Raw genomic sequence first — 57,671 nt, 5'->3', positions numbered from 1 at the left:
GTGCAAAGCGGGTACCGTTACCATTACGACCGAAATATTCCCAGTTGTCCGGGTTTTCTGCATTCGGTTTAGCCAGTGCAGGGTCTTGTACGATATCAACAGGATTAAGGATTTTGTCATGTGGGAAGAACGCAGCAATCAGAGCTGCTACACAGGCAAAGAAACCGGCAAAGCCAACAAGATTGGCAGCTTTGATTTTTGCAGCATCGAGTGCTGGCAGGTTTTTGCTTGCCCACATGCTGAGGACAAACAGAATAGTTGGAACCACCAAACGTGGAATATATTGCCAGAAGCTCAAACCTTGAACTTCAGCAATCGCCCAGATGATGGTTGCAATAAAAGTAACAATAGAAAGCCAGAAACCAAGGGCTTTTTTCATCGCATAGAAAATGGCGATTGCAACATAGGCAATCCCTGCGATGAGATAATAACTTGTACCACCGAGGCTGAGTGAGTAATTTAGCGCCTTGAATGATCAAGTACAGCGCAACGAGTAAAGTTAATATCACTACAAAATAGCGATAGACTTTAGACCCTGTACGCTCGATAGAGGAGGGTTGTTCAGTGCTCATACCTTGCCTATAGAAAACGGCTTGGTTGCATAAACGGTGAAACAGGAGAATGGGATCTAAATAGATCGAATTAAAAGTTTACAGAGTTTATGTAACTAAGTCTTTAGCGAAGATAAATCCTCATGAGAAATCAATTATAGTTACATATTCTAACATTTAAGAATGAATTTTTGACTAAAAAATATAATGTGAGTATTGATATTTATCATTTATTTTACTTTTTTAAGTAATTACATTTTTATAAATATGCTAATTATAAGAAATTTTAAGTATAGAGTAGGTTGAGTTAATTCTTTCAGATTAAGACTTACTGGATATAAAAAACGCATGCTTAAAGCATGCGTTTTAGGTTGCAAAAGGTTTTTTTTGCAGATTATTTTTCTACGAATGCACGTTCAATTACGTAGTCACCCAAAACACCCATACGTGGAGATTCTTTCAGACCGTGTTGATCTAGCAGTGCAGCAACATCGTCCAGGAATGCAGGAGAACCACAGAGCATTGCACGGTCAGTTTCAGGGTTGAAACGTGGTAGTCCGATTTTCTCGAATAATTGACCAGATTCAATCGCAGTGGTTACACGACCTTGGGTATGGAACTCTTCACGAGTAACAGTTGGGTAATACACTAATTTTTCTTTAGCACCCAATTCTGAGAAGAACTCATGATTTGGAATTTCGTTCAGAATCAAATCTTGGTAAGCCAGTTCTGAGATGAAACGTGTACCGTGAACAACGATGATTTTTTCAAAACGATCATAGGTTTCAGGGTCACGAATGACAGAAAGGAAAGGTGCAAGGCCGGTACCTGAAGAAAGCAGGTACAGGTTTTTACCTGGGTTTAAGTCATCAAGAACCAGCGTACCGGTAGGTTTTTTAGAAACCAGGATTTCGTCGCCAACTTTAACTTTTTGTAGAATAGAGGTAAGAGGACCATCTGGAACTTTGATTGAGAAGAATTCCAGCTCTTCTTCATAGTTTGCACTTGCAATTGAATATGCACGCATTAAAGGCTTGCCATTGACTTCAAGACCGATCATCACAAACTGACCGTTTTTAAAACGTAATGCAGTGTCACGAGTCGTTTTAAAAGAGAATAAAGTATCATTCCAATGGTGGACGTGAGTAATCTTTTCGACGTTAAAAGCAGCCATTAAAGGTCTCAATAAGTTATCAAATTAGAACAGGTTGCTATTCTAATCTAAATTCATTCTCTATAAACTGAATATATTTAATTGAGCTTATCAAAAAAAGTGATTATGACCGAACTCACTCTGCCGATTATTGGCTATATGCATTCTCCCTATAAAGAAAAGTTTGGCATCCCGCGTCAGCCTAATTTGGTACAGGTTGAAAGCTATATTGAAATGACCGGTCCATATAATGATTTACTCGCATTTGAGGGCATCGAAGAGTTTAGTCATCTCTGGTTAGTCTGGCAGTTTCATGACAATAAAAATCAGCAGAGCCAGCAGTTTCGTCCGCAGGTTCGACCACCACGTTTAGGCGGTAACAAGAAAATAGGTGTATTTGCTACGCGTAGTATGTACCGTCCTGCCCCCATTGGTTTATCAGTCGTGAAATTAAATCGTGTCGAAAAAGTCGGTAAAAATGTCCGGGTTTATGTCGCAGGAAGCGACCTGTTAGATGGAACGCCGATTATAGACATTAAACCTTATATTCAATATTCGGATTCAGTGATTGATGCGCAAAGCGGTTATGCACAGGATGAACCATCACGTAAAACCGTCATTTGGAGCGATGAAGCGGAGCAGCAAAAGCAACAATTACTATTGGATGGAAAAATTTCTATGCAGACTATTCAGGAACTGGAAGCGGTTTTATCTTTAGATCCAAGACCAGCATATCAGGAAGATGAAGAGCGGATTTATGGGATGAAGTTTGCTGATTTAGATGTGAAGTTTAAAATAGGTGACAACAAGGTGAAAATACAGGAACTTTAAGTTCCTGTATTTCTTAAATGATTTAGCTACTAACCAAGACAAATGATAAAAATTACTTACTGGTCACGTTATTCATTTGTTTTCTAATTTCATTTGAAGCGACATCATTAAATGCATTGCATGCATTTTGAGTTAAGTTATAAAGTTCTTGGCGAACTTGCTTCTCTTTATTATCTTTTGCAGAAGTTATCAAACTTTGAAGTTCTGATAGCAAGTTTTTGAAATCGTATTCTTTTCCTGCTGGATGATAATCTACTTCATAATATTTACTTTTATATTCTGCGAGACCCCATTGCTGATCTTCTCGGAGATCTAAATAAGCAATTGCATCTTTAAAGGTTTTTTTAGAATAGTTTTTACTATCGGTGGATACACTGGCCCATTCTGTTTTCAAGTAATCTTCTTCTTCAAGTGAATATTTATATAGCTCAATATATTCTTTTGAATTTGAAATATCTTGAAATTGAATACATTTTGAGTTTGCTGGGAATTTTGCATCACTTGTTAAAGTATAGAATTTTTCACCTAATTCCCCCATTGTATAGGTATCAAGTAAATTATATTTAAGTGTTAAATAATTAATAGGACTAAGTAGTGGAGCAATATTTTTACCACTAATATCAATTTCTTTAAATTTAATGGTCGTTTGAAGATCTTTTGAATTAATAGAGGAGTATGGTGCTAGTTGCCATGTAGTAGCATTTGTTCTGATTGCTCCATTTAACTGTCCATATTTAGTATGGATATTGCCTGTATCATATAATCCATTCTCGGTTAAAGAGAATGTATCGCTTTCATCCCAACCTGTGGTTTCTTCAACTTTAAAGTATAAATTTCCTTGATCAAAAGTACTTTGCTCAATTTCATAATCTAAAGTTGAATCAGAATATTCATCAATGAAAAATGTAGTCCATTGTTGAAATGAGGGCGTGCTAAGTTCAAGACTGCCTGTGCCTGTGCCTGTGCCTGTGCCTGTGCCTGTGCCTGTGCCTGTGCCTGTGCCTTCATTTGATGATTCAGAAGATGAACCTCCACCACAAGCACTTAACATGAATGCACTAAAAATTGCGAATGATAAAGTCTTAAATTTCATAAATACCCTATAAAAATTATATTAATTCAATTGTTTTTTTAAAGTAAAGCCAGCCGATTATAGCTATAAAATCATTGAAATAAAACCGAGTAAAAATATAAAAATTAATTAGTTAGAAATTTTTAATAATTAAAAGACCATCCACCAAACAATCGCAATTAACACCGCCATATGCAAAATCTGCACAGGCGCAAAATAAAGGACAAACTTCCAGCCACCGGTCAAAGCGGCATTGGCTGACTTGGCCAAGGCATGAGCACCCAGACCTAAAAGCAGGGCATAAATCAAACGCATATTGGAGGGATCGCCTTGAACGACAACACTGGCCATCGCGGCATGAATCTCGAATAGAGAGGCAAGTAAGGTCCCGGCCAGTAAGCCGGCATCCCCGAGCCAGACCTCCAGCCCGTAAACTCCAGCCTGAATCAGGGTTAATGCGGCAGCGATAATCACAGCTTCCTTGAGACTAAACATTTTACTGTCAGAAGATTCCGGAGACTCCTGATTTTTAGCAGGTTCAGCTTTATGTAATAATATAAATGCACATGCAGCCAGAATAAGCATAGCAACCAACGACGGTAAGAGCAGAATTTTTAGCCAGTCCCAGGAAACTCCTCCGACTACAATGAATAATAGAACTAGTGTCGAAATACAGGACATCAGGGCAGCACCGGCATTGGATTTTGTATCTATTTCACCTTTACGGACCTGTATGCCTAATTGAGCAATAGTGGCTGTACTGGAAACAAAACCTGAGGCAATTGAAGACAATATCAGGGCATTTTTAGTCGAAAAGAAACGTTTAGCGATATGTGCCAAAGCTTGAACTACCAGTATGAGAGTTACTAATTTTAAAATCAGATAAGGGTTCAGCACTTCACCCCATAAAGGCCGGTCAGGGGTTAGTGGTAAACCAATCAGAATTAAGGCTAATAATAGTAATCCATCCCTAAATTCAGCCTCAGTAATCCACTGTCCGGCAATATTATGCATAGAGTGTTTGGCCATTAAAATTATCGTGATCAGAACTGCTAGTCCTGCAGCCAGAGGAATATTCCACAGACAAATCGCCCCAATAAAATAGGTCATGATAAAGGCCAATTCAGTGGTAATTCCCGGATCTTCTATCTGGTTCCGGATAGAAAAAATGACAATGCCGCCAATAATGAGTGCACCAGCTAGGCCCATTGTCATTCCGAATAGAAAGCACAATGCACCTAATAAAGCACAGATCGCAAAAGAGCGTAGCCCGGCAAAACTGGCCTGTTCTTCACGCTGTTTGTGCCGTTCACGTTCCAGTCCGATTAGCAAACCACATCCTAAGGCAGCAGTCAGGATAGTAAGCAACTCATGAAAGGAACTACTTTCATTTAAGGGAACCACGCTTAAATCCATACCTGGCCTCAGCGATTGAATAAAATATCCTGATTGAAATATAGGCGAAAAATTGACACATCGACAAGCAGAAAAAAGATTATGAACTCAAACCAATATGATGTGCTTAATATTCATGAAAGATAAATCCGCTTTCTAGTTTTGAAGTCGCTATGGAATGCGAAAAACACGAAAAACTTGTTATAGTGGAGGCAGTTTTGGGGATCATCAATCATGAAATTTGATTTTGAAATTGATACAGGCTGGTGTTTGGATCAGCTTTTAAAAGACGGAAAAATAACTGAACGTGACCGGATGCGAGTTCAGACCACACATCGTCAACGTGAACAAATAAAATGGCATCCTTTACAATGGATCGCGAACTTTAGTCTGGTTGATCAGTCCCATCCTCAAAGTACTTTGACACTCAACCGTTTATGTCAGTGGCTGGCAGAAAAAACCGGTTTAATGTTCTATATCATTGACCCACTCAAAGCTGATGTGCAGGCCTTGACCAATGTCATGTCACAGGAATATGCATTGCGTAACCGTATTCTGGCAGTAGAAATTCAACCAGATAAAGTGCTGATTGCCACAGATCAGCCTTATAAAACTGAATGGGTATCTAATCTCGAACAGAATATTGCACCGAAAAAAATTGAACGGGTATTGCTCAATCCGGAACAGCTCCAGCGTTATATTGTTGAGTATTATCAGGTCAGTCGTGCAGTCAGTGGCTCGCAAAAATCATCTGCTTATGAGCGGGAAAATAAAGGTGTAGAAGCCTTGCTGCAACTGGGTGATTCCCAGAATCCGGATGCCAATGACCAGCATATCGTGAAACTGGTAGACTGGGTGCTGCAGTTTGCCTTTGAGCAGGGTGCCAGTGATATCCATATGGAACCGCGCAAAGACACCGGCAAAATCCGTTTCCGGATTGATGGGGTATTGCATACCATCTATAACATGCCAGCCAATACCTTGACTGCGGTCATTTCCCGAATCAAAATCTTGGGCCGGATGAATGTGGCAGAAAAACGTAAACCACAGGATGGTCGTTTAAAAACCCGGACTCCGAAAGGGCAGGAAACTGAACTGCGTTTATCGACCTTACCTACCGCATTGGGTGAAAAGCTAGTAATGCGTATTTTTGACCCAGAAGTTCTAGTCAGAAGTTTTCAGCAGCTCGGTTTCGAAGGACATTTACTCAATGACTGGAATAATCTGACCAGTCACAGTCACGGTATTATTCTGGTCACAGGCCCGACCGGTTCAGGTAAAACTACGACCTTGTATTCGACACTGAAACAGCTGGCGACCGAAGAAGTCAATGTCTGTACCATTGAAGACCCGATTGAAATGCTCGAGCCGAGCTTTAACCAGATGCAGGTCAATAACGGAATTGAACTAGGATTTGCCGATGGTGTGCGTGCGCTGATGCGTCAGGACCCAGACATAATCATGGTCGGTGAGATTCGTGACCAAGATACGGCCAATATGGCGATTCAGGCAGCATTAACCGGTCACCTAGTACTTTCTACCTTACATACCAATGATGCGCCGTCGAGTCTGACCCGTTTGCATGATCTGGGCGTACAACCATTTTTAACAGCAGCCACCATCTTGGGCGTTTTGGCTCAACGTCTGGTACGTAAGCTATGTCCGCACTGCAAGCAGGAGAGTTTCCTGGATGAGCAGGAATGGCAACATCTGGCAGTGGACTATCCTTTACCACGTCCGGAATTTGTTTTTAAAGCAGTCGGTTGTGAAGAGTGTCGCCATACCGGTTATAAAGGCCGAATCGGAATTTATGAGTTTATGCCGCTTAGCCTGACTACCAAGCAGTTGATCGGAGTGGATGCTAACCTGAATCAATTACGTCAGCAGGCAAAAAAAGAAGGGGTAGAACCTTTACGGATTGCCGGTGCTCGCAAGATTCTGGAAGGGGTCACCACGCTTGAAGAAGTTTTGAGAGTTGTGCCATTAAATTAATTCTGAAGATGAAGCGATCTTAAGATTCAATTCATCTTCGGCTGTTTTAATAGCATTATCGAAACAGGGCAAGACTTTAAAAAGAGGTAACTGCAATGAAAATGATGATGAATACTGTTTTAGCAGCTACATTAATGGGTTCAATTGGGACTGCCGCAGTTGCGAGTAGTGAAACTGCGGTGAATCAGGCTGCATTTGCTAAAACGACTACAGTTAAGCAAGCGTTGACCATGAAAGATGACAGCAAGGTTCAGCTGAAAGGTTATGTGGTGAAAGCTGTCGGTGATGAAAAATACCAGTTCCGTGACAATACCGGCACCATTACTGTCGAAATTGATGATGAACTTTGGCAGGGTAAACCAGTATCAGCTAAAACACCTATGGTAATCATTGGTGAAGTGGACATTGACTATAAACCTGCGAAACGTGTTGAAATTGATGTCGACCAAGTTCAGTTTTAATTTCAGCATGATTTCCTGAACTGAATCTGAAGACAGCAACAAAAAACCACATGCAAGTTACCAAAAAGCATGTGGTTTTTTTGAGTCTGGAACTTTTTCAAGGCAAGATAGAAAGATAAAACAAGCGGAGCATAACATGCGTATTCTTTTGGCAGAGGATGATGAATCTCAGGCGGAAAGTATTCAAACCTGGCTGGAAATGGACGGTTATGTGATTGATCGGGTTGATCGTGGGGATCATGCGATTCTGGCGATTGAACAGCATCAGTATGACTGTATTTTGCTGGACCGTGGCCTGCCGAATGCAACCGGAGACGACATTCTTAAAAGCTTGCGTAATAAACAGAAAGATACGCCCGTTATATTTATTACCGCCAAGGACAGTATTCATGACCGGGTTGCAGGACTCGATCTAGGGGCCAATGATTATCTGGTAAAACCCTTTAGTCTGGAAGAACTTTCCGCTCGCGTGCGTGCCCAGCTCAGACAAAAACAGCAAATGCCACATCATATCCTGCAATGGCAGGATCTTAGTCTGGACACTCAAGCCAAGACTGTAATGAAGGCGGGGCAGAGCATTAATCTGACTGCAAAAGAATTCCAGATTTTATATAAGCTGATGCAAAAACCAGAACATATCATTACCCGAGAACAGTTGGAAGAATCACTCTATGCCTGGGGAGATGAAATCGAAAGCAATGCGATTGAAGTCTTTATTTATCAGCTACGTAAAAAAATCGGCAGTCAGATGATTAAAACCATTCGTGGCTTGGGCTACCGGATGCATAAACCCGAGGCCTCCATATGAAGGCACCTATTTCCCTGCAAAGTCGGCTGATTCAACATGCCATGTTCAGTTCCATACTGGCAGGATTTCTGGCGTGGCTGCTGTTGTTGGGAATTTCCAGTTATCAGGCGATTGATCTGCATGATGACCTAATGGAAGAAATTTCAGAGTTACTTCTGGGAGATGTGAACCAGGCCAAAAATACGCAGGTCGATGAAATCAGTGAGCAGTTTGATATTCAATATGCCTTACTACTGAATCAGCAGGTACTGACCACTTCAATTGATGATGAACTGATTAATGAGATACCAGTTGCACAGAAAAACGGGTTTCACTTTGATTATGAAAATGGCCATTTTATTCGCATCCTGATTGCTGAAGATCAAGACTTGAAAGTGAAAGTGGTACAACCGCTTTCAGTACGCTTTGATGAGCTTTGGCAAACGACTTTAGGTTTCGCCGGGATTTTATTTATCCTATGGATATTACAGTGGCTGATTTTACGTTTTGCCATTAAGCGGCAATTAAGACCTTTAAATAAAATTTCCCGAGAAATCGGTTCTAAATCTGCACAGGATCTCACTCCGGTTCAAAGTCCTGATCCTGAGATTAATGAATTGCAACCGATTGTCCGTCAGCTGAATGCCATGTTGAGCCGTTTAGAAAAATCATTGGCTGCCGAGCAACGTTTTACTGCCGACGCTTCACATGAGTTGCGTTCCCCATTGTCTGCCATTCAGATGCGTTTACAGGTGCTGAAACGTAAATATCAGGAAGATGCCCAACTTGGGCAAGCGTTACAGATGATTCAGAATGACGTCAACCGCGGAACGCAGATTCTGGAAAACTTATTGCTATTGGCTCGGCTTGATCCAGAACATGCAGAGCAGCTGCCCAAACAACAGGTTAATCTTAAAGTATTGGTTCATGAGGTCTTACAAGCTTTACAACCTTTTGCTCAGGAAAAAGAGATTCACTGGAACTTAAAACTTGAAGATGCAGTGATTGAAGCAAATGCAGAGCTGATTTTTAGCTGTATCCGCAATCTGGTTGATAATGCCATTCGTTATACGCCTGTGCAGGGACAGGTCGAAATCAGGACGATAGTTGAAAGTCAGAATCCACAACTCATGATTGAAAACTCTGGAGAGGGGATTCAGGCCGACGTATTGCAACGTTTAGGTGAGCGTTTTTACCGAGCCTTGGGTACGCGAACACAAGGTTCAGGTTTGGGACTGTCCATTTGTCAAAAGATTATGCAGTTACATACGGCCAAGATTGATTATGCGCCGTCAGTTTTGGGTGGACTTAAAGTTTCATTAATTTTTCAATCTAAATAATATAGTTATTGGATCTAGCAATTAAAAAAGCAGTATGCGCTGATTCATACTGCCTGTTCCCACGTTTATTATTTTTGGAGTATTTAAATTACTTAGTCAGGATGAGACGATTGTTACGAGTCAAACGTAGACGGTATTCTTCACCCGCATGCATGATCCGGATTTCTCGTCCTAGCGCAAATAAATTGTTCGAATGCAACATCGGTAGCGCATGCTGAGTATCATTATTACGGGTAAATAGGCTAAATGGTGCGTTCATTCCGTCGACTCCGTGGTGTGTTTTGGATTGATTTAAATGATAATCATTATCGAATAGATCTGTCAACGAATAATTGCTTCATTTATAAAAAACTCTAATTTGCTTACAATCTGTAAAACTTCAATGGTTCAGAACATTATGTCCAAAGCCACAATTCATGTCGCAATCGCTATTTTATTTCATCAAAATCAGGTTCTGGTCGGTTGGCGTGAAGCCAAACAGCATCAGGGCAATAAATATGAGTTTCCAGGCGGAAAAGTAGAACAGGGCGAATTGCCTGTAGAGGCATGTCGACGTGAAGTGATTGAAGAAGTCGGAATTGATATTGAGCAATGGCATACCTTTGATTTTATTTCGCATGAATATGAAGATGTCATCGTCAATCTGCATATTTTCCATGCTTCGGTTCAGCCAGAACAATTAGCTGAGATCAAGCAGCCTTGGCGCTGCTATAGCCGGGATGAACTCAGTGAGCTGAACTTTCCTAAAGCCAATCAGGCCATGATTCAAAAGCTACAATGGCCGCGGAAGATCAAAATTTCTGACGACTTAAGTCACCTGAATAATCTGGAAAAAGACCAGATGCTATATTGGCGAGTAATGGCCAGCCCTGAATACATCAGCCAGTTACAGCAGATTCCAGTCGATCAGTTATCCAGATTGATCATCAATCAGAGACTTTGGTCACAACTGAATGAATTGCAGCAGCAAACCATTCGTACCATTCACCTGAAACAGTCTCAATTGATGCAACTACAAAAAGGGGAGTTAGCTGGTGGCTATCGTTATCTTGCAGCCTGTCATGATCTGAAAGCATTAAAACATGCAGAAAATATAGGCTGTGAAGCAGCTTTACTCAGCCCGGTACTGGCAACAGAAACACATCCTGATACCGCAGCTTTAGGTTGGGAAAAATTTAAACAGATGGCTAAACAGGTACAGATTCCTGTATTTGCCTTAGGTGGTATGAAGGCTGAAGATCTAGACTATGCTCAAAACCAGCATGCTTATGGGATTGCAGGGATCCGTTATGTTTAAGTCAAAAACTTATTATAAATAACTGGGCTCACGCCAGGGCCTTAAAATTTCTTTAAGGCCTGCTGAGCTTGCTGAATGGCTTTGGTGTTTTTTTGCAGTTGAGCTGCTTTCAGGCGTACCTGCCAGAGCTGCTTTTTCATTGCATTAGTCTGCGCATAGCTCAAACCACGTAGGGCAAAAGCATCTGCACGGGCCGGCTGGTTTTTACGGTTTGCGATCAAGCCAAGATACAGATAAGTTTCTGAAGCTTGAGGCGCCAAACGCTGAGCCTGTACGGCAGAAGTTTCAGCTTGATTATATTGCTGCTTGCTATAAGCCTGCTGAGTTTGCTGCATCAATTTTTTAAATGCAGGTAAGTTACGTCCGTCATCAAATTTTTGTGACTGGGGCTTTTGCTCAGGGATCACAATTTTTTGACGTTTAATCTCTGGTCGATCATAGGGTGTAATCACTACACCATCAGGTGTAGAGGACTTCGGTTTTTGCTGAACCGGAGGTTTGGACGGAGCCGCAGGCTGTTCTGGTTCCGACATGCTTTGGCAGCCCACCAGACCGAGGATGAGCAGACCAGGAATCAATTTTCTTAACATAAACATAGGCTCAATTATTGGCTATAACTTCCACTCGCGATAATACGGGTTTGTTTAGCAACTTCGCGTTCTATTTCTGTTTCACTTTCTTGTATATAACGACTGAGATCATCTTCTTCCTCATCTTCTGGTGAAGGTTCTGAATCAATCGTATAAGGCTCGGTGGCGTAATGTGAGATGCCACAAGCAGTCGCCTGATTTGGTAGAGCATGGCGTGAAATCGGAATATACATGGCACCATCACAGCCTTGGGCAGTCAGTTTACCTGTATAACGGTCCAGCCAGTGCCATTCAATTTCATTAGGCTGAGCCAGATTCACCGGCTTCTGACGTAGCTGTTTCATGACATTGGTCCAGACCGGAAGGGCACCTGAAGAACCGGTTAATCCAGTGACTTTGTTGTCATCCAGACCTAACCAGACCACTGTCATATAGTTGCCAGAATAACCTGCAAACCATGAATCACGGGTATCGTTTGTCGTACCCGATTTACCCGCCAGATTCAGGTTACGTGGCAAACTGTTATAAGCAGAACGACCAGTACCACTCGACATGACCTGTTGTAAACCATAATTCAGAGCATAGGCTGATGCTGGATCAATCGTCGGCTGAACACTTAAGCTGTAACGTTCAAGCGAGTGGCCATTCGCATCGACTACAGAACGAATCGATTTCACCGGATATTTAAAGCCACCTGTTGCGAAGTTGCCGTAAATATTCATCACTTCCATCGGTGACATATCTACCGCACCTAAATAAATAGATGGATAATTTGGTATGTCAGAAGTCACACCAAATTTTTTCAAATGGTTAATAAAGGTCGACAGGCCAAATTCCTGTGCCAAACGCACCGCAGACAGGTTATAGGATTGTGATAGGGCAAGAGACATCGGTACTACACCATGTACACTACCGCTATAGTTTTTCGGAGTCCATGGTTTGCCATCACTTTGAATGGTGATCTGACTGTCTTCAATTGGACTGGCCCAGTGGTAACGATTTGATTCTAGCGCTGTCAGATAAATCACCGGTTTGAGTAAAGATCCAACCTGACGTTTGGCATCTAAAGCACGGTTAAAACCGGTAAAGTCCTGAGTAGAGCCTACTGCTGCAACCAGTTCGCCATTCTCAGGGTGTGCGACCAGAACAGCGCCTTGCAAATCTTTTAGACGGCCTGGATTGGCTTTGCTTAAACGGGCTACACTTTTCTTAAAGCTGTCTTGAATTCGGGTTTGTGCCAATGGATCTAAGGTGGTGAAAATACGCAGACCCTGGTTGGTTAAATCAGTTTCCTGATATTCGGTACGCAATTGACGGCGAACAATGTCCAGAAAATCCGGGAAGCGGGCAGGGCCCAAAGTTGGCTTGGAAATGACGTTCAGCGGACGGGCAGTTTCTGTTTCATACTGATCTTGGGTCAGATTACCCATTACCAGCATATTATTCAGAACCACATCACGACGTTTTTTCGCAAGTTCGGGATTACGCCATGGGTTATACAGGCTTGGACCTTGAACCAGACCGACTAAAAAGGCCTGTTGAGAAATATTCAGTTCACGTAACGGGAGGCCAAAATAAAATTGTGAAGCCAGACCATAACCATTTACAGAATAGTTGCCGTTCTGGCCCAGATTCACTTCATTTAAATAGGCTTCCAGAATCTCATCTTTGCCATAATGCAATTCAATCAGCATCGCCATAAAGGCTTCATTTACCTTACGCTTTAAGGTACGTTCTGGTGTTAAGTAGAAATTCTTGACCAGCTGCTGGGTGAGGGTTGAACCACCTTGACGCTTACCACCAGTAATATTGCTCACCACTGCACGTGCAATCCCGCGTGGAGATACGCCATGGTGATTGTAGAAATTGCGGTCTTCAGTAGCAATTAAAGCATCAATTAACGGTTTAGGCACTTTATTGAGCTTAATTAGCACACGGTCTTCATTATGCTGTGGATAAATACCGCCAATCAATAAAGGTTCCAGACGGGCAATCCCGCTAGAAGAGGGCTTGGTCGCACTTACTTCAGCAATCTGATCGCCATTAAAGCTGACTTTCAATACCTGTTCAGGTTCAACGCGATCGCCAAAATCAAAGCCACGGGTATGCACATACATGGTATTGCCAGTGCTGACAAAGCTGCCCGATTTGGTATAGCTGTCTGAACCTTTATAACCCAGTAATTTTAATTCTTGTTGGAAATCCTGCTGGCTGACAGGGGCATTTACATACACTTCCATCGGGCGTGCGAAAACCTTGGCCGGAATATCCCAGCGTTGGCCTTCAAATTTTTCACGTACAATATTATCTAATTTAATCAAATAGATACTAAATGCTACAAATGCAGAAATGACTAGAATGGAGAAGATTAAGGCAATGAACCCCATACCTCGTTCAGATTTCATAAATGACGATAAGACCCTGTGAAATTGTGCTAATCATGCGAAGCTTTTCATTATTTTGCAATATTTAATCAATTATTGAGATTAAAATTAAAATTAAACTTCACATTTTCTCCTTAATTTCAATCTATTTCAATTCAATCCTGCACAGCTTTGTCATGTTATAAATTGTCATCCTATTTAAGCTTAATGTTATGATAAGCAAGATTCGAAGCGGAGCGACGACACTGGTGCAAATTTCCCACAAGACATTTCGAAATATCGGGTTGATTGGACGCCCGGATAAATCTTCAGTGGTTGAAACCTTATGCCTGATCCACGATCATCTGCTCAATTTAGGTCTACATCCTGTTTTTGATGCAGATACAGCTGAACTGGTTCCTTATCAGAATACCCAAACAGTTAGCCGCGCCTTGTTGGGCGAAGTGGTTGATCTGGTGATTGTGGTAGGTGGGGATGGTTCACTGTTACATGCAGCGCGGGCATTGGTAAAATACAATACGCCAGTGATCGGGGTGAACCGTGGTCGTTTGGGCTTCCTGACCGATATCAAGCCAACCGAAGTCATCTTCAAACTGGATCAGGTATTAAAAGGTGATTTTCAGGCAGAACGCCGTTTCTTATTGGAAATGGAAGTTCGCTCTAAAGGTGAAATCATCTATGACGCGATTGCTTTGAATGATGTGGTCTTGCACTCAGGTAAATCGGTACACATGATTGATTTCGAGCTGAATATTGATGGACAATATGTCTATCGCCAGCATAGTGATGGCCTGATTGTATCTACACCGACCGGTTCAACAGCCTATGCACTGTCCGGTGGTGGACCGATTGTGCATCCAAGTATGGATGCAATTGTGCTGGTGCCGATGCATCCGCATACCTTGTCTTCACGTCCGATTGTGGTCGGAGGGCATAGTGAAATTAAACTAATGATTCGTGAAAATCGCGTACTGCCGATGGTGAGTGCGGATGGACAACACAGTGTGTCTTTGAATGTTGGCGATAGCGTCCATATTCGTAAGCATCCCTTTAAACTGAATCTTCTGCATCCGCCAGGTTATGACTTCTATAATGCATGTCGAACCAAACTGGGCTGGAATCAGGACTTCGACTATCTTAAGCAGGATTAAATATGAATATTGAACAAATGCTTGCCGTACTCAATCCTGAGATTGTAGAACGCTTAAGAACAGCCATTGAAATTGGCAAGTGGCCGAATGGTGTGGCACTGACCCAGGAGCAGCGTCAGACCTGTATGCAGGCTGTCTATGCCTGGGAAATGAAAAACCTGCCAGAAACCGAACGTAGTGGTTATATCGATCGTGGCACTAAAGAAGAAGGTGAACAGTGTGATGATGATCATCACAAAAATGAGCCGGAATTCAAGCCAATCCGTTTCGTTTAATCGAAACCGAAAAAAAGACCACAAATGTGGTCTTTTTTAATGTCTGTTTTTTTGGCTTGATCAAACTGAAAGGCGGCTATTCCAGAGCCCTCTGGCTTTTTGCATCGCTACTTCATAGCTGTCACATTTGCCCATGGTATACAGTGCAATGCCCATAGTTTCGACAACTGCGATCTCACCATATTCATGTGAGCGTTGACCTTCCCATACTTGTTTAAATACAGCCAGATCCAGCTCTTCTTCAATCGGACTACGGTTGTCGGTCAGTTTTGGTAATTCGTGCTCATAAAGTTCGCCATTCTTAATCCCGCAGATTAAAGTTTTGGCATCCGGGTTACGTTCAAATTCGCCACCTTCACCTTTAATGACTGCACTATTTTGATAACCTAACTTATAAGCGGACTGCTGATGTGAACTACGATAAGCAGGGTGGAAAATAGCCTGTAAAGTCGCTTTGGCATTAAATGGATTAATCAGACGTGCCAGCGTATGAATCGGGGAGCGTAGACCCATAACATTACGTAGCCCGATCAGCTCAGCCAGAATTGGAGAGATCACCTCCAGAGGCAGGTAAGCAAAATGTTTGTCTTTAAGCTGCTGTTCCACGTCAGCATCATTCTGGCAGATTGGATAGCCTAAGTAGTTAAGTACCTGTTCGGTATAGACCCGATTCAAGGTATGACCTGAAGCACCATGCATCACGATATTATAGCCATGCTTGGCAAGGGTAAGCGCAGCCAGAATGAACCAAGGATAATGTTTGCGTTTGCCTGCATAAGAGGACCAGTCCAGATCAACATCCAGTGCCTTAAAATTCAGCTGGTCCCGGGTCGCCTGCACAAAGCCTGCGAGTTCATCAACAGATTCTTCCTTGACACGTAATAGCATCAGAAAAGCGCCCAGTTGTACGTTCAGCACCTCATTTTTCAGGATCATGCTAAAAGCCTGATAGGCTTCTTCATAGCTTAAAGAACGTGCACCATTTTTTCCCTTGCCAATAATACGAATAAACTGGGCAAAAGGATGTTCGGCATCTTTATAAATATTTCGCTTTGTGGTCATGGGCATAGATCAATCATGTTCATCAAGTATTGGCATATTTTACGCTGATATTGGTATTTCACCTTCTTATTTTGCAGAATTATTATAGTTTTATAAGACTATAGTCTAAGAGGTATTGTTTAGTATTTAGGCAAATTTAACATTTCGGGTTAAACAAAAGTCTAAAAAACGGTTAAAATTTCACGCAATTCTTGTGTTTGCTTTATCTCCTGATCAATGCACTGATTTTTCTTAAGGATCAGTGTTCCTGTGATTGTTAAATGTACATACACATTCTAATTTCAGTATCAGATTAATTTTTTGATACATAGGCACTTTTTTGTTTCAGACAATGAAGTATTGGACGCTTGTTTTTTAAAAATAAGTGAAAACTGAATATTGCTTCTGGTTAGAAGTATATCGTGAAGTAAGGTTATGGCTAAAAAACCAATTTATAAGTCGCTTTATTTTCAAGTGATTGTAGCCATTATTGCGGGTATCCTCGTCGGACATTTCTCGCCAAGTGGTACACAAATCATTAATGGTGCAGAACAATATGTTCCAGGTTTGGGCGAACAACTGAAGCCGCTGGGTGATGCATTTATCCGTTTAATTAAAATGATCATCGCACCTGTGATTTTCTGTACCGTGGTTAGTGGGATCGCAGGCATGGAGAGTATGAAATCAGTTGGTAAAACTGGTGGTGTCGCTCTACTTTACTTCGAAATCGTGTCAACGATAGCGCTGATCATTGGTCTTCTGGTAATTAATATTGCCAAGCCAGGCGTTGGGATGAATGTTGATCCGGCATCGCTGGACACGGCCGGGATTTCTAAATATGTAGAGTCGGGTGCTTCTCAGTCTACCGTTGATTTCTTTATGAATATCATTCCAAATACGGTGGTTGGAGCATTTGCTGAAGGCGAAATCCTGCAAGTCCTTTTATTTGCGATCCTGTTCGGTTTTGCATTACACAAACTGGGTGCACAAGGTAAGCCAGTCCTCAAACTGGTAGATCAGATTTCACATGTGTTCTTTAACATCGTGAACATGATCATGAAACTTGCGCCTATTGGTGCATTTGGTGCGATGGCTTTCACGATCGGTAAATATGGGATCGGTTCTCTGGCGCAATTGGCCCAGTTGATCATCTGCTTCTATATCACCTGTTTGCTGTTCATCTTTATTGTGCTGGGTTCAATTGCTCGTTTTACCGGCTTTAGCATTGTCAAGATGATTCGCCTGATTCGTGAAGAGCTGTTGATTGTACTGGGTACTTCATCGTCTGAATCTGTATTGCCACGTATGCTGAAAAAACTTGAGCTTGCAGGTGCTGAAAAGTCAGTGGTAGGTTTGGTCATTCCAACAGGTTATTCATTCAACCTGGATGGTACTTCGATTTACCTGACAATGGCGGCAATCTTCATTGCACAGGCGACCAATACGCAACTTGATTTGTCTCACCAGATTACCTTGCTTCTCGTATTGCTCATTTCTTCTAAAGGTGCAGCGGGTGTAACTGGTTCAGGCTTTATCGTGATGGCAGCAACCTTAGCGGCTGTAGGTAATATTCCGGTTGCAGGTCTGGCCTTGATTCTCGGTATTGACCGCTTCATGTCTGAAGCTCGTGCCTTGACCAATCTAGTCGGTAACTCTTTGGCAACTCTGGTTGTAGCAAAATGGGTCGGTCAGTTAGACATGGACAAGCTGAACTATGCATTAGCAAATCCGGCTGAAATTGATGAAAAAATGGCGCAGGAAGGCAACAACGCTCATTAAATTCGAGTTCGTCTTGTAGGTCATAAAAAGGAAGCTTCGGCTTCCTTTTTATTTTTATCTGACTGTGAAGTTAGCGAAAAAATAAGTCAGGCACATGACAGCCTTTCTAAAAATAGTTAGCCTGTGCACAGGAAATAAAACGATAAACACGATAAGGATAAAAGAATGCTGGCTTACGATGCTGACCTGGAACTTTTCCGCGACAATTTCAAACGCTTTATGAATGAACACGTAGCGCCTTACTATGAAGAGTGGGAGCGTGAAGGCATGATGCCGCGTTCAGTCTGGAATGCGATGGGTGAAAATGGCTTCTTATGTGTCGATGTTCCGGAAGAATATGGTGGCTACGGTGTTCCGACCCACTATTCCCTGATGTTAATCGAAGAGTCGGCAAGAGCAGGCTATAGCGCAATTTCAACTGGTCTGTCTTGCCATTCGGATATCGCAGCGCCGTATATCCTGCATATTGGTACTGAAGAACAGAAAAAATACTGGTTACCGAAAATGGTGTCTGGTGAAGTGGTCGGTGCGATTGGCATGACTGAGCCGGGTGCTGGTTCTGATCTGCAAGCCATGCGAACCAATGCCATCTTGCAGGATGACCATTATTTATTGAATGGTTCTAAAACTTTTATCTCCAATGGTCAGCATGCTGACTTAGTCGTATTAGCCGTGAAAACCGATCCGCAAGCACGCGCCAAAGGTGTGTCTTTGATGCTGGTGGATACGCATCTGGAAGGCTTTAAAAAAGGTAAGAATCTGGACAAGATTGGTCTGCATTCACAGGATACTTCAGAGCTGTTCTTCGATAATGTCAAAGTACCGAAAGATCAGTTGCTGGGTCAGCTAGGTCAGGGCTTTGTATATCTAATGCAGGAACTCCCACGTGAACGTACCGCTATTGCTGCTACTGCACTGGGCGCCATTCGTGGCTCGATTGATCTAACGACTCAATATGTCAAAGAGCGTCAGGCCTTTGGTCAGGCGATTGGTCAGTTCCAGAATACCCGTTTTGTACTGGCACAGGCCAAGATTGACGAGCTGGCAACAGCAGCTTTCTATAACCAGAATGTTGAGTTGTATATGCAAGGCAAGCTGGATGTTGAAACTGCAGCAGCGCTAAAGAGCTTCTCGACAGATATGCAGATGAAAGTTGCTGACAATCTGCTTCAGCTCTTTGGTGGTTATGGCTATATGACTGAATACCCGATTTCGCGTTTCTTTGTTGATGCCCGCATTCAACGGATCTATGGCGGTACCAATGAAATCATGAAAGAAATTGTCGCTCGCGGTCTGCTTGGACGTTAAAACTTAACAGATAAAAAAAAGAGTCCGAAATGGACTCTTTTTTTATGGAAAGAATATTCTTGAAATCTAGATATTTTATTATTTTAAGATTTTAATACATCCAGACATTCATGAATAAAAATTGGCAAATCATTGGGTACTCGAGATGAAATCAGCTGATTATTGTCATTGACTAGTTCGACATCATAATACGTCGCACCTGCATGTTGTACTCGAGGTGCATGCGCACGGATACTGGTAATGATGCGGTTCTTTAAAACATCAGCTTCACTGAGTAATAAAGATGCGTCGCAAAGACTGAAGATGGTCTTTTTGGTCTCATTAAAAGCCTGAATGAAATGTAAGACTCGCGTATCGTTGGCGAGGGATACAGGCGATTCACCGCCCGGAATGAGTAGGCCATCAAAATCATCAATACTGATATGATCAATTCCCCAATCAATCGTTACACTCGACTGACCATGTAATCCATGTACGACTTTTCCGGCATGTAGTTCAATATTACAGACACTATGCTCTGCAGCGAGTAAGGCCGCAACAGGCTCAGTATATTCAAGATCTTCAAAATTATTCGTTACAAGTACCGCTATTCTTTTTGGCATTATAGGCACCCCCAATATAGTTTTAAATTAGACTAGCGATTTAAGGTTTAAAAAACGTCTCTGCTTTGTAACCAAATAGTGATTTAGTGTAAAAAATCAAATTAAATCAAAGGAAAATGATTAAAAAAACAGTTTTCTATGTGCATTTTATTGTGAACTGTCACTCAGATTTTAAGTAGTCAAACTAGAAGTATCGAGATGGCTTTATTTTTATTTTCTTATGCTTAAAATCGTTATGTAGATTAAGAAATAGTGATATTTCATCTTGATAGAAATCAGTTAAGATGAGCGGGCAAAGTTTACAATTTGATAATGTAAAACATGCGAAAATGCTGAAAGAAATGTTACCAGATGTGACTAAAGCGATGAACGGTTAAAATCAACTCCCTGTTTTTAAGAATTAATCTACTAAAGTTATATTGTGTAACATTTGCAGCGCACTAATTGTTATACTGCACAGATAAGGTTTATGAAGGGCGACATCACGATGATCAACGACGATCAAAACACAACGGCTTCTTTAGACTTGGCTAAAATTCGTGAAGATATCGATTCAGTTGATCAACAAATCCAGCAATTGATTAACCGTCGTGCACGTTTGGCTGAGGCTGTAGCAAAAGCAAAATTCGCATCTGAAGAAAATCCGCTGTTTTACCGTCCGGAACGTGAAGCACAGGTTTTGCGCAATGTTATGGAGCGCAATGAAGGACCATTGTCAGATACGACGATGGCACGTCTGTTCCGCGAGATCATGTCGGCTTGTTTGGCGCTTGAAGCACCGCAAAGTATTGCATTCTTGGGACCTGCTGGTACCTACACACACTCAGCAGTATTGAAACATTTTGGTCATGATGCTGTAGTTCGTCCATTACCCACCATTGATGAAGTGTTCCGTGAAGTAGAAGCGGGCAGTGCACATTATGGTCTGGTACCGGTTGAAAACTCCTCTGAAGGGGTAGTGAACCACACTTTAGACTGTTTCAAGACTTCGCATCTGAATGTGATTGGCGAAGTAGAATTACCCATTCATCATCAGTTCCTGATCTCTGAAAATACCCGTAAAGACAGTATTAAACAGATCTATGCACATCAGCAAACTCTGGCTCAGTGCCGTAAATGGCTGGATGCTCATTATCCAGGTGTAGAACGTGTGGCACTCAGTTCAAATGCTGAAGCTGCGCGCCGTATTCAGAATGAATGGCATTCTGCTGCGATTGCTTCTGAAATTGCTGCGAATATTTATAATCTTGAGATTATGCACAGCAATATTGAGGACAATCCAGAAAACACTACACGCTTCCTGGTAATTGGCCGTGAAAAAGTGCCACAAAGTGGTAATGATAAAACTTCATTACTGGTTTCTGCACATGACCGTGCCGGTGCATTGCTAGAGATTCTGGCTCCATTTGCCAAACACAACATTAGTCTAACCAGTATTGAAACTCGACCTGCACTTCCTGAAAAATGGGCTTATGTATTCTTTATCGATCTTGAAGGTCATATTGAGCAGGAAAATGTTAAAGCTGCGATCGAAGAAATTCGTCCGCTTGTGAAAGAAGTCCGCGTGCTTGGTTCATATCCTGCAGCTGTTTTATAAAAGCAGCCTTTCGTGGTTAGTGCGAGGGTGCTAACCACTGGTTCATCTGTAAATCGGAAGTATAAAATGTCGTTTGTCCCAGCCAATGAAGGCATCTCTAAATTAAAGCCATATCAACCAGGTAAACCGATCAATGAGCTTGAGCGTGAGTTGGGCATCACTGATATCGTAAAACTGGCTTCAAATGAAAACCCGCTGGGCTGTTCAGATAAAGTCAAAGAAGCAGTCGCTGCAGAACTGGCAGAAATTGGTCGTTATCCAGATGGTGGTGGTTTTATCCTGAAAGACCAGATCAAAGCACAATTTGGTTTTAATCATGACCAGATTACTTTGGGCAACGGTTCAAACGACTTACTGGAAATGTTTGCCCGCGCATTCGTTTCTTCAAGCGATTCTGTGATTTACAGCCAGCATGCATTTGCAGTATATGCTCTGGTAACTCAAGCGATCCATGCTGAAGCGATTGAAGTACCAGCAAAAGGCTTCTCGCATGATCTTGAGGCGATGGCGGCTGCAATTAAAGACAACACCAAGCTGATCTTTATTGCGAACCCAAACAACCCGACAGGCACCTGGTTTGAAGAAGCTGAATTTGAAGCATTCATGCAGAAAGTGCCAGCGAATGTCATCGTGGTACTGGACGAAGCTTATGTGGAATATTTCCCGGAAAACTTCAACAGCCTGAAATTCCTGAAGCAGTATCCTAATCTGATTGTCAGCCGTACTTTGTCTAAGTGTTATGGTCTGGCTGCACTGCGTGTTGGTTTTGCATTGGCATCGGTTGAAGTAACTGACTATTTAAATCGTATCCGTCAGCCATTCAACGTGAACCATTTAGCCATGGTTGCTGCAGTTGCTGCACTGAAAGATGAAGCCTTCATCGAGAAATCTCGTGAAGTGAATAAAGCAGGTATGGCACAGCTTGAAGCTGGCTTCAAAGCTTTGGGCCTGAACTATGTACCTTCACGCGCGAATTTCATCTTGGTCGATGTACAGGCTGATCCAGCAGAAACATTTAACAAGTTGTTGAAAGAAGGTGTGATCGTGCGTCCAGTGGGTATTCCAAACCACTTGCGCGTATCGATTGGTACTGAAGCTGAAAATGCCAAATTCCTTGCTGCATTAGGCAAAGTGCTTGGCTTAGAGGCGAAAGCTTAAGTTATGTCGCAGCCACTGTTTGAAAAAGTTGCCTTTATCGGACTTGGATTGATTGGTTCAAGTCTGGCGCGTGTCATTCAGGCCGAGCATTTAGCCAATGACATCGTGGCATCGACCCGCTCACAAAAAACCTTGGAAGATGCCAAGGCACTTGGTCTGATTTCCAACGGATATGCAGATCCTGTAGAAGCCGTCAAAGGGGCAGATCTGGTGGTACTGGCATTACCTGTTCGTGCTACCCAGAAAGTGCTAGAAACGATCAAACCTTATTTGTTGGAAAATGCCATTCTGACCGATGTTGGCAGTACCAAAGGCAATGTGGTAGAAGCAGCCAAAGCTGTGTTTGGTGAAAATCTGCCAGCCGGTTTTGTGCCGGGGCATCCAATTGCGGGTGCTGAACATACCGGCGTGCATGCAGGTAAGGTCGATCTATTTGCCAATCACAAGGTGATTTTGACGCCGTTACCAAGCAGCGGACAATGGGCGGTCGATAAACTGATTCAACTGTGGCAGGTGGCCAAAGCGGAAGTGATTTGTATGGATGTGGAAAAGCACGATGAAGTGCTGGCCCATACCAGTCATCTTCCGCATCTGATGGCCTTCAACCTGGTCGAACAACTGGCCAAGCGCGAAGACAATCTGGATATTTTTCGTTATGCTGCCGGTGGCTTCCGCGACTTCTCGCGTATTGCCGCCAGTGATCCACAAATGTGGCATGACATCTTTTTTGCCAATAAAAAGGCGATTCTCAATGCCGTGGACGGCTTTGAAGCTCAACTCGCGATTATCCGCAAGCTGATTGAAGATGAAGATTCACAAGCTTTAATGGGCTTATTGGGGCATGCGCAAGCCGCGCGTCAGCACTTCAATCATATGCTCGCCAAGAAACCTCTCATGGAGAAAAATAAAGTGACACAACAATTTACCATTCAACCAGGTGCCAAGACGTTCCAAGGTAAATTTACCGTGCCAGGTGACAAATCTGTGTCACACCGTTCCATCATGTTTGGTGCCATCGCTGAAGGCACAACGCATGTGACGGGTTTCCTTGAGGGTGAAGATGCACTTGCAACTTTACAGGCATTCCGTGATATGGGCGTAAGCATTGAAGGCCCTAAAAATGGTGAAGTGACCATTCATGGCGTGGGTATGCAAGGTCTGAAAGCACCGAAGTCTGCGCTTTACATGGGCAACTCGGGTACTTCGATGCGCCTGCTGGCTGGCATGCTGTCAGCTCAGAAATTTGATTCGGTGATGACGGGTGATGCATCCCTGTCTAAACGTCCAATGGAGCGTATTGCAAAACCATTACGTTTGATGGGCGCGCAGATTCAAACTACGGGTGAACGTGGTACACCACCAGTATCGATTACGGGTAATCAAAACCTGAAAGGTATTCAATACGACTTGCCAATGGCATCTGCTCAGGTGAAATCAGGTATTCTGCTGGCAGGTCTTTGGGCGGAAGGTGAAACTTCAGTGACTGAACCTGAACCAACCCGTGACCATACTGAACGTATGTTGCGTGCTTTTGGTTATGAAGTAAAAACTGAAGGCAACCGTATTTCCCTGCAAGGTGGCGGCAAGCTGGTGGGTACTAACATTCAGGTGCCTTCTGATATTTCATCTGCAGCTTTCTTTATGGTCGGTGCAGCGATTACTGAAAATTCAGACGTGACTTTGGAAGCGGTAGGCATTAACCCGACCCGTACTGGTGTGATTGAAATCTTGAAACAGATGGGTGCGGACATCACTGTTGAAAATGAACGTATTGCAGGCGGTGAACCGATTGCAGACATTCGTATTCGCGGTACACGTACGTTAAAAGGCATTCATATGCCGGAAGACCAAGTGCCACTAGCAATTGATGAATTCCCGGCATTATTCATTGCTGCTGCATGTGCAGAAGGCCAAACGATTCTAACTGGTGCTGCTGAGCTGCGTGTCAAAGAATCTGATCGTATTCAAGTGATGGCAGATGGTTTGAAAACCATGGGCATTGACTGTACACCAACTGATGATGGCATCATTATCGAAGGTAAAGGTAAGACAGGCGACTGGTCACCAATCTTTACTGGCGGTGAAATTGAATCGCATCATGATCATCGTATTGCCATGAGCTTCTCTATTGCAGGTCTGCGTAACTCAGGTGAAATCAAGATTGTTGGGACTGAAACCGTCGCAACCAGTTTCCCAACCTTCACTGAACTGACTTCTCAAGCTGGTCTGGCGATTGAAGTGACAGAATAATTCTAAAATTTACATGAAACAGCCAAGCTTTTGCTTGGCTGTTTTGTTTATATTGGCTTATGCTAAAACCATACAACAAAAAAGCCATTTGGATGTAGCAATGCGAAAATTAAAATTTATGGCCAATCCTCAGAGCCAGGAACAATTACAGGGCAGTCAGCAGGCTCAGGAATATGTGGCACATCTGCTGACGGAAGAGCTCGGTAAATATGGCTTTAAAACCTTGGCGCAAAGTGGCGCACAAGTGGCCGTAAGTGTCGATGAACACGAGTTGCCATTATCAGTGAGCTGTGAGACACGAGACCAGGAAGGGCACCTGATTTGTGAAATCGCCTCTTACCCGGATGAAGAACAGGACTGGCTGGACCGGATTACAGAACAAAGTTTATTAAATCAGTTGGCACAAGCTGTTGAAGCATCGTTGAAAGAACAAGAAAGTTTTAGTGAGTTTGAGTGGAAGAACTAGTTCAACAAATGCAAAGTCTTTCGCCTATATTGCAAAGTAAACGTCTTGTTTTAGATTATTTTAAGTCATCCGATGCTGCGGAAGCCTATGCCTCGATTACCCCGAGTTTGACCCGTTTTATGGCATGGGATGCACCGGAATCTGAACAGGTATTTGCAACAGTCTGGCAAAACTGGCTAAACAATATGGCTGATCATAAAGAATATATTTTTGTGATTCGCCATATTGAAAGACATGAATTTATCGGATTATGTGGTTTGCATCGACTGCATGATGAAATACCTGAAGTGGGTATCTGGATTCGTGAAACGGCGCATGGTCATTATTATGGACATGAGGCAGTACGTTGTATTGTGGGCTATGCTTTTAATACATTAGGGATCAAAGCTTTGAGCTATCCGGTAGCCGAAGAAAACTGGGCTAGCCGAAAAATTGCAGAACGTGTAGGTGGAAAAATTACCAACCACCTAGATAAACCTAAATATCGGGCTGTAATTTATGAAATTCATGCTAAAGATTTTATTTCTGAATAAAAAAACCTCATCATTCGATGAGGTTTTTTTGATCAGCTTAATGCGAGGAAACGGCTCATCGCAATCCGAAGCTGTTTTAAATAACCGGTAAAGAAATGATTTGCGCCAGGCAAGATCGTGACCAGATGACGTTGAGGCTTGGCCCATTCAATCATGTCGGATAAAAGCGTGACATCATCCGCTTCACCATGAATAAATAAAATATCACCTTTGATCTGTGGTGTAACATAGTGACGTAGGCCAGCTACGGTTGCAGTCGGTAGACCACACAAAATCACTTTTGAAGGTTGCAGTTCAACTGGCAGGGCGGCGTAACACTTGGCCATAACATGTGCGCCAAAACTGAAACCGCCCGCAAAGAAAGGCAGGTCAATATGTTGGCGACGCGCATATTTAATGACTTCAAGTATATCATCCGTTTCGCCAAAGCCTTCATCATGCAGACCGGCACTTTGACCAGAACCACGGAAACTTGGACGATAGACAACACAACCACGCTCTAAAAACATTTGCGCCAGTAACACCGGAACTTTATGTTGTGGTGTGCCACCTTGTAATGGATGGGGATGACAAACAATCGCGAATCCTTTCACTTCACCCTGAGGATAATCCACAAAAACCTCAAGTTGGCCAGCAGGGCCTTGGAGGTAGATTGGTTCGGACATAGCAAACCGATAAATTGCAGGAGAATTTTCTATTTTAACGATTATGATAAATAAAAACATGAATTGGAATTAAAATAAGTCTACTGATATAGTTTGATTAATCATTTTTTAACCAGGTCGCTATGCTTGCTTTAATTTCTCCAGCCAAGACTCTAGATTACGAAACACCTTTACCTACCGATCAATTTACTCGGGCAAGATTGCTGGAACATTCCCAGGAATTGATAGAAGTTGCCCGCAAGTTATCAGCAACTGAAATTTCCAGCTTAATGAGCGTCAGTGAAAAAATTGCCAATTTGAATGCGGAACGCTTCAGAGACTGGCAGCCGGATTTTGATTTTTCCAATGCTCGTCAGGCAATCTTTGCCTTTAAAGGGGATGTTTATACCGGTCTGGATGCTTACCAATTAAAGCAGGATCAGATTCATTACGCACAGAACCATCTGCGTATGTTATCCGGCCTCTATGGCTTATTGCGTCCGCTGGATCTGATGATGCCTTACCGTCTGGAGATGGGAACCAAATTGACTAACCCACGTGGTGCTCATCTCTACGAGTTCTGGGGACATACCATCACTGACCTGATCAATCATGATCTGGCAGCAGCAGAGTCTGAAATTCTGGTCAATATTGCTTCGGATGAATATTACAAGGCAGTGAAAGAAAGCAAAATTCAGGCTGAAATCATCAAGCCGGTATTTTTAGATCAGAAAAATGGCAAATATAAAGTCATCAGCTTCTATGCCAAGAAAGCTCGTGGTTTAATGGCGCGCTTTATCATTGAAAACCAGATTAAACGAACTGAAGACTTAAAAGCCTTTAATATCGATGGGTATTATTTTGATGCTGAAAGTTCACTAAAAGGTGAGTTGGTATTTAAACGTGATGAGCAGCTGGCTGCTTAAGGTAAAAGATTCACCCAAGACTGAATGAAGAAATTTTCTTAAAAGTCTTGGGTAAATTTAAGTTTAGCAATATTAGGTTGAATTGAATAAAAATTAAAAAATAGGGAAGGAACTTTCAAAATATCATTTATTTAGAAGAATTTTTAACAGGAAATGGATGAATTTTTTAGAAGAAAAGCTAAATAAAATAATGAAAGCTATAGTGAGCTTTAAAAGATATTTTTCACTCGATAAATTTATATAGTAAAAACAAATTTCTAAAAAAATAAAAAATAGAATCAATCAATTAATTTCTTTTAATATTCAAAAAATGACTAAAAAATAAAAAAATATGACTCAAAAAATTATGATTAATTGAATAAGAAGTATAAAAAAATGAAGAATATAAAAACTCTAAATAATTGAAAAAACTGCATTTTATCGGGTTACTTGTAAACTATGTCACAATTTTATTGTTATTTTGTTAGCATAATTTCAATGCTGTTACATAACTCAACTACAAAAATGAAAATTTATACGATTCCTATTTTTGTGCTGATGGTGGGTTTACTCGGTTATTGTGTTCACCAACAGGCCGAAACAAGAAAACATGAAGAGCTTCATCAGATTTTGAAAGAAGTACAACATTCAACTAAATTGCTGAATGCAAATCGGCCCCGACCTTAATAGATTTGCATAAGCTTTTTAATTAGGGGGGTCAGGTAAAAAGATAAAAATAAAATCATAATAAATAAAAGAAAATTTAATAATAATAAAACTGACTTATATTAATTTTTAATAAAATATAAATTCTAAGAAGCAATCAGAAATCAATGTGTTATAATTTGCAAAAGATAAAGTTAGATCAAATTTACTTTAATTAAGTATTTGATTCTAATGATGAAAAAAGCTGCATAGGGGTTATGCAGCTTTTTTGTTTAGATTGTTTTTTGAGTTTTTCTAGCGCAGTTTTCTTACTGTTCGCTATTGAAACATTTTGACCCGCTAAATGGCGAAGCTGGCATATTCGTTGCTAACAGATCCTTAAAATTCATGAAGTTTTCTATAAAATTTCCTGGATTCGGCGGCATGCTTAAAGCATAAAGTTTACTCAATAGGGGCTAGGTCATGACGACTCCTAATCCATCTTCAGAAAATATGCTGGAACGTCTGTTCAAACTGAGTGAAAACAAAACCAGTTTCCGTACAGAAGTTGTGGCAGGTGTAACCACGTTCTTGACAATGTGTTACATCATTATTGTTAATCCGATGATTTTATCCGAAACCGGGATGGATCATGGGGCTGTCTTTGTAGCCACCTGTCTTGCAGCCGCAATTGGCTGTCTGGTAATGGGGCTAATTGCCAATTATCCAATTGCACTTGCGCCGGGTATGGGGCTGAATGCCTTCTTTACCTATTCAGTCTGTCTGGGAATGGGTGTGCCTTGGCAAACTGCATTAGGTGCAGTATTTGTATCAGGTTTGGTTTTCATTGCCATTAGTATGTTCAAAATACGTGAGGCGATTGTCAATGCCATTCCAATGTCTCTCAAACTGGCGATTGGTGGTGGTATTGGCCTGTTCCTGGCTCTGGTAGCACTGAAAAATGCTGGCATCATTGTTGATAATCAAGCGACCCTGGTGGGTCTGGGTGATTTGAAACAGCCAACTGTTATGCTTGCGCTACTTGGCTTCCTGTTAGTGGTGGTAATGCATCACTTCAAAGTACGTGGTGCGATCATTATCAGTATTTTGGTAATCACTGCGATTTCTACTGCTTTAGGTTATAACCAGTTCCAGGGTGTAGTGGGTCAAATTCCTTCACTGGCACCAACCTTCTTGCAGATGGACTTTCAAGGTCTGTTTACAGCTAGCCTGATCGGTGTGATCTTCGTATTCTTCTTGGTCGATCTGTTTGACTCTACTGGTACGCTAGTAGGTGTTTCACATCGTGCAGGTTTGTTAAAAGATGGTAAATTGCCGCGTCTGAAAAAAGCATTATTTGCCGATTCTTCTGCGATTGTTGCAGGTGCCGCTTTGGGTACTTCTTCAACTACACCTTATATTGAGTCATCAGCGGGTGTTGCAGCAGGTGGTCGTACCGGTCTGACTGCAGTTGTGGTTGGCTTGCTGTTCATTGCCTGCCTGTTCCTGGCTCCATTGGCTCAATCTGTACCAGGCTTTGCAACTGCACCAGCATTGCTATTTGTCGGTGTATTGATGATTCAGGGTATTGTCCATATTGAATGGGATGATATTACTGAAGCGGTTCCGGCGTTCCTGACCATTGTATTCATGCCATTTACGTATTCAATTGCAGATGGTATCGCAATGGGTTTTATCAGCTATGCGCTGATTAAACTGCTGACAGGTAAAGCGAAAACTGTTCCATACATGGTATGGATCATCGCAGTACTATGGGCATTGAAGTTCTGGATGTTTGGCGGCTAATTTTTGTCGAATATCAAAAGGGTGTAAACTCAGTTTGCACCCTTTTTTATTTTTCTCAGGTTTAATCAGGAGTAGCGATGAACCGTCTTGAATTGATTCAGGCTTTGCCAAAGGCTGAGCTGCATGTGCATATCGAAGGTACCTTTGAACCTGAGTTAATGTTTGCGATTGCACAGCGTAATGAAATTAGCATTCCTTATAAATCAGTTGAGGAAGTGAAGCAGGCTTATAATTTCCATAATCTGCAATCTTTCCTGGATATCTACTACGCGGGTGCCAATGTTCTGATTCATGAACAGGACTTTTATGATCTGGCTTGGGCATATTTTGAAAAATGTGCGGATGATAATGTCGTGCATACTGAAATGTTCTTTGATCCGCAGACGCATACCGATCGTGGCATTGCCTTTGAAACCGTAATTAATGGCTTGCAGAAAGCCTGTGATGATGCGAAAGCTAAGTTAGGCATTACTTCACATCTGATCATGTGTTTCCTGCGTCATCTTAGTGAAGAAGCAGCATTTGAAACATTAGAACAAGCGCTGCCTTATAAAGATCGGATCATTGGAGTGGGGCTGGATTCAAGTGAAGTCGGCCATCCACCGTCTAAGTTTGAATGTGTTTTCGCTAAAGCACGTGAAGCCGGTTTTCTGGTAGTCGCACATGCGGGTGAAGAAGGTCCGGCAGAATATGTCTGGGAAGCTTTGGATTTATTAAAAGTTAACCGTATTGACCATGGCGTACGTTCTGAGGAAGATCCAGAATTGATGCAGCGTTTGATTGCAGAGAAGATGCCGCTCACAGTATGTCCACTTTCAAACCTAAAGCTGTGTGTTGTGGATGATATGCAGCAGCATAATATCCGTCGCCTGTTGCAGCAGGGTGTGCATGTGACAGTGAATTCAGATGATCCTTCGTATTTTGGTGGTTATATGAATGACAATTTCATTGCCATTGCTGAAGCTTTAGATCTAAGCAACGAAGAACTTAAACAGCTCGCAATTAATTCTTTTGAAGCTTCATTTATTTCTGATACTGAAAAACAGAAATGGATCAGCCTGATTCAGGCACTTGTTTAAAATATCATTCCAGTAAATTTGTTAGCCCAAAGAGGGTAGAGTTCGCTCTGCCTTTTATAATTTGATTTGTGAACCAAAGATGAAATTAAAATTCCTGTGGCCTGTTCTTGCTGTTAGCTTAATCAATCCTGCTTGTGCAGATACCTCAATGACTCAGAAAGCCCTGAAACCTGTGATTGAGTATCAGTGTGGCCAAGAGCTGAAAGATTCCAAAGTCTGGAAAATGGGTACTTATTTCATGGCTGAAGCCAATAAACAGCATTTACAGCAAAAAGTGTGTGGCTGTGTGGGTGAGCATGCTTTGGAAGGTGTGCCGGCCAAAACCCTGTTAAAAGCAACCATTGATGAAGAAACTAAAAAAGAGCTGACCCGTAAAGCAATTGCCAATAGCTTAAAAGGCTGTATGGGTGAGTTTATCAATTAAGGATTTTTGGGTGCTGGATTATCCAGACTTTACCTTTAGATTAATAGTGAGTCTTCTTTCCTGTGATGGCTATGAGTCTGGCTGCGCGCAGATTAAACATCATGACTCATTTTTAGATTTCTTATTGCGATAAACTTCGGCACAATAGCGCATATTTTAAAAGCTGAAAAAAGGATAAAATCCGTGAAAAAATTATTGGCTGTTGTTGTACCATTAACACTTGTTCTTTCTGCATGTGTAGCACCACAAGGTGCCAGCACCACAACTCAAGCAAGTACAGGTCAGCAACTCGGTTCTGCAGCCATTAAAATTGCCATCAATGCAAAATGTGTCACTGAACTGAATAATATTCCGGCTTGGCAAACTGCAACACGTTTAATGACAGAAACACAAAAACAGAATATCCAGTCTGAAATCTGTGGTTGTGTGAGTGAAAAAGCACCACAAAACGTGACTGCGGTGGATTTGGCAACTGCAGCAATTGACCCAGCAGCACGTGCGACTATTGTAGGCAATGTCGTTGCAAATACTATTAACGCTTGTGTGGCTGAAGCTGTAAACTAAGTCAAAATCAAATTTGAATAGGCTGACTGGTTCAGCCTATTTTTTATGGGAAATAAAATGAATATTGCTGGTGTAGATGAAGCAGGGCGTGGGCCATTAGTAGGATCGGTGGTCGCTGCGGCTGTGATATTGGATCCGAATAACCCGATTGAGGGTTTAAATGATTCCAAGAAGCTAAGCGAGAAGAAGCGCGAAAAACTTTTTATTGAGATTCAGGAAAAAGCATTGGCTTGGGCGATTGCTGAGGCCTCTGCAGCAGAAATCGACGAGCATAATATTTTGCAGGCCTCTTTACTGGCAATGCGCCGCGCTGTGGAAGCATTAAGCATTCAGCCGGAACATGTACTGGTCGATGGCAACAAGATTCCTCAGGGCCTTGCGATGAGTTGTGATGCGGTCGTAGGTGGGGATGCCTTGCATCCTGAGATTTCAGCAGCCAGTATTCTGGCTAAAGTGACCCGTGATCGCCAGATGGTGGAGATGGATCAAAAATATCCGCAATTTGGCTTTGCCAAGCATAAGGGCTATCCGACCAAAGCACATTTTGAAGCGATTGCCTTACACGGGGTGATTGATGAACATCGTCGTAGTTTTGGACCAGTGAAAAAAGTGCTGGCAGCGTTGCTTGATCAGCAGCAGGCGGGATAAAGTTTGATTATTTTGCTATGCAGTTGAAAATTAGGCAAATTAAAAGCGGCTTAAAAGCCGCTTTTATATTCATACAAAATTAACGGTTAAAGTTATTTTGTGTCTGGTTATCATCTTCATAAGAAGAAGGTTGATAATCCTGGTCAATATGCTGAAGATGTTCATGCATTGCACGTTCATGCTGGATACGCTGGTAAATCTCTTCACGGTGTACAGAGACTTCTTTCGGAGCATTTACCCCAATACGAACCTGGTTGCCTTTTACGCCAAGTACAGTCACGCTGACTTGGTCTCCGATCATTAAAGTTTCCCCGACGCGTCGAGTCAAAATCAGCATGTTTCTCTCCTTGCAAAATGCAAAACCTGCAATCTATTGAATGTAATAAAAAAACACAACCTAAAATTATATAATTAAAGTTTGAATAGAAAGTCCTATCCATGAAATGAAGAGGTTAACTATCCAGACTGTTGAAAATCCTTAGGCTTAATATAACAGAGCCACTATAAAAAAAACTATAGTGGCCCTGCATTTTTGTAGAGATTTAATGAAATACTGTCAGACAATAACGGTATTTTGTAGTTCTCTTAAGCGCGTGCGCTAGATTCACCATGTTCACGGTCTAAACCGAACGCAGTGTGAAGTGAGCGAACTGCAAGCTCAAGATAATTCTCTTCGATAATCACAGAAATCTTGATTTCAGAAGTAGAGATCATCAGGATGTTGATACCTTCATCAGCAAGAGCAGTGAACATTTTGCTTGCTACACCTGCGTGAGAGCGCATACCTACACCGACGATAGACACTTTTACGATGTCATCACGAGTTGCAACTTCACGTGCGCCAATCGCTTGAGCTGTCTCTTCAAGGATTTTTTTGGCTTTAGCAAGTTCACCGCGGTTTACAGTAAACGTGAAATCAGTTGTACCATCTTCTTCAACGTTCTGGATAATCATATCCACTTCGATATTGGCATCACCAATTGGTTTAAGAATTTTAGATGCAATACCTGGCTCATCTGGAACACCCAGAATAGTCAGTTTAGCTTCGTCGCGGTTGAACGCGATACCAGAGATAATTGGCTGTTCCATGTTGTCTTCCAGTTCAGTAGTAATAAGAGTTCCGACGTTGTTTTTGAAGTCTTCGTCAAATGCGCCATCAGTGTCATTATCGAAGCTTGAGAGTACGCGTAAAGGCACTTGGTACTTGCCTGCAAATTCTACAGAGCGAATTTGAAGAACTTTAGAACCTAAAGATGCCATTTCCAGCATTTCTTCGAAAGAGATACGGTCTACTTTTTTCGCTTTAGGAGCAACACGAGGGTCAGTCGTATATACGCCATCAACATCTGTGTAAATCTGACATTCATCCGCTTTTAGCGCTGCAGCAAGGGCAACACCTGAGGTATCAGAACCACCACGACCTAAAGTTGTGGTATTGCCATCAGCATCAAAGCCCTGGAAACCTGCAACCACAATCACGCGGCCTGCATCTAGGTTTTCAGTCAATACATCAGTATCAATAGATTCGATACGTGCTTTGGTGAATGCGCTGTCAGTTTTAATACCAACCTGGCGACCAGTTAAAGATTTAGCTTCAACGCCAATTGAATTCAGCGCCATAGCTAACATGGAAATCGTTACCTGTTCACCCGTAGAAACCATTTGGTCAAGTTCACGTGGGTCAGGGGTTTCGGTAATGGCTTTCGCGAGAGCAAGCAAGCGGTTGGTTTCACCACTCATAGCAGATACGACTACAACCACCTTGTGGCCATGGTCATGCCAGCGCTTCACACGACGAGCAACATTGAGAATACGCTCGGGAGTACCCATTGAGGTACCGCCATATTTTTGAACGATTAATGCCATAGTTGTTCCATATAAACCATGACCCTGATTTTCCGATCAGGGTCAGTTACACAAAATGAAGTTTTTATTTTGCTTCAAGCCAAGCTGCTAAATCAGCCATCACTGGAGCAAACTTCTCGTTAAGTGGCGCGCCACCTTGTGCCAAGTCAGGTTTACCACCACCTTTACCACCTAGCTCTGCAGCCAAGTGTTTGATGATGTCACCCGCTTTAATAGAAGCAGTAAAGTCTTGCGCCACAGATGCAATCAAGCTCACCTTGTCACCCTCTACACCTGCAAGAACAATGACTGCATTTTCTAATTTTGATTTCACACCGTCGTGCAGATTACGCAATGCTTTCGCATCCATACCCTGAACAGTCGTGATTAGTGTTTTACGACCAGCAAGCTCTTGAACCTGACTTAAAAGTTCACCGGCTTGTAGGCTTGCTAATTTTTGATTCAGTTGTTCGATCTGTTTTTGCAATTGATGCGCAGTGTCCACCACAGCTTCAACTTTTTCGACTGTTTGATGGTTCTGTGCTTTTAACAAACCATTGATATATTGAACATCACGATCGACTTTCTGTACGGCTTCAACCGCTTTAGTACCGGTTACGGCTTCAATACGACGTACACCTGCTGCGACACCACCTTCAGACGTGATTTTAAACAGACCGATGTCACCTGTACGTTTAACGTGAATACCGCCACACAATTCGATCGAGAAGTTTTTCTCGTCAATCACTGAACCCATAGACAATACGCGAACTTCTTCACCGTATTTCTCACCGAACAGCATCATCGCACCTTTGGCTTTCGCAGATTCGATGTCGAGCAGTTCAGTCGTAACAGGCGTATTGGCAATTACTTCAGCATTTACCAGACGTTCAATTTCTTGCAGCTGTTCAAAAGTTACAGGCTGATCATTGGCAAAGTCGAAACGTAATACGTCAGAAGCAACCAATGAACCTTTTTGCTGTACGTGTGAACCCAGGATTTGACGTAGGGCAGCGTGGAGCAAGTGAGTTGCAGAGTGGTTACGAGCAGTTGCAGCACGAATCTCGGCTTTAACCGTTGCTTCAACGTTTTGAGTAACTTTAAGGTTACCCATAGTCACGATACCTTGGTGAACGAATGCACCACCAGATTTTTTGGTATCTTGAACTTCGAAAATACCAGTATCGTTTTTGAAGAGCCCTGTATCACCGATCTGACCACCGCTTTCTGCATAGAAAGGAGTTTGGTTCAGAACAATCAGTGCTTCGTCGCCTTCAACCACTTCGTCAACTTGCTCGCCATCTTTGTAGATCGCGATGATTCGACCTTCGCCTGCTGTTGCGTCATAACCTTCAAACTGAGTTTCGCCTTCAACTTTAACAACGCTGTTATAGTCGATTGCGAATTTACCTGCATCACGTGCACGTTGACGTTGAGCCGCCATTTCTTTTTCAAAGCCCGCTTCGTCAATGGTTAAATCACGTTCACGTGCGATATCTGCTGTAAGATCAGTTGGGAAGCCATAAGTATCATAAAGTTTGAATACGATTTCACCTGGAATCACTGAACCTTTCAGATTTGACAATTCGCCTTCAAGCAATTTCAGACCTTGCTCAAGTGTTTTAGCAAACTGTTCTTCTTCTTTCAGCAAAGCGGCTTCGATACGTGCTTTGTTTGCTTCAAGTTCAGGATAAGCTGCGCCCATCACATCAATTAAAGGCTGAAGCATTTTGTGGAAGAATGAACCAGTCGCACCCAGTTTGTTACCATGACGAACTGCACGACGGATAATACGGCGCAGTACATAACCACGACCTTCATTTGAAGGGTTCACGCCATCCGCAATCAGGAAGCAGCATGAACGTGCATGGTCAGCAACCACTTTAAGTGAAGCAGGGTATTCAACCGGTTTGTTTTCAGCTTGTGCTTTCGCTTCAATGTCTGAAGTATCTAGACCGATGATTTCAGCAGCAGCTTTCAATAGATTTTGAAACAGGTCGATTTCATAGTTAGAATTGACGTGTTGTAGAACCGCAGAAATACGCTCAAGGCCCATACCTGTATCAACAGAAGGTGCTGGAAGAGGGTGCAGTACGCCATCTGCAGTTCGGTTGAACTGCATGAAGACGTTGTTCCAGATTTCAATGAAACGGTCGCCATCTTCTTCAGGCGTACCAGGCAGGCCACCCCAGATATGATCACCGTGGTCATAGAAGATTTCAGAACATGGACCACAAGGACCAGTGTCACCCATTGCCCAGAAGTTATCAGAAGCATATTTCTCGCCTTTGTTATCACCAATGCGGATAATGCGGCTGGCATCTAGACCAACTTCTTTATTCCAGATATCAAACGCTTCGTCATCAGTGTGATACACAGTTACGTACAATTTGTCTTTAGGCAGAGCCAGCCATTTGTCGCCGGTCAGGAATTCCCAGGCAAATTTAATTGCATCACGTTTGAAGTAATCACCAAACGAGAAGTTGCCCAGCATTTCAAAGAATGTGTGGTGACGAGCTGTGTAGCCAACGTTATCTAAGTCGTTGTGTTTACCACCTGCACGTACACATTTTTGTGAAGATGTTGCACGAACGTAGTCACGTTTTTCCAGACCCAGGAAGCAGTCTTTAAACTGGTTCATACCAGCATTGGTAAACAATAATGTTGGGTCGTTGGCAGGAACCAGAGAACTCGACGCGACACGTGTATGCCCTTGCGATTCAAAGTAGCTTAAAAAAGCTTCGCGAATTTCAGCTGATGTCATAAAACGAGTACTCACAACCAAGTCACTCCATAATTTCCGATTTGGCTAAAAACATCACAGTCTGACAAGAAGGTTGGTTCTCTGCTGCAATGCGGGGCTTAAATATTTAAAAACGCCAAATTATAACGGAAAATGCCTGTTCAACCAATGATTTTCATATTTATAGATCATAAAACTATAAGGAATGAATATTGGAAAAATCAGAAAAATGCCCTGCAAAATCAAAAGCTATTGTCATTACAGCAATTTATCTTAATTCTCGCTGATAGAAAGACTGGATTGCTTCAAGTAAAGTATGAATTTTTCGATGAAATATTGGACATTCTGTGTAATTTTTAGTGGATTTAGCTGAATAGTTATCAGTCAGCTGGATAATTCCATTAATATAGGCGCACAAAGTTTTATGCCGCAGTAGGGAATGTCGATGCAACGTATCGCAATTAATGGTTTTGGACGAATCGGACGCAATGTGTTGCGTGCATGGTTTGAAAATCCGAAAGATTTTAATTTTGACATCGTTGCCATTAATGACGTTGCCGACGTTGAAACCTTATTGCATCTATTTAAATATGATTCTACTCATGGTCGTTTCCCGGGGCAGGTTGATCTGACTTATGAAGATGAGTATGCCTACCTGCATGTCACTTATCGCGATGCCTATCAGAAAGTTCAGGTGTTAAGACAGGCGAATCCGGTGGAAATGCCATGGCATGAACTGAATATTGATGTGGTATTGGAATGTACCGGCCTGTTCCGTTCGCGTGAGGCTGCGACTCAGCATATTACTGCCGGGGCAAAACGGGTCATTATCGGTGCTGCACCGTTTGATACAGTGGATGCCGCAATTGTCTATGGCGTCAACCATCGTGATGTCAAAGAAAGTGACCAGATTATTTCCAGTGTCTCTTGTACTACGCAAGCATTGGTACCTCTAGTCAAAATCATTGATGATGCCTTTGGTATTGAGACTGCACTGATGACTGAAATTCACGCAGTGACAGCGGATCAGTCAGTACTGGATCATGCCCATCGTGATTTAAGACGTGCCCGAGCTTCTGGGCAAAATATTATTCCAACCACATCTTCGGCTTTGGGTGCTTTAAAACGCGTAATGCCGAAGATGGAAAACCGGATTGATGGTTATTCGATTCGCGTGCCAACCATTAATGTAGCGGCCATTGATTTAACCTTTATCTCCCAGTCACCCATTACTGATCATCAGTTGAATGAAGTATTAATGAACGCTGCACGTCAGGATTTTGCTGAAATCATGTCTGTGACAGATGAGCCTCTAGTATCTTCAGACTTTAATCATTCGCCTTATTCATTGATTGTGGATCTGACCCAAACCTTGGTAGTGGGGCATCAGGCCAAAGTATTTGCCTGGTATGATAATGAATGGGGTTATGCCAACCGTTTGCTGGATCTCTGTGAATCCTTTTATACAGATTAAGCTATTTTGAAAGCATCCCAAATGGGGTGCTTTTTTATGCAAGATTAAAAAATTAGAAGAAAATGAATAAGAACTTGAACGTAATTGATCGAAAAGCTCTGGATTTATGCCGAATATTTCTGTGATCTGGATATTTTTTCGTTAAGATAAAGATAATTAAATGGAATAAGAGCAAGCACATGATGTTGATCTGGGGATTTATAATATTACTGACCTTGGCTGTGATTTTTTTGATCTGGCTGCAATTTAATAATAATGAGAGTTCACAAAGTGTGGAAGGCGTGCCAGTTGAGGAAAAAGTGGCGTATCTGGAAGAAAATTTAAAAAAGACCTTGGAAATTATGCAGGATCTGGCGAAAAAAATGCATGTTCAGCAGGAAGTACTGGATCAGACTACGGCTAAACTGCAAAAAGTTGAGCTGCAAAATGCAGAACTGGTAAATCTGCTCGCTAAAGTAATAGAACCAAAGTCATAAGACCTTTTCATGCTGGTTTAGCCTTATATAAAGGATTTAAACCAGTAAGGTTCTTAAAATAGCTGCCGAGGCCATGCTAATCAAAATGGTCGGCAGCATGCCAAAGCGTGATGCAACGAATAGTGTCACCATTATGGCTACCAGATCAGCCGGATCATCTCGTAAAAAATATGGGGTGATCATCGAAATCAGTACACAGCCTGGAATCACTTCCAGAATTTTACGCTGACGTTTGCTCAAAGTTTTATTTTTGAGTAGGACATAGCCAAGTATCCGGGTGCAGTAAGTCGTTAGCGCCACCAATAAGATTGCGATAAAAGTGCTCATCTGGATCATGCTTCATTCTCCTGAATTAGCCAGAAGGCAGCGGCAATGCCAGCAAGCGCACCAATCAGCACATACCAGTTGCCTGGCAGATAGCTATAAGTCAGAGCAGCAAAAATTAAACTGATTAGCCAAGGTCTGGCTTCAGTAAAACCTTTCCACATACCTTTCAGTAAGATCAGCATAATGGCTGGGAAAGCCATATCAAAACCAAAATAGTGAATATCTCTTAACACCGGCCCAACCAAAGCACCTAAAGTGGTAAAGCCGACCCAAGCCAGATAAAGAACAATACATAGCCCGGCATAATAAGGCAGACTAAAAGCATGTTGATATCCAAACTATGCCAGTCGAAGCTGTGCATCTGTCAGGCTTAAGGCCCAGCTTTCATCGACCATAAAGAATAATGCCGGAAAGACTTTTCGATTTGGATGATGTCTTAAATAAGGCACCAGACTGGCACCGAGCAGAATATAGCGGCTGTTAATGAGAAAAGTAATAAAGATCAAGGTAAGAAGATGCGGTGAATCAGTCCAAGCTTCTAAAACTGCAAACTCGGAACCACCCGCAAAGTTCAGCCCGGTCAGCAAGGGAAACTCAAGCAGGCTAAAATCTTTTTGTGCTGCTGTTGCACCCAAGACCAGTGCCAGAGGAATTACACCCAATAATAAAGGTATGCAGTCTTTCACACCACGCTGAAACTCACTCAGAGGAGTGGCATCAGAAGGCGTTATACGTGGCTGAAAGGGAGGCATGAGATGATCGGGTTTTATTCTAGAAGGAGAAAGAAAGTTTATAAGAAATACCGGAGTCTTTGCAGTCCCTTTAAACTCTACCAGAATGATGCTGTTTTCTTGGTCATTTAAGTCTCCACATTGGGTTTTTGTATAGGATTATTTTTAAGCATCTAGTACTGATATTTTATAAATTTTTACCCTTGGATAGATGAGGATTGAATCAAGAATAAATTTTTCGTCATTGTTTTGGTTGGGGAAATATATTAGAAAATCAATTTGATATGTTGGTTATTAAATTTTATTCAGCCTATTTTCTCTTGATAAGAGGGAGATGATTTGGTTTATCTATCTAAGTCCTTTGTTCAGTCAGAGAAAATTATCAAAATTGCGATGCACAGCCTAAACGATCGTGCTAGACTAGGAGAAATCGGGTGTGCTCCCGATTTTTTTATGCGGTTTATTCCGCGCTGACAAGAATTTAGGTTTACAACATGCCCATTTCAGAGACATGGTTATTACCTGATGGTGTAGCTGATGTATTACCAGAACAAGCGCAAGTCATCGAAAGCCTGCGCCGTCAATCACTGGATTTCCTCGCATCTCGAGGTTATCAGCTGGTGTACACGCCATTTATTGAATACATTGAATCTCTATCTTCTCTCTCAGAATCGAATCAGGATTTAGACTTAGCCACTTTTAAAGTGATCGATCAGCTGTCTGGCCGTTTGCTTGGTGTGCGTGCCGATATGACACCACAAGTGGCTCGTATCGATGCGCATGTACATCCAGTGGAAGGTGTGGCTCGTTATTGTTATGCGGGTACGGTTTTACATACGAAACCTCAAGGATTTAATACCACACGTGCACCATTGCAATTGGGTGCAGAATTATTTGGTTCTGACAGCATTGATGCTGACGTGGAAATGGTTGACCTGATGATCAGCCTGATTCAGGAAGCAGGTCTGGCCGACAGTATCCACCTTGACTTAGGTCATGTGGGGCTGTTCCGTAGTCTGATTGTACAAGCCGGTTTAAGTAAAGCAACCGAACGCCAATTGTCTGATCTTTATCAACGTAAAGCATTGCCAGAACTGGCTGAATTTACTGCAAATCTTAAGTTTGGATCAGACTTCTATACGCTTGGCCGTTTTGCAAGTGACCTGGATGCCTTAAAAACGAATTTAAGTACTGAAGTATTAGAAAATCCAGCCTTCAAACAGGCATTTGATGCACTGCAAACCACCAAAAATGAAGTTCAGGCACGTTGGCCGAATCTGCATATTGGGATTGATGTCGTCGAGTTACGTTCATACCATTATCACACCGGCCTGATGTATGCCGTTTATGCACCGAACCGTGCTGCTGCACTGGCACAAGGTGGCCGTTATGATGGTATTGGTGAGCATTTCGGTCGTGCACGTCCGGCAACCGGTTTCTCCTGTGACTTATATGCTTTAAGTGCAGGCAAGTTTGCTACAGCTAAAGTTGTGGTAGCACCAAAGGGTACAGATGCTGCATTATTAAATGCGATTCAGGCAACCCGTGCACAAGGCTTAAGTGTAATTCAGTTATTAGGTAATGATGATTTAAACTCGGTACCGTATGCAACTCACCAGCTGGTGAATGTGGACGGTGAGTGGACCATCAAAACGATTTAATCGCTTTAATTGTTTTACTCAGTGTTCATGTCGCTGAGTGGGACTTTCAACTTTAACAGCATGATGTAATGAGGCTATTATGGGCAAGAATGTTGTGGTACTTGGTACCCAATGGGGCGACGAAGGTAAGGGTAAGATCGTCGACCTGCTCACAGATCAAGCGGCTGCAGTAGTTCGTTATCAAGGCGGACATAACGCAGGTCATACTCTCGTGGTTGGTGGTAAGAAAACTGTATTACACCTCATTCCATCAGGTATTTTACGTGAAAACGTATTGTGCTTAATTGGTAATGGTGTGGTTCTTTCACCTGAAGCGCTCATCAAAGAGATGGATATTCTTGAAAAAGAAGGCGTGCCAGTACGTGAACGTCTACGCATTTCTCCAAACTGTCCATTGATTCTTCCGCACCACATCGCACTTGACCAAGCTCGTGAGAAAAAACGTGGTAATGCGAAAATTGGTACAACTGGTCGTGGGATCGGGCCTGCTTATGAAGATAAAGTGGCGCGTCGTGCAATCCGTGTTGCTGACCTGGTGCGTGGTGGCGAACATCTGAAAGCTCAGCTTGAAGAATTGCTTGAATACCACAACTTCCAATTGACTCAATTCTTCGGTGTTGAAGCAGTTAAAGTTGAAGACGTACTTGCGCTTTGCGACGAATGGCGCAAAGTGATCGAGCCTATGGTTATGGACGTAACTGGTGAACTTCACGCTTACCGTAAAGCTGGCAAGAAAATCATGTTCGAAGGTGCGCAAGGTTCATTGCTTGACGTTGACCACGGTACATACCCGTACGTGACTTCTTCAAACACAACTGCTGGTGGCGTAAGTTCAGGTTCAGGTCTTGGTCCATTACACCTTGACTATGTTCTTGGTATTACTAAAGCATATACCACTCGTGTAGGTTCAGGTCCATTCCCAACTGAGTTGGTGTATGACGCTGCAACAGATACAGGTGATGCAATTGGTAAACACCTGGGTACTGTAGGTTCAGAATTTGGTGCGTCTACTGGCCGTCAACGCCGTTGTGGTTGGTTCGATGCTGAAATCCTGCGTCGTTCAGTAGAAGTGAACTCACTGTCTGGTATTTGCTTGACTAAACTTGACGTTCTTGACGGTTTAGAAGAAGTGAAAATCTGTGTAGGTTACGAAGCTGCTGATTCTGGCTGTGTTGGTTCTTCTGATGCGCTTGCATTCGAAACTTTAAAACCGATCTACGAAACTATGCCAGGCTGGAAAGAATCTACTTTTGGGGCGAAATCACTAGATCAATTGCCACAAGCGGCGATTAACTATGTGAAACGTCTTGAACAATTGATTGAATGTCCAATCGACATCATTTCAACTGGCCCAGACCGTGAAGAAACCATTATTCTTCGCCATCCGTTTGATGCTTAATCGCTTAAGCTAAAAATGATAAAAACCCTGTGATTTCACAGGGTTTTTTTATTTGAACGAACTTATAAAAATGATTGAAAACCTGTTTGGATTCTTTATGATGTTTTGACCTTATATATTTGAGAAGGTCATGAAATATAAAAAATTATTGGTGGGGATGGTCATTGCGACCACATTAACGGGGTGTACTACGGTTGCAGATCTGATGGGGGCTGATTCAGCCACATTAAATCTGAGTGCAGCACAAAGCTATAATCAGATGCTGACAGAGGCCAAGCAGAAACAGATTCTGGATATGACTTCTGCCACCTATAAAAAAGTAAATCGGGTTTTTCTGAAAATGAAGCCGTATGCAGATCAACTGAATCAGACTGGTCAGAAGTTTGACTGGCAAGTGGCGGTGATTAAATCCAACGAGATTAATGCTTATGTTGCACCAGGTGGCAAGGTGGTGTTCTATACGGGCATTGTCGATACACTAAAACTCACAGATGATGAAGTTGCTGCCATCATGGGGCATGAAATGGTACATGCGCTTGAGGAACATTCTAAGAATAAGGTAGGAGCGCAAGGCAAGCACTTACTGATCTGGCAGTAAGTATCGGTAGCAAGTACGTCGGGCAGTCTGCTGGTGGTTATGGTGGGCTACTGCTGGATATAGGGGCTCAATTTGGTGTGGGCTTGCCGTTCTCACGTAATCTGGAAAGCCGTGCCGATAAAGGCGGTCTCATGCTAATGGCACGAGCAGGCTATAACCCGAATGCAGCGATTACGTTGTGGCAAAAAATGAATGCACAAGACAGCCGTGGTAATAGTGTCCTGAATAAATTTACTTCTACGCATCCAACGAATGATGACCGAATTGCAGCCTTGCAACAGCTGATGCCTGAAGCGATGACGGTATACAAGACTAAGAAATAATTTCGAAATTCAGGACTAAAGTCTTAACGGCAAGTGCTGTGCAGTGGCATAGCGCTTGTTAGAATAAAACAAAATAAAATATGAGTATGCAGGATGCATAAAAATATATCGGGAACGATGTTCTATTCCTTGTTATTCGCGATGGGTGGCGCACCGACCATTGCGATGCTGATCATCCGTGCCCAAACTCAGGATCCTGACATTATTTATGGGGCATTCATTGGCTTGAGCGTGATCATTGCCTGTGTATTGGTACCGGTCATCTTGCTGCAGAATGCTTTTCTATTTTTTAAGCGTAAAAGTGAAATTTTAGAAGAAAAAATTAAACCTTTGTGTCATTTATATTTAGGTTTAAATATTGTCTGTCTGATTTATTGGCTTGCGATACAGTATTGGGGTTAAAATTACATAAAATATAACAAGATGAAGTAATTGTACATTTAGTTGCTCCGGCCTTTAACTTATAATTTTTTACAATGTAAATTAACCTTTTGCTTATGGTGGAGTCACTATAATGAAAAATAAATTCTTGTTAGGTATGGGTGCAGCCGCAGCCATTACTTTGTCTGGTTGTACAACTATTGCCGATATTGCAGGTGCAGATACAGCGACTTTAAATGCTTCAGCCAGCCAAAGCTACAATGCCATGGTGGCAGACGCTAAAGCGAAAGGCCAGCTGGATACCAGTTCAGCGACATATAGTCGTATTAATGCTGTTTTTAACCGTTTAAAACCTTATGCCAACCAGCTGAACCAGACAGGTACTGCATTCCAATGGCAGTTGGCTGTATTGAAATCTGATCAGGTCAACGCTTTTGTGGCACCTGGTGGTAAAGTGGTGTTCTATACCGGTATCGTGAACAAGCTGAATCTGACCGATGCTGAAATTGCAGCCATTATGGGTCATGAAATGGTCCATGCCCTGGAAGAGCATGCGAAACAGAAACTTGGTGCACAAGCCCTGACTGATCTGGCATTGGGTATTGGTTTAAATGCAGCGGGCGTAGGACAAGGTGGTGCTGCAGTAGCACAATTGGGTAGCCAGATTGGTATCGGCTTGCCTTACTCACGTAACCTGGAAAGTCGTGCGGACCAAGGTGGTTTAACCTTAATGGCGCGTGCTGGCTATAATCCGAATGCAGCGATTACTCTTTGGGAAAAAATGAACAAGCTTGAAGGTGGTAGCACTGGCGTGACTTTCCTGTCTACTCACCCATCGAACAGTCAACGTATCGCAGCAATGCGTCAAAATCTGCCAGCAGCAATGCAGATCTATAACAAACGTTAATGATTGCGTAATTTGAGTGATTCGCGATTTTAATGATGAAAAGCAGGGTAGTAGTCCTGCTTTTTTATATTTAAAATCTTAAGGCAATAAAAAAGGCAAAGTTTTCACTTTGCCTTTTTATACTAAAGACCGGGAAGTCTTAGTGGTGGTGACCACCTGCACCGTGTACGTGACCGTGATCAAGTTCTTCTTGAGAAGGTTCACGGATAGACACGATTTCAACTTCGAAAGTTAAATCTTGACCAGCAAGCGGGAAGTTAGCATCAACAACTACGTTGTCACCTTCAACTGCTTTAACAGTTACGATTTGAACGCCGTCATCAGTTTGTGCTTGGAACTGCATGCCTGCCTGGATGTTGTCTACGCCTTGGAACATTTGTTTAGGCACTTCTTGCACTAGCTCTGGGTTATATTCGCCATAACCTTCAGCAGCAGGAACATTTACAGTGAATTTTTCACCAACAGTTTTGCCTTCTAAAGCTTTTTCTAAACCAGGGATGATGTTACCTGCACCGTGCAAATAGGCAAGTGGTTCACCTTGAGATTTGTCGAGAGTTTCGCCCTCTGCGTTAGTCAATGTGTAGTGGAAAGAAACCACGAGGTTATTTGCAATAGCAGTCATATTAATTGATCCATTCAATTTTTTAAGGGTACATCATAAAGTGAAATTGTATTTTTGTAGACTAAAAATAGCAAAAAAATGCAATTTGACATGTTTAATGATGATTTTTTCATATATGAGGACAATATTTACAATTTCAATGCAATTTCAGCTTGGGTGCAATTTTTCGTGTAACAAAGTCTTTGGCAGTTAACAGGCCAGCATGGGCATAGCCATGAATGGTGGCCTGATGAATCCGGTACAGGGATACATACATGGATTTCGCGACAAAGCCTTGAACATTGACCTGACCCAATAATTCACCGACAGCACTGTTTTGACTTAAAGACACTAATGAGCCTTTGTCAGAAAACTTGAACATCGGTAAATAGCTTTCGCCATTAATGCGTGCTTTTAAGGCTCTGACCAGAAAAGCGGCCTGCTGGCTGGCGACCTGTGCACGAGGGCCTAAAGCTGGTTGATCTGCTTCAGGCTGACAGTGAGCACAATCACCAAAAACGAAAATATCCGGGTCTGACAGAGTTTGCAGAGTTGCATAAACTTTTAGGCGATTAATGTTGTCTTTTTCCAGCTCTTTAAGTTTTGCCAGAACTTCAGGTGCTTTAATTCCAGCAGCCCAGACTTTAATTTCTGCTTCGAGGCTTGAATCATCAGCAAAGTAAATCTGGTCTTCATCGACTTTAGCGACCCTATGACTGGTTAATACCTCAATACCTAGACGATCGAGTTGCTCCATGGTGTGTTCAGCCATTTTCTCAGACAGTGCAGGTAAGATCCGATCAGCGGCTTCAATCAAAGTGATTTTGACTTTATTTGGATCAATTTTGTTCAGACCATATTTAAAAAAGTTTTGTTTGGCGATCACCAGCTCGGCAGCCAGTTCTACACCAGTCGCACCAGCCCCAATGATGGCAATTTTAAGCTCACGGGAAGAGGTTTGATTTTGAGCATTGAGATAAAGATGTAGCAGATCCTGCTGGAAGACATCGGCCTGCTGGCGGCTGTCGAGAAAATGACAGTATTGGGCAACACCTTCCGTATTAAAATCATTGGAAGTGGAACCTAGTGCTAACACTAGCGTGTCATAGCTGATCTGTTTCTTCTGTTTAGGCTGAGCTTTTTTAGAAAAATAATCTGTTTCCAGAATAATTTCTTTAGCCTCACGATCCAGATCAATAAATGTTCCCAGCACAAAGTGATAATGATGAGCTGCAGCATGACTAAAATAATTGGTTTCTTCTGCATGCGGATTAAGCGTACCTGCAGCAATTTCATGCAATAAGGGTTTCCAGATATGCGTCAGTTTCTGATCTACTAGGGTGATATGTGCTTTGCCACTCTTGCCTAAGGTTTCGCCCAATTGAGTAGCCAGCTCCAATCCACCTGCGCCACCACCTACAATTACGATTCGATGTGCTGTCATATATTATTAACCTATTTATTTTTCTAATAAAAATAAGAGAAATTTAGACCAAATATACTATGGCATGGGCAGCAGGCCGTCTTGATTAGAATTGTTATACAAATTACAAAACGTAGCAATTATGTCAGGGGAGGTAAAATTGACGAGAGGAAAGGAAGAAATCTATGGAGGGAGTTAGAAGACAAATGAGAGGCCTTCTAACTGTATTCAGCGCTTATTTCTGGATTGGATAGAGTTTGGCACTTGGTGCACTTTCTGCAAAGATGCCAAAGAAGCTGGATAACCAGCTTAAGAATTTCTGGAAGAAACCTGCTTCTTCAAGCTCAACCATATCTTCAATCTGGATGGTACGAATAAGCTGATTATTCTGATAGACATGAATCGTCGCCAATGGCATCACTTTGGCCATAGGTGCAATCAGTTCAGAAGCATTCATTTCTACATTAATATGGGTCTGGGTTTCATGTAGCGGTTCAATGCTTTGCATTACACCATCACCTGTATTCAACATCACTCGTTGATGGTTTTGATCGAACTGGTTCAGGTCAATGGCATAATTCTGATCATATAAAGAGGTCGTAATAATCTGCGGCTGTTTGGTCTCTACCTTAAACATTTTTAAAGTCGATTTGATCACCGGTAATTCAGCCAGTAACTGTTTGTCTTTAATGGCGACTTCATTACGAGTATAGGTATACGCCAGATTCATCAACTTATGCGACACTTCAGCACGTTTGGCAGCACTTTTAGTCCCTAGAACTACCACAATCAAACGACGATGGGGCAGTTCCATATCATAAGTCGGACGATTGGCGGTAAGCGCCAGGTTATAGCCGGCTGCGCGAGTGAAGCCCGTTTTTAAACCGTCCACGCTTGGGTCCACTTGCAACACGCGGTTAGTGGCGCGGTGAAAATGGTTGTTATAGCTAAAACTTGGCTGCTTGGAATAATACAGATAGTCTGGAGTCTGGTTGACCACAGCTGCCGACAAACGCGCCAGATCGGCTACAGTAGAATAGTGCTCAGGCATGGTAATGCCGGCCGGATTCTGGAAATGGGTATGTACCATGCCCAAAGCTTTTGCTTCCCGATTCATTCGCTCGACAAAGCTTGGAATATCACCTGAAATTTTTTCTGCCAATGTCACAGCAGCATCATTCGCCGACATGATAATCAGGCCTGCTAGAAGCTGATCAATCGAAATCTGCTCACCTTCTTTCAGGTACATTTGTGACTCATCCCACATCACTGTTTTCACAATCGGCGTTGCAGTTAATACTTCACTTTTATCCAATTTACCTGCCTGAATTTCCTTGAGTGCAATATAAGCGACCATCATTTTGGTGAGGGAAGCAGGTGCACGTTGAACATCGGCATTGTGTTCGGCAATGACCTGACCTGATTGTGAGTCAAGAATGGTCCAGGCTTCTGCTTCAACGCTTTCAGGCAAAATATTCAGAAGGGCAGCATATGAAATTGCAGGCACAAACAGGCTGAGAACTGCAAGCAGTGAGATGATGTATTTCAAAGATGTTCCTTAATAACCAACCGGTCGATGAACGATTTAATTTTCACGCATGCTATGCCTTTTTTTAAAGGATAGCTAGTCAGAAATGTAGACAAATGCGACAGCTAAGCAATACTGGCCTAAAAAATGCTAAGCTAAGCTATAACTCATTTATTTGTATTTTATATCGCCCATTATGTTGCATTATCAAATCGAATTTGACGATTATCGTCAGCACCTTATTCACGTAACTCTTCGCTTTTTAGCAGACCCAACGCAAGTCCTTTCTTTACCGACCTGGATTCCGGGCAGTTACTTGATTCGTGAGTTCTCAAAGCATATTGAGGCGGTCAAGGCTTATGATGAGGATGGACGCCAGCTACAAATCCAGAAGTTTGAAAAGAATAAATGGCGTTTATTCAATACGGATCATGAACTGATTACTGTGGAATACGATGTCTACGCGTATGACCTGTCTGTTCGTGGTGCATATGTGGATCAAAACCGTCTCTATGTGAACCCGGCTTGTGCATGTTTGGGGCTGGAAGGTCAGGAACGTAAAGAAATTGAAGTTGAAGTATTCCTGCCGGATGAGCTGAAACATTTCCAGCTTGCGACGGGTATGCAGGCCAAAAGTCTGGTCAAAGGTCGCTATACCTTAAAAGCAAAAAACTATGCTGAACTGATTGATGCACCGTTTGAACTGGCAGAGCAGACCCGTTTCAGTTTTGAAGCCAATGGCATTCCGCATGAGTTTGTGGTGTCAGGCAAACATGCGATGAATGAACAGCGTATGAAGCAGGATATTGAGAAAATCTGTGCGACAGAAATTTCCATGTTCGGTTCTGCACCATTCAATGATTATACCTTTATGACTATGGCAACCGGTAACAGCTATGGTGGTCTGGAGCATCCGAACTCAACCAGTCTGATTACACCGCGTGATGACTTTCCTAAAGCAGATGAGCCTGAAGAGCCATCGAAAGATTATCAGCGTTTCCTTGGTCTATGTAGTCATGAGTATTTCCATTCATGGTTAGTTAAATTTATTCGTCCAGAAAACTTCGTGAATTATGACCTGAACAAAGAAGGCTATACCTCTTTGCTTTGGATCTTTGAAGGGTTTACGTCTTATTATGACGACCTGATTCTGCTACGTAGTGGTGTGATCAATCAGGAATCTTATATTGCATTGCTGAAAGCGCAGATTGATCGCTATTTGCAAAACCCGGGACGTTTTATCCAGTCAGTATCTGAGTCTAGCTTTGATGCCTGGGTGAAATTCTATCGTCAGGATGAAAACTCAAACAATGCCGGTACAAGCTACTACAATAAAGGCTGTTTAGTCGCATTGTGTCTTGATCTAGGTCTCCGTCTGCGTGGCTCAAGTCTGGACGCTTTGATGCGTAAGCTTTATGAAAATACGCAAAATGGCATTCAGGTCAATGAACGGACTATCTTTGAGTTATGTCAGGAATTGACAGGTGATAACTGGTTAGAACAGATCAATCATTTGATCAATACCACAGATGAATTGCCTTTAGATCAGTTACTACCTGAATTTGGCGTGAGCTATACGCTGAAAAATGACAAGTCATTACCATTTGGTTTGAAACTTGCAGATAAGCCTGAAGGTGTGCTGGTTCAGTCTGCACGTCGTGATGGAGCAGGGGTGAAAGCGGGCCTTTCAGCGAATGATGTAATTGTAGCGATTGATGGCCTTAAAGCAACGACGAAACTTGTCGAGAAATATGCGAAACAGGAAGGTACGTATACTGTCCATGCATTCCGTCGTGATGAGCTGATGACTTTTGAAGTTCAAAATGGTGGTTCTGAACTGACTGAGGTTGAGTTAAAAGTTGAAGATCAAGCTAAAGCCGAGAAATGGTTGAAAGCTTAATCAGAATGTTGCTATTAAAAAAACCGCTGTTAAGACAGCGGTTTTTTATTGGGTTTTTTAGATGATTTATTTAATGATCAGTCGTGAAGTTCCACGGAATTCAGCCACGATTTGATCTTTCTGATTCAGGATCTGAATATCGTAAATACCACTACGACCGCTACTGGCCTTATGTTCAGCTATGGCGATAAGGGTATCACCTAACAAAGCTGGTTTTAAATAATGAATCCCGCAATGTTGGCCGACTGCTGGGTGTTCGCCGGTATTGCAGGCAATGGCAAATGCAGCATCAGCTAATGCAAAAATCACAGCGCCGTTACAGGTTTGATGTCCCTGTAAATGTTGTTCAGTCACTTTAAGTTCAATCTTCGCATGATTGTGGTTATAGGAAATTAGATGTGCACCGAGATACTGAATTAATCGGTCCTGGTTAAACATTTGATTCACTTGCTGATCCATTGCAAAACTCCTTTTTAGATACACTTTATTTTAAAAATAATAATTATGTGAATCATAAATAGCATTTCAGGAGATAAATAACAAGCGAAAGCCAGATGAATGATAAAATGCAGCTGTTTTACACATCAAAATAAAGCGCCATGAAAATGACGCTTATAGATAATAAGGATTAGTTGCCACGATAGGTTGAATAACCATAAGAGCTCAGTAATAAGGGAATATGATAGTGCTCTAGAGTACCGTCAATCGTAAATACCACAGGCACTTCAGGGAAGAAGGTGCGTTGATTATTGGCCTTAAACCAGTCACCGGTTTTGAAGGTCACTTTATAGATGCCTTTCTGTAAAGCAGTATCTTTAGGATAAAACTCTTTAATACGGCCATTAGCATCTGTTTTTAACTCATTCAGTTTTATCCACTTGTCACCTTGCTGAGCTTCCAAAATCACCGCGACATTGGCGGAAGGCAGCCCAGTTTCCTGATTCAGCACATGCACACTTAAAGGATTCTGTGCAAAAGAAAAGCTTGCTGTCACCGCTAGAAGAGCACCAAAAATAATTTTTTTCATGGGTTTGATCCTATTCAATAGATGGATAAAATTAAAGTTGTTTTAAAGTATGTTGAATGCCTTGTACGGCACACTGATGATCCTGTTCAGAGCCACCAGAGCCTGCAACACCAACAGCGCCAATGAGCTGGTTTTTATAAACCACAGGCACCCCGCCGCCCAGTAATAACAATTCACCCAAGGTATTTAAATTCTGTGCATCCGGGTTCTTTTGTGCATGACGCATAAAATCCAATGTACTTGTCTTAGTCGAGTATGCAGTAAAGGCTTTACGCTGTGATGCAGTTAAATTGTGAATTCCGACAGATTCATACCGTTGACTGGCCAGAACATTGCCGCCTTGATCCAGTACCGTGACTGCAGCGGGTTTGCTGGCTTTCTGACAAGCTTGCATGACATTCTCAGCAAGTTGGTTTGCTGTGTTCAAGTCCATAATATAGGCCGTTTTTAATTCAGCATGGCTTAAGCTGACCATCGCCAAGCTCGCTAGATATAACAATATTTTTCTCTGATTCAATCTGCTTATCATGATAATGTTCAATCATATAGAAATTGAGAAGATCATAATCAAATAATTGAGGCCCATGGATGACAATCAGATTACCAATTTGTAATCTTTGCGCTGTATGAAATTGATTAAACTCAGCCCATGCATATTTTAATTGTAGAAGATGGAACCAAAATTGCCGGCTTTTTGGCTACAGGCTTAAATGAATCCGGCTACCAGACTACACAGCTAGGTAATGGCCTGCATGCCTTATCGGTGCTGGAACAGCAACAGATTGATCTGGTATTGCTGGATGTGATGCTGCCCGACCTGGACGGCTAGCAAGTCCTCAAAACTTTGCGTACTTTCTCTAAAGTTCCCGTACTCATGCTGACGGCCAAAGATCATGTGCTTGACCGGGTCAAAGGATTGGAACTAGGTGCAGATGACTATTTAATCAAGCCTTTCTCTTATATCGAACTCTTGGCCCGTATCAAGAGTCTGCTGCGCGGTGTACCCAAAACACAACATGAAATGTATCAAGTGGCCAATTTAGAGCTGAATCGTTTAACCCGGGAAGTATTTCGAGACCAGCAAAAAATTGAGCTTACCCAAAAAGAGTTTGCACTTTTGCAGTTGCTGATGGAACACCAGTCCGAAGTGTTAACCCGGACACAAATTGCTTCACTGGTCTGGAATATTAATTTTAATACCGATACCAATGTCGTTGATGTTGCTGTACGCCGATTACGTTCTAAAATTGATGACCATTTCAGTCCAAAACTTATTCATACGGTACGTGGTATGGGCTATAAGCTGGATGCGCAAGCATGAAAATGCATTTGGGCACACGTCTCGGCATCGCTTTTGGCCTCATTTCCTGTATCGTTTTTCTAAGCATCGGTGGATTGTGTCCTATCACAATATGCAGCAGATAGTGCAACAACAGCAGGATGAAGCTTTGGCCTTGCGGATTTCCAGGATTGAAATATTTCTGGCTGATCAGCAAAGCTTTCAGGTGCTGATCGAACATCCAGAGCTTTATGAGAATATGCTTGGACAGGAAGACAACTTACTGATCCTTAAAAACGCGCAGAATACATTAATTGATATTAATCCTTTAAATATTACTATTCCTCTATTGGATTATCACACCAAGCTAAATTATCAAAATAATAAAAATTGAACAACCCACGACCCGTTTGGCATTTAAGCAAGTGGACTTTAATGGACAGACTTATCAACTGATTGCCGGTAAGCAACTCATAGCAGGGCAACAGGTTTTAAAGCATTACCTGATAAAATTAGTGATCTACACTCTGCTTGGTATTATTTTATCCACCTTGTTAGCCTGGCTGATGGAACACTATCTGCTACGATCCATGCGTCAATTAATTTATGCCACTCAGCAGATTAATGTACAGCAGCTGGATCAACGCATCGAGTTGCCATCCCGAACTATTGAGGTGCAGCAACTAACAGAGGCCATAAATGCCATGCTGGACCGAATACAGCAAGGCTATGAACAGCTGGTCCGATTTTCTGAAGATATTTCTCATGAATTACGAACGCCCCTGAATAACTTGATGGGGCAAACCCAGATTGCCTTGTCGAAGTCACGTAGTCGCGATGAATTAGAAAATCTGCTGTATTCTCATCTGGAAGAATATGAACGTCTGACCCAGATGATTGAAAACATGCTGTTTATCGCCCGGGTAGAACATGGTCATTATCAGATAGAAAAACAGACACTAGAACTGAGCCAGATCATAGAAGATTTGCTGGCATATTTTGAGCTTCTGGCAGAAGAAAAAAATATATCTATTTATACGGATATTCCGGCTCAACTGAATATAGCTGCGCATCCAGAATATCTGCAACGTGCGCTTGCCAATTTACTCAGCAACGCAGTGCAGTATGGAAAGGAAAATGGAGAGATCAGAATCACGGCGATGACTACAGAAAATAGCTGTCGGATTGATGTGCTGACAGCAGGTGTACAGATCCCCGAGCAGTATTTAGCCCATCTGTTTGAACGTTTTTACCAGATTGAAAGCAGCCGGCATCAAAAAGCCCAAACGGGTGGTTTGGGCTTGGCGATTGTGCAGTCGATTATGCAGTTGCATCAGGGGGAAGTTCAGGTGAATAACCATCCTCAAGGTGTGGTCTTTAGTTTGATCTTCCCGACCTGAGCAGTGGCTTAACGGGTACGACGGCCACGACTCTTAGTATTTGGACGGGTAGTACCATTAGTCTTGCGACGTGGTTTTTCACCTTCTTCCATTTGCCAGATACGCGGTGTACCGGTTTTTTTCTTGGTGCCGTCTTTCGTTACTTTCTTGTTAATCGGTTTACCACCGGTACCACCCGGCTTTTTCACATAAGAGCGCGAGCGGTAAGGTTCTTGAGCAGGCACATCTTTAAAGTCTGGATAAAGTAGGGGTTCAATTTCTTTAGTTTCACCTGGCTGTAAACCTAATTGAACCAGATCAATCGAACCGATTTTGGTGCGGATCAAACGTAAGGTAGGAAAGCCGACTGCTGCAGTCATACGACGAACCTGACGGTTACGACCTTCACAGATTGAAATTTCGACCCATGAAGTTGGAACAGAAACACGGAAACGTACAGGAGGATTGCGTTCCCATAACCATTCCGGTTCAGTGACTTTAATTGCTTTGGCTGGCAGCGTAATACCGTCATTCAGTTCAACGCCTTTACGAAGCTGTTCTAGAGCTTCTTCGGTTATATCACCATCGACCTGAACCAGATAAGTTTTGAATTTTTTGCTGGCTGGATTAGTAATATATTGGTTTAAACCACCATGATCGGTCAGGAACATCAAACCTTCAGAATCCATATCCAGACGACCGGCAATACGCAGATCCGGATCGTCTACGAAATCCGCCATAGTCTGATGTTTTTCATCTGGACGAAATTGGGAGAGGACGTCATAAGGCTTGTTAAGAATGACAATTTTCACTTTAACCTACTAAAATATATAAAATAATTCTGATGTGGCAGTCATGTTGCCCATTGTAATACTCCTTTACTTATAAATAGGAGATAAGGGAAGACATAAAAGAGTCCACTAAGTGGAAGCTATCATAGCAGATTCTGATTTATCTTCCTCGAATTTATGTTTTGCATCAAATTTGATTGCGTTTGATTGCGACCATGCCGCTTTAAAATGATGTACTTTTTGTATTCAAATATGATCTTCCGTTTAAGAATGTTAATCATCGATAATCTACATTTTCGACTGCACTTGTCGATTTAGTTAAGGGAAAATAAGGCAATTCAAGGCAAAGCAAAAAATTGATAATGATTTTTATAGACCTGAAATGGCTTTGATGAATTTACATACCATACAAAAAGCTTTCCAAATTGACTTAGACCACTACAAAACAAGCTGATATTTTAATTTCACAGTTTCTAATATTTTTAATTTTGAGGTGAACAATGAAATTGTTGACTTTAATTAGTATGGGTATTGCAGCAAGTTATTGTTATAAAATCATCAAACATAACAAGCAAAATCTTTCGAATCTAAGTTTTGATGAAGTGATTAATCAACACATTTTACGAGATTTTATAGCCTGAGCATTACTTATATTTACTGCTAGTTTAATTTGATTATAAATAGAAAATCTCAACATATATTGTTGGGATTTTTTATTTTTATCATTTGAATATTTTTAGATAAGATAAGTAAGAAAATTTATATCAAAATGAAAGTTACATGATTAATCTATTAAATAGTCAATTAATACAACTCTATAAAGCAATGTAAACGAAAAATTCAAATCTTCTGCTAAATTAAAAATAAACCAAATGTGTGGAGGTTTGTATGAGAAATATACCAGAAGGAACCCAGGTTATTCATCATATATCAGCTCAGGACTGTGCATTCTATAAGGAAGAAAATGGAATTCTGAAAGTCTGGAATAGTGGCACTTGGGTGAATGCGATTGTACCAAATCTGGAAAAGATGATGGAGCTTGATTTCGAGTTAGAAGTACTCAAATCTATGTAGTAATTTAAAATTTAAAGATCCTTCTATTTAGGATCTTTAAATTTATATTGAGGTTTTAAAAATAATAAAAAATATCTTTACGATAAAAGAGAATTTTATTGAAAATAAAATAGCAGTTGTTGATTAATTAAAAATACTTATTAGTTGTTTAGTTTTAATTTGATATCAAATAAGGAAAATAAATTATGAAATAGTAAAATTAGAAGCTATGAAATAACTTAAAAAGACATTAAGTTCAAAAGCTTAAATTTTGGAATGGCAATATATTACATAGAAAATTTTTTTATAAACAAAGATTATTTTATGATTTCAAAGAAATAATCTATTAATTTTTTAAATAAAATCCATTAAGTAAATGAAAATTAAGAATATATTTATTGATAATTAAGGTTTAATTTATAGTTTTACTCTCTTATATTGTGTTTTACTTTAGTTTAAATATTCAAGATTATGTAATATTTTGTTATTTGGTTTTATGCTTATGTAGTGTATAAATAATATACAGCTCTCCATGAGGGAAAAACACATGACTAAAGCAGAATTAGCTGTCTCCGCATTGGTCGTATTCCTTATTACCTTGATGGTTTATGGAGTAGGACAATCATTGAGTTATTAAAATAACTTTTCCTAATGATTCCCGTATGTAAATAAAGCCCTTCGTGGGCTTTATTTTGTTTTCAGTCTGAGTCTGAATCATTCTTCTGATTTTCAGAATATTCTAGCGCAGCTTTTTGTGCTTCTGCGGCAGCTTTAGCTTCCAAAGGAATAGCATCTGCTGCAATAGTAGAAGTACCATAAAAGCCCATCGTAATGAGTATTAGAATTTTCGAAAACTGTTTCATACAAAATCCTCTAATTTTCTAAAACTTGATTTCAGTATAGGGGATAAAACTCTCTGCACATGTATGAGCGGTGTCTGCTTATGTAAGATATTCGGGCTTAGCGTGAAAACCCTTTCACCTTATGTAAGAACAATTATCTTATGAATTATTTTGTAGAATTAATTAAAGAAATGTTTTAGAAATTGAAAATATTAAATTTATAATTAGAAAGATATAAATTAGACTTCTTGCGTT

At 41.8% G+C, this 57,671-nt stretch carries 52 protein-coding genes and 5 pseudogenes (1 of these 57 running past the window's edge); 34 read left to right on the top strand and 23 right to left on the bottom strand.

Annotated elements, in window-relative coordinates:
• Together B3143_RS08580 and B3143_RS08575 are read right to left on the bottom strand one after the other, a co-directional pair.
• A pseudogene (locus B3143_RS08580) lies at window positions 1-572 on the bottom strand (membrane-bound PQQ-dependent dehydrogenase, glucose/quinate/shikimate family) (it extends 1,846 nt beyond the left edge of the window).
• Window positions 573-945: 373 nt separating this feature from the next.
• On the bottom strand, window positions 946-1,725 hold the full coding sequence (locus B3143_RS08575) for a ferredoxin--NADP reductase (RefSeq protein ID WP_286740092.1): 780 nt from the start codon (window positions 1,723-1,725) through the stop codon (window positions 946-948).
• Window positions 1,726-1,830: 105 nt separating this feature from the next.
• Here B3143_RS08575 and tsaA point away from each other — a divergent pair, with 105 nt between their 5' ends.
• Entirely contained in the window at window positions 1,831-2,535 is a 705-nt protein-coding gene (gene tsaA / locus B3143_RS08570) for a tRNA (N6-threonylcarbamoyladenosine(37)-N6)-methyltransferase TrmO (RefSeq protein WP_004784264.1), read from the top strand.
• A gap of 52 nt (window positions 2,536-2,587) precedes the next feature.
• Here tsaA and B3143_RS08565 read toward each other — a convergent pair whose 3' ends face one another.
• Complete coding sequence (locus B3143_RS08565; RefSeq protein WP_286740088.1) at window positions 2,588-3,628, bottom strand: hypothetical protein; 1,041 nt, start codon at window positions 3,626-3,628, stop codon at window positions 2,588-2,590.
• Between the two features lie 129 nt (window positions 3,629-3,757).
• On the bottom strand, window positions 3,758-5,023 hold the full coding sequence (locus tag B3143_RS08560) for an MgtC/SapB family protein (protein WP_286716057.1): 1,266 nt from the start codon (window positions 5,021-5,023) through the stop codon (window positions 3,758-3,760).
• Between the two features lie 213 nt (window positions 5,024-5,236).
• Between B3143_RS08560 and B3143_RS08555 the strand changes: the two genes are divergently transcribed.
• From B3143_RS08555 to B3143_RS08540, 4 genes are all read left to right on the top strand, one after another.
• Window positions 5,237-6,994 carry a GspE/PulE family protein gene (locus B3143_RS08555; RefSeq protein WP_004784255.1) on the top strand — a complete coding sequence of 586 codons (1,758 nt, stop codon included), beginning with the start codon at window positions 5,237-5,239 and terminating at the stop codon, window positions 6,992-6,994.
• A 95-nt stretch (window positions 6,995-7,089) separates the two neighbouring features.
• The gene (locus tag B3143_RS08550) at window positions 7,090-7,455 is read left to right on the top strand and encodes a NirD/YgiW/YdeI family stress tolerance protein (RefSeq protein WP_004784252.1); all 366 of its coding nucleotides are present in this window, start codon (window positions 7,090-7,092) and stop codon (window positions 7,453-7,455) included.
• Window positions 7,456-7,591: 136 nt separating this feature from the next.
• Window positions 7,592-8,263: a response regulator transcription factor gene (locus B3143_RS08545; RefSeq protein ID WP_104425906.1), complete on the top strand. Its 672-nt coding sequence runs from the start codon at window positions 7,592-7,594 to the stop codon at window positions 8,261-8,263.
• Window positions 8,260-9,582, top strand: coding sequence for a sensor histidine kinase (locus tag B3143_RS08540; RefSeq protein ID WP_004784249.1), 1,323 nt, complete (start codon window positions 8,260-8,262; stop codon window positions 9,580-9,582). Before B3143_RS08545 ends, B3143_RS08540 begins: the two co-directional genes overlap by 4 nt.
• A gap of 88 nt (window positions 9,583-9,670) precedes the next feature.
• Here B3143_RS08540 and hemP read toward each other — a convergent pair whose 3' ends face one another.
• Complete coding sequence (gene hemP, locus B3143_RS08535; RefSeq protein WP_004784247.1) at window positions 9,671-9,841, bottom strand: hemin uptake protein HemP; 171 nt, start codon at window positions 9,839-9,841, stop codon at window positions 9,671-9,673.
• A gap of 138 nt (window positions 9,842-9,979) precedes the next feature.
• On the opposite strand from hemP, the gene B3143_RS08530 reads away from it, so the two are divergent.
• Entirely contained in the window at window positions 9,980-10,879 is a 900-nt protein-coding gene (locus B3143_RS08530) for an NUDIX domain-containing protein (RefSeq protein ID WP_286716054.1), read from the top strand.
• A gap of 41 nt (window positions 10,880-10,920) precedes the next feature.
• Here B3143_RS08530 and B3143_RS08525 read toward each other — a convergent pair whose 3' ends face one another.
• Both B3143_RS08525 and mrcB read right to left on the bottom strand, forming a co-directional pair.
• Window positions 10,921-11,469 (bottom strand): hypothetical protein, encoded by a 549-nt coding sequence (locus B3143_RS08525; RefSeq protein ID WP_004784244.1) that lies wholly within the window; start codon window positions 11,467-11,469, stop codon window positions 10,921-10,923.
• A gap of 14 nt (window positions 11,470-11,483) precedes the next feature.
• On the bottom strand, window positions 11,484-13,874 hold the full coding sequence (gene mrcB / locus B3143_RS08520; RefSeq protein ID WP_004784242.1) for a penicillin-binding protein 1B: 2,391 nt from the start codon (window positions 13,872-13,874) through the stop codon (window positions 11,484-11,486).
• 191 nt (window positions 13,875-14,065) lie between these two features.
• Between mrcB and B3143_RS08515 the strand changes: the two genes are divergently transcribed.
• Window positions 14,066-15,004, top strand: a complete 939-nt coding sequence (locus tag B3143_RS08515; RefSeq protein WP_004784240.1) for an NAD(+) kinase — start codon at window positions 14,066-14,068, stop codon at window positions 15,002-15,004.
• Between the two features lie 2 nt (window positions 15,005-15,006).
• Window positions 15,007-15,279: a YeaC family protein gene (locus tag B3143_RS08510; protein ID WP_004784238.1), complete on the top strand. Its 273-nt coding sequence runs from the start codon at window positions 15,007-15,009 to the stop codon at window positions 15,277-15,279.
• Between the two features lie 60 nt (window positions 15,280-15,339).
• On the opposite strand, the gene B3143_RS08505 is transcribed toward B3143_RS08510, so the two are convergent.
• Entirely contained in the window at window positions 15,340-16,341 is a 1,002-nt protein-coding gene (locus B3143_RS08505) for a glycosyl transferase family protein (RefSeq protein ID WP_004784237.1), read from the bottom strand.
• 414 nt (window positions 16,342-16,755) lie between these two features.
• On the opposite strand from B3143_RS08505, the gene B3143_RS08500 reads away from it, so the two are divergent.
• Window positions 16,756-18,099: a dicarboxylate/amino acid:cation symporter gene (locus B3143_RS08500; protein ID WP_004784235.1), complete on the top strand. Its 1,344-nt coding sequence runs from the start codon at window positions 16,756-16,758 to the stop codon at window positions 18,097-18,099.
• A gap of 165 nt (window positions 18,100-18,264) precedes the next feature.
• Window positions 18,265-19,407, top strand: coding sequence for an acyl-CoA dehydrogenase family protein (locus B3143_RS08495; protein ID WP_004784233.1), 1,143 nt, complete (start codon window positions 18,265-18,267; stop codon window positions 19,405-19,407).
• Window positions 19,408-19,490: 83 nt separating this feature from the next.
• On the opposite strand, the gene B3143_RS08490 is transcribed toward B3143_RS08495, so the two are convergent.
• A complete protein-coding gene (locus tag B3143_RS08490) occupies window positions 19,491-20,009 on the bottom strand; it encodes a DJ-1/PfpI family protein (protein WP_004784232.1) in 519 nt (172 codons plus the stop codon).
• A gap of 487 nt (window positions 20,010-20,496) precedes the next feature.
• Here B3143_RS08490 and pheA point away from each other — a divergent pair, with 487 nt between their 5' ends.
• The 5 genes from pheA (at window position 20,497) to B3143_RS08465 (ending at window position 26,013) form a co-directional block, all read left to right on the top strand.
• A complete protein-coding gene (pheA, locus tag B3143_RS08485) occupies window positions 20,497-21,606 on the top strand; it encodes a prephenate dehydratase (protein ID WP_004784230.1) in 1,110 nt (369 codons plus the stop codon).
• A gap of 66 nt (window positions 21,607-21,672) precedes the next feature.
• Window positions 21,673-22,764, top strand: coding sequence for a histidinol-phosphate transaminase (gene hisC / locus B3143_RS08480; RefSeq protein ID WP_004784227.1), 1,092 nt, complete (start codon window positions 21,673-21,675; stop codon window positions 22,762-22,764).
• A gap of 3 nt (window positions 22,765-22,767) precedes the next feature.
• Window positions 22,768-25,014 (top strand): bifunctional prephenate dehydrogenase/3-phosphoshikimate 1-carboxyvinyltransferase, encoded by a 2,247-nt coding sequence (locus B3143_RS08475; protein ID WP_004784225.1) that lies wholly within the window; start codon window positions 22,768-22,770, stop codon window positions 25,012-25,014.
• Window positions 25,015-25,114: 100 nt separating this feature from the next.
• A complete protein-coding gene (locus tag B3143_RS08470) occupies window positions 25,115-25,480 on the top strand; it encodes a hypothetical protein (RefSeq protein WP_004784223.1) in 366 nt (121 codons plus the stop codon).
• The gene (locus B3143_RS08465; RefSeq protein ID WP_004784222.1) at window positions 25,468-26,013 is read left to right on the top strand and encodes a GNAT family N-acetyltransferase; all 546 of its coding nucleotides are present in this window, start codon (window positions 25,468-25,470) and stop codon (window positions 26,011-26,013) included. The genes B3143_RS08470 and B3143_RS08465 overlap by 13 nt, the downstream gene beginning before the upstream one ends.
• 32 nt (window positions 26,014-26,045) lie before the next feature.
• Here B3143_RS08465 and B3143_RS08460 read toward each other — a convergent pair whose 3' ends face one another.
• Window positions 26,046-26,678: an alpha/beta hydrolase gene (locus B3143_RS08460; RefSeq protein WP_034590098.1), complete on the bottom strand. Its 633-nt coding sequence runs from the start codon at window positions 26,676-26,678 to the stop codon at window positions 26,046-26,048.
• Between the two features lie 122 nt (window positions 26,679-26,800).
• On the opposite strand from B3143_RS08460, the gene yaaA reads away from it, so the two are divergent.
• From yaaA to rnhB, 7 genes are all read left to right on the top strand, one after another.
• Window positions 26,801-27,583 (top strand): peroxide stress protein YaaA, encoded by a 783-nt coding sequence (gene yaaA / locus B3143_RS08455; RefSeq protein ID WP_004784218.1) that lies wholly within the window; start codon window positions 26,801-26,803, stop codon window positions 27,581-27,583.
• 477 nt (window positions 27,584-28,060) lie between these two features.
• A complete protein-coding gene (locus B3143_RS08450) occupies window positions 28,061-28,249 on the top strand; it encodes a hypothetical protein (RefSeq protein WP_004784216.1) in 189 nt (62 codons plus the stop codon).
• A gap of 441 nt (window positions 28,250-28,690) precedes the next feature.
• Window positions 28,691-30,013, top strand: a complete 1,323-nt coding sequence (locus B3143_RS08445) for an NCS2 family permease (protein ID WP_004784213.1) — start codon at window positions 28,691-28,693, stop codon at window positions 30,011-30,013.
• A gap of 77 nt (window positions 30,014-30,090) precedes the next feature.
• The gene (locus tag B3143_RS08440; RefSeq protein ID WP_004784210.1) at window positions 30,091-31,092 is read left to right on the top strand and encodes an adenosine deaminase; all 1,002 of its coding nucleotides are present in this window, start codon (window positions 30,091-30,093) and stop codon (window positions 31,090-31,092) included.
• Between the two features lie 79 nt (window positions 31,093-31,171).
• Window positions 31,172-31,516 carry a hypothetical protein gene (locus tag B3143_RS08435; protein ID WP_004784208.1) on the top strand — a complete coding sequence of 115 codons (345 nt, stop codon included), beginning with the start codon at window positions 31,172-31,174 and terminating at the stop codon, window positions 31,514-31,516.
• A 183-nt stretch (window positions 31,517-31,699) separates the two neighbouring features.
• Window positions 31,700-32,080, top strand: a complete 381-nt coding sequence (locus tag B3143_RS08430) for a hypothetical protein (protein WP_004784206.1) — start codon at window positions 31,700-31,702, stop codon at window positions 32,078-32,080.
• 57 nt (window positions 32,081-32,137) lie between these two features.
• Window positions 32,138-32,728 carry a ribonuclease HII gene (gene rnhB, locus B3143_RS08425; protein ID WP_004784204.1) on the top strand — a complete coding sequence of 197 codons (591 nt, stop codon included), beginning with the start codon at window positions 32,138-32,140 and terminating at the stop codon, window positions 32,726-32,728.
• Between the two features lie 79 nt (window positions 32,729-32,807).
• Here rnhB and csrA read toward each other — a convergent pair whose 3' ends face one another.
• The 3 genes from csrA to alaS form a co-directional block, all read right to left on the bottom strand.
• On the bottom strand, window positions 32,808-33,065 hold the full coding sequence (gene csrA, locus B3143_RS08420; RefSeq protein WP_004784202.1) for a carbon storage regulator CsrA: 258 nt from the start codon (window positions 33,063-33,065) through the stop codon (window positions 32,808-32,810).
• 248 nt (window positions 33,066-33,313) lie between these two features.
• Window positions 33,314-34,594, bottom strand: coding sequence for an aspartate kinase (locus tag B3143_RS08415; protein WP_004784201.1), 1,281 nt, complete (start codon window positions 34,592-34,594; stop codon window positions 33,314-33,316).
• Window positions 34,595-34,658: 64 nt separating this feature from the next.
• Entirely contained in the window at window positions 34,659-37,352 is a 2,694-nt protein-coding gene (gene alaS / locus B3143_RS08410; RefSeq protein WP_286740085.1) for an alanine--tRNA ligase, read from the bottom strand.
• 409 nt (window positions 37,353-37,761) lie between these two features.
• On the opposite strand from alaS, the gene B3143_RS08405 reads away from it, so the two are divergent.
• A complete protein-coding gene (locus tag B3143_RS08405; RefSeq protein WP_034170713.1) occupies window positions 37,762-38,790 on the top strand; it encodes a type I glyceraldehyde-3-phosphate dehydrogenase in 1,029 nt (342 codons plus the stop codon).
• Between the two features lie 179 nt (window positions 38,791-38,969).
• Complete coding sequence (locus B3143_RS08400; protein WP_004784195.1) at window positions 38,970-39,266, top strand: hypothetical protein; 297 nt, start codon at window positions 38,970-38,972, stop codon at window positions 39,264-39,266.
• Between the two features lie 36 nt (window positions 39,267-39,302).
• On the opposite strand, the gene B3143_RS08395 is transcribed toward B3143_RS08400, so the two are convergent.
• Complete coding sequence (locus B3143_RS08395; RefSeq protein ID WP_262736262.1) at window positions 39,303-39,602, bottom strand: AzlD family protein; 300 nt, start codon at window positions 39,600-39,602, stop codon at window positions 39,303-39,305.
• Window positions 39,599-40,345, bottom strand: a pseudogene (locus B3143_RS08390) (AzlC family ABC transporter permease). The gene B3143_RS08395 and the pseudogene B3143_RS08390 overlap by 4 nt, the downstream one beginning before the upstream one ends.
• 473 nt (window positions 40,346-40,818) lie before the next feature.
• On the opposite strand from B3143_RS08390, the gene B3143_RS08385 reads away from it, so the two are divergent.
• The 5 genes and pseudogenes from B3143_RS08385 to B3143_RS08365 all read left to right on the top strand — a co-directional run bounded on the left by B3143_RS08385 (window position 40,819) and on the right by B3143_RS08365 (window position 45,593).
• Window positions 40,819-41,985 carry an ATP phosphoribosyltransferase regulatory subunit gene (locus tag B3143_RS08385; RefSeq protein ID WP_004784187.1) on the top strand — a complete coding sequence of 389 codons (1,167 nt, stop codon included), beginning with the start codon at window positions 40,819-40,821 and terminating at the stop codon, window positions 41,983-41,985.
• A 79-nt stretch (window positions 41,986-42,064) separates the two neighbouring features.
• Complete coding sequence (locus B3143_RS08380; protein WP_004784184.1) at window positions 42,065-43,384, top strand: adenylosuccinate synthase; 1,320 nt, start codon at window positions 42,065-42,067, stop codon at window positions 43,382-43,384.
• 130 nt (window positions 43,385-43,514) lie between these two features.
• A pseudogene (locus B3143_RS08375) lies at window positions 43,515-44,305 on the top strand (M48 family metallopeptidase).
• A gap of 93 nt (window positions 44,306-44,398) precedes the next feature.
• Window positions 44,399-44,707 (top strand): hypothetical protein, encoded by a 309-nt coding sequence (locus B3143_RS08370; protein ID WP_004784177.1) that lies wholly within the window; start codon window positions 44,399-44,401, stop codon window positions 44,705-44,707.
• 112 nt (window positions 44,708-44,819) lie between these two features.
• Window positions 44,820-45,593 carry a M48 family metallopeptidase gene (locus tag B3143_RS08365; protein ID WP_004784174.1) on the top strand — a complete coding sequence of 258 codons (774 nt, stop codon included), beginning with the start codon at window positions 44,820-44,822 and terminating at the stop codon, window positions 45,591-45,593.
• Window positions 45,594-45,732: 139 nt separating this feature from the next.
• Here B3143_RS08365 and slyD read toward each other — a convergent pair whose 3' ends face one another.
• The 3 genes from slyD to B3143_RS08350 form a co-directional block, all read right to left on the bottom strand.
• The gene (slyD, locus tag B3143_RS08360; protein WP_004784172.1) at window positions 45,733-46,215 is read right to left on the bottom strand and encodes a peptidylprolyl isomerase; all 483 of its coding nucleotides are present in this window, start codon (window positions 46,213-46,215) and stop codon (window positions 45,733-45,735) included.
• Window positions 46,216-46,351: 136 nt separating this feature from the next.
• The gene (locus B3143_RS08355) at window positions 46,352-47,638 is read right to left on the bottom strand and encodes an NAD(P)/FAD-dependent oxidoreductase (protein WP_004784170.1); all 1,287 of its coding nucleotides are present in this window, start codon (window positions 47,636-47,638) and stop codon (window positions 46,352-46,354) included.
• 214 nt (window positions 47,639-47,852) lie between these two features.
• Complete coding sequence (locus B3143_RS08350) at window positions 47,853-49,166, bottom strand: D-alanyl-D-alanine carboxypeptidase PBP6B (RefSeq protein WP_004784169.1); 1,314 nt, start codon at window positions 49,164-49,166, stop codon at window positions 47,853-47,855.
• A gap of 175 nt (window positions 49,167-49,341) precedes the next feature.
• Here B3143_RS08350 and B3143_RS08345 point away from each other — a divergent pair, with 175 nt between their 5' ends.
• Window positions 49,342-51,045, top strand: coding sequence for a M61 family metallopeptidase (locus B3143_RS08345; protein ID WP_004784167.1), 1,704 nt, complete (start codon window positions 49,342-49,344; stop codon window positions 51,043-51,045).
• A gap of 66 nt (window positions 51,046-51,111) precedes the next feature.
• Here B3143_RS08345 and paaI read toward each other — a convergent pair whose 3' ends face one another.
• The 3 genes from paaI to B3143_RS08330 form a co-directional block, all read right to left on the bottom strand.
• Window positions 51,112-51,504, bottom strand: coding sequence for a hydroxyphenylacetyl-CoA thioesterase PaaI (gene paaI / locus B3143_RS08340; RefSeq protein WP_004784165.1), 393 nt, complete (start codon window positions 51,502-51,504; stop codon window positions 51,112-51,114).
• 169 nt (window positions 51,505-51,673) lie between these two features.
• Window positions 51,674-52,072, bottom strand: a complete 399-nt coding sequence (uraH, locus tag B3143_RS08335; RefSeq protein ID WP_004784162.1) for a hydroxyisourate hydrolase — start codon at window positions 52,070-52,072, stop codon at window positions 51,674-51,676.
• Between the two features lie 31 nt (window positions 52,073-52,103).
• Window positions 52,104-52,547 carry a GlcG/HbpS family heme-binding protein gene (locus tag B3143_RS08330; RefSeq protein ID WP_004784161.1) on the bottom strand — a complete coding sequence of 148 codons (444 nt, stop codon included), beginning with the start codon at window positions 52,545-52,547 and terminating at the stop codon, window positions 52,104-52,106.
• Between the two features lie 174 nt (window positions 52,548-52,721).
• On the opposite strand from B3143_RS08330, the pseudogene B3143_RS08325 reads away from it, so the two are divergent.
• Both B3143_RS08325 and B3143_RS08320 read left to right on the top strand, forming a co-directional pair.
• A pseudogene (locus B3143_RS08325) lies at window positions 52,722-53,393 on the top strand (heavy metal response regulator transcription factor).
• Window positions 53,390-54,751, top strand: a pseudogene (locus B3143_RS08320) (heavy metal sensor histidine kinase). The pseudogenes B3143_RS08325 and B3143_RS08320 overlap by 4 nt, the downstream one beginning before the upstream one ends.
• 8 nt (window positions 54,752-54,759) lie before the next feature.
• Here B3143_RS08320 and B3143_RS08315 read toward each other — a convergent pair.
• Window positions 54,760-55,542: an rRNA large subunit pseudouridine synthase E gene (locus tag B3143_RS08315; protein ID WP_004784150.1), complete on the bottom strand. Its 783-nt coding sequence runs from the start codon at window positions 55,540-55,542 to the stop codon at window positions 54,760-54,762.
• A 479-nt stretch (window positions 55,543-56,021) separates the two neighbouring features.
• On the opposite strand from B3143_RS08315, the gene B3143_RS15250 reads away from it, so the two are divergent.
• Together B3143_RS15250 and B3143_RS08310 are read left to right on the top strand one after the other, a co-directional pair.
• Window positions 56,022-56,162 (top strand): hypothetical protein, encoded by a 141-nt coding sequence (locus tag B3143_RS15250; protein WP_004784147.1) that lies wholly within the window; start codon window positions 56,022-56,024, stop codon window positions 56,160-56,162.
• A 247-nt stretch (window positions 56,163-56,409) separates the two neighbouring features.
• Window positions 56,410-56,595 carry a hypothetical protein gene (locus B3143_RS08310; RefSeq protein ID WP_004784145.1) on the top strand — a complete coding sequence of 62 codons (186 nt, stop codon included), beginning with the start codon at window positions 56,410-56,412 and terminating at the stop codon, window positions 56,593-56,595.
• A 677-nt stretch (window positions 56,596-57,272) separates the two neighbouring features.
• On the opposite strand, the gene B3143_RS08305 is transcribed toward B3143_RS08310, so the two are convergent.
• A complete protein-coding gene (locus tag B3143_RS08305) occupies window positions 57,273-57,437 on the bottom strand; it encodes a hypothetical protein (RefSeq protein WP_004784140.1) in 165 nt (54 codons plus the stop codon).
• Window positions 57,438-57,671 lie beyond the last annotated feature (234 nt).

It is taken from the genome of Acinetobacter sp. UBA1496 (assembly GCF_002324975.1).
In the GTDB taxonomy this organism is placed as follows: Bacteria; Pseudomonadota; Gammaproteobacteria; order Pseudomonadales; family Moraxellaceae; genus Acinetobacter; species Acinetobacter variabilis.
The sequence above is the reverse complement of the archived record's forward strand: the minus strand, read 5'-3'. Positions and strand labels throughout refer to the sequence as shown.

Excerpts from the sequence above, each read along its gene's own strand:
- B3143_RS08575 (WP_286740092.1), bottom strand. The coding sequence starts at position 1,725 with ATGGCTGCTTTTAACGTCGAAAAGATTACTCACGTCCACCATTGGAAT.
- tsaA (WP_004784264.1), top strand. The coding sequence starts at position 1,831 with ATGACCGAACTCACTCTGCCGATTATTGGCTATATGCATTCTCCCTAT.
- B3143_RS08565 (WP_286740088.1), bottom strand. The coding sequence starts at position 3,628 with ATGAAATTTAAGACTTTATCATTCGCAATTTTTAGTGCATTCATGTTA.
- B3143_RS08560 (WP_286716057.1), bottom strand. The coding sequence starts at position 5,023 with ATGGATTTAAGCGTGGTTCCCTTAAATGAAAGTAGTTCCTTTCATGAG.
- B3143_RS08555 (WP_004784255.1), top strand. The coding sequence starts at position 5,237 with ATGAAATTTGATTTTGAAATTGATACAGGCTGGTGTTTGGATCAGCTT.
- B3143_RS08550 (WP_004784252.1), top strand. The coding sequence starts at position 7,090 with ATGAAAATGATGATGAATACTGTTTTAGCAGCTACATTAATGGGTTCA.
- B3143_RS08545 (WP_104425906.1), top strand. The coding sequence starts at position 7,592 with ATGCGTATTCTTTTGGCAGAGGATGATGAATCTCAGGCGGAAAGTATT.
- B3143_RS08540 (WP_004784249.1), top strand. The coding sequence starts at position 8,260 with ATGAAGGCACCTATTTCCCTGCAAAGTCGGCTGATTCAACATGCCATG.
- hemP (WP_004784247.1), bottom strand. The coding sequence starts at position 9,841 with ATGAACGCACCATTTAGCCTATTTACCCGTAATAATGATACTCAGCAT.
- B3143_RS08530 (WP_286716054.1), top strand. The coding sequence starts at position 9,980 with ATGTCCAAAGCCACAATTCATGTCGCAATCGCTATTTTATTTCATCAA.
- B3143_RS08525 (WP_004784244.1), bottom strand. The coding sequence starts at position 11,469 with ATGTTAAGAAAATTGATTCCTGGTCTGCTCATCCTCGGTCTGGTGGGC.
- mrcB (WP_004784242.1), bottom strand. The coding sequence starts at position 13,874 with ATGAAATCTGAACGAGGTATGGGGTTCATTGCCTTAATCTTCTCCATT.
- B3143_RS08515 (WP_004784240.1), top strand. The coding sequence starts at position 14,066 with ATGATAAGCAAGATTCGAAGCGGAGCGACGACACTGGTGCAAATTTCC.
- B3143_RS08510 (WP_004784238.1), top strand. The coding sequence starts at position 15,007 with ATGAATATTGAACAAATGCTTGCCGTACTCAATCCTGAGATTGTAGAA.
- B3143_RS08505 (WP_004784237.1), bottom strand. The coding sequence starts at position 16,341 with ATGACCACAAAGCGAAATATTTATAAAGATGCCGAACATCCTTTTGCC.
- B3143_RS08500 (WP_004784235.1), top strand. The coding sequence starts at position 16,756 with ATGGCTAAAAAACCAATTTATAAGTCGCTTTATTTTCAAGTGATTGTA.
- B3143_RS08495 (WP_004784233.1), top strand. The coding sequence starts at position 18,265 with ATGCTGGCTTACGATGCTGACCTGGAACTTTTCCGCGACAATTTCAAA.
- B3143_RS08490 (WP_004784232.1), bottom strand. The coding sequence starts at position 20,009 with ATGCCAAAAAGAATAGCGGTACTTGTAACGAATAATTTTGAAGATCTT.
- pheA (WP_004784230.1), top strand. The coding sequence starts at position 20,497 with ATGATCAACGACGATCAAAACACAACGGCTTCTTTAGACTTGGCTAAA.
- hisC (WP_004784227.1), top strand. The coding sequence starts at position 21,673 with ATGTCGTTTGTCCCAGCCAATGAAGGCATCTCTAAATTAAAGCCATAT.
- B3143_RS08475 (WP_004784225.1), top strand. The coding sequence starts at position 22,768 with ATGTCGCAGCCACTGTTTGAAAAAGTTGCCTTTATCGGACTTGGATTG.
- B3143_RS08470 (WP_004784223.1), top strand. The coding sequence starts at position 25,115 with ATGCGAAAATTAAAATTTATGGCCAATCCTCAGAGCCAGGAACAATTA.
- B3143_RS08460 (WP_034590098.1), bottom strand. The coding sequence starts at position 26,678 with ATGTCCGAACCAATCTACCTCCAAGGCCCTGCTGGCCAACTTGAGGTT.
- yaaA (WP_004784218.1), top strand. The coding sequence starts at position 26,801 with ATGCTTGCTTTAATTTCTCCAGCCAAGACTCTAGATTACGAAACACCT.
- B3143_RS08450 (WP_004784216.1), top strand. The coding sequence starts at position 28,061 with ATGCTGTTACATAACTCAACTACAAAAATGAAAATTTATACGATTCCT.
- B3143_RS08445 (WP_004784213.1), top strand. The coding sequence starts at position 28,691 with ATGACGACTCCTAATCCATCTTCAGAAAATATGCTGGAACGTCTGTTC.
- B3143_RS08440 (WP_004784210.1), top strand. The coding sequence starts at position 30,091 with ATGAACCGTCTTGAATTGATTCAGGCTTTGCCAAAGGCTGAGCTGCAT.
- B3143_RS08435 (WP_004784208.1), top strand. The coding sequence starts at position 31,172 with ATGAAATTAAAATTCCTGTGGCCTGTTCTTGCTGTTAGCTTAATCAAT.
- rnhB (WP_004784204.1), top strand. The coding sequence starts at position 32,138 with ATGAATATTGCTGGTGTAGATGAAGCAGGGCGTGGGCCATTAGTAGGA.
- csrA (WP_004784202.1), bottom strand. The coding sequence starts at position 33,065 with ATGCTGATTTTGACTCGACGCGTCGGGGAAACTTTAATGATCGGAGAC.
- B3143_RS08415 (WP_004784201.1), bottom strand. The coding sequence starts at position 34,594 with ATGGCATTAATCGTTCAAAAATATGGCGGTACCTCAATGGGTACTCCC.
- B3143_RS08405 (WP_034170713.1), top strand. The coding sequence starts at position 37,762 with ATGCAACGTATCGCAATTAATGGTTTTGGACGAATCGGACGCAATGTG.
- B3143_RS08400 (WP_004784195.1), top strand. The coding sequence starts at position 38,970 with ATGATGTTGATCTGGGGATTTATAATATTACTGACCTTGGCTGTGATT.
- B3143_RS08395 (WP_262736262.1), bottom strand. The coding sequence starts at position 39,602 with ATGATCCAGATGAGCACTTTTATCGCAATCTTATTGGTGGCGCTAACG.
- B3143_RS08385 (WP_004784187.1), top strand. The coding sequence starts at position 40,819 with ATGCCCATTTCAGAGACATGGTTATTACCTGATGGTGTAGCTGATGTA.
- B3143_RS08380 (WP_004784184.1), top strand. The coding sequence starts at position 42,065 with ATGGGCAAGAATGTTGTGGTACTTGGTACCCAATGGGGCGACGAAGGT.
- B3143_RS08370 (WP_004784177.1), top strand. The coding sequence starts at position 44,399 with ATGCATAAAAATATATCGGGAACGATGTTCTATTCCTTGTTATTCGCG.
- B3143_RS08365 (WP_004784174.1), top strand. The coding sequence starts at position 44,820 with ATGAAAAATAAATTCTTGTTAGGTATGGGTGCAGCCGCAGCCATTACT.
- slyD (WP_004784172.1), bottom strand. The coding sequence starts at position 46,215 with ATGACTGCTATTGCAAATAACCTCGTGGTTTCTTTCCACTACACATTG.
- B3143_RS08355 (WP_004784170.1), bottom strand. The coding sequence starts at position 47,638 with ATGACAGCACATCGAATCGTAATTGTAGGTGGTGGCGCAGGTGGATTG.
- B3143_RS08345 (WP_004784167.1), top strand. The coding sequence starts at position 49,342 with ATGTTGCATTATCAAATCGAATTTGACGATTATCGTCAGCACCTTATT.
- paaI (WP_004784165.1), bottom strand. The coding sequence starts at position 51,504 with ATGGATCAGCAAGTGAATCAAATGTTTAACCAGGACCGATTAATTCAG.
- uraH (WP_004784162.1), bottom strand. The coding sequence starts at position 52,072 with ATGAAAAAAATTATTTTTGGTGCTCTTCTAGCGGTGACAGCAAGCTTT.
- B3143_RS08330 (WP_004784161.1), bottom strand. The coding sequence starts at position 52,547 with ATGGTCAGCTTAAGCCATGCTGAATTAAAAACGGCCTATATTATGGAC.
- B3143_RS15250 (WP_004784147.1), top strand. The coding sequence starts at position 56,022 with ATGAAATTGTTGACTTTAATTAGTATGGGTATTGCAGCAAGTTATTGT.
- B3143_RS08310 (WP_004784145.1), top strand. The coding sequence starts at position 56,410 with ATGAGAAATATACCAGAAGGAACCCAGGTTATTCATCATATATCAGCT.
- B3143_RS08305 (WP_004784140.1), bottom strand. The coding sequence starts at position 57,437 with ATGAAACAGTTTTCGAAAATTCTAATACTCATTACGATGGGCTTTTAT.